This is a genomic window from Microbacterium dauci, assembly GCF_030065535.1.
GTDB lineage: Bacteria > Actinomycetota > Actinomycetes > Actinomycetales > Microbacteriaceae > Microbacterium > Microbacterium dauci.
The window spans coordinates 1-56351 of sequence record NZ_JASJND010000003.1 but is presented as its reverse complement, the minus strand read 5'-3'; the positions used below and the strand labels follow the sequence as shown (position 1 = coordinate 56351).

Genomic DNA, 56351 nt, shown 5'->3' with positions numbered 1-56351 from the left:
GCGTCGAAGGTCATGTGGTGGACGTTGGACCGGACGTGATTCGGGTCGGTGTCCTCGCACCACTCGGCAACGGGGCACTGGCCGTTCACGCGGCATCACCCCACTCGGACTCGACGGCATCGATCGTCAGCGCGTCGATGTCGGTTTCGAGGTAGAAGACAGCGCGAAGCGTCGGGCGGTAGTAGGACGGCCCCTGACGACGCTGCCTCAGCTCGGCCAAGCGTTTCACTGTCAGGTGGGGGATTCGCTCGGCGACCTGCTCCGGGGTGAGCCAGGTGGGGGCGTTCGCGGGAGTACCGGCCCGTTTTGCCATCTCGGCCTCGACAAGGTCATCGGCGGCAGCGAACAGCGCCGGGTTGGCCATGCGAGCCTCGAGCTCCGTGGCGCTGACCATCAGGCGCCTGCTTTCGAAGCGCGCGCGACTGCGTCGGCTGCATCGTTGAAGCTTCGTGCGTACTCGCGGAGGTCCGCTTCAGTGGGGTTGAGGTCGTCCGCCTTGAAGTAGAGCACTACGAGGCCGTCGTCGGCCGCGCGCACTTCGCCGGCGCGCCAGATAGCTGCGGTCCCGAGCTGGACTTCGCCCCAGGTTCCGTCGTACGCGATCCCGACAGAGCCGTCGCCCTCGAAGTACAGGTCGATCTCGGTAGTCCAGTCCGGCGCGATCTGGAGGATCTCGGGGTGCACCCGAATCCAGTCGAGGTGTTCAGCCTTCGGGACTGTAATTGCTGACAAGCGGGTATCGTTCGTAATGGTCATCAGGACTCCCTAGTTCTTGACCTCGCCCTCGTTCGAGCTGCAACTCGAGCGGGGGCACTTTCGTGGCGGCGGGCGCCGCCACGTCATGCGAGTTCGGACATCCGCCTCGCAAGTTCTTCATCGCGGCCAGCAGTGTGCTGGTAACGCATCGCGGCGACCACGGTCGAGTGACCGAGCCGCGCCTGCAACTCCTTCAACGTCGCGCCGGCGACAGCCGCTTTCGTCGCCCCGTAGTGACGCAGGCCGTGCCACGGGAGGTCGGGTCTCTTCGCCGCCACACGCGCCGGATTCCAGTGCCGGTAGAACGCTGACTGCCCGAGGTGGCCAGCACCATCCGTTGCGGGGAAGAGGAGCGACTCAGGGCCGGCCGCGACGTGGTCCCGCAGGTGAGCGATCACGATGTCGTTCACGTGAGGCGGGAGAACGATGCTCCGCACACCCGCCTCGGACTTCGTTGGACCGACCACGAACCCTTGCCCGGTGACCTGCGTGACACCTCGCGAGACGTTCACGACCACAGCCTTCTCGCCGTTGTCGCTCTCGAGCACGTCGATGTCTTTGCGCCGCAGTTCGGTGAGCTCGCCGTAGCGAACGCCGCTCCAAGCAGCCATGACGACCGCGGCCTTGAACCGGGGGGTGATCGTGTCGATGATCTTCTGCAGTTCCGCGGACGTCGGGGGAGTGACCTTGCGGCCTGTCGACGCGGATGCAGCGCCACGAACTTGGCACGGGTTGATCTTGATGCGACCGTCGGCCACCGCGGTCGTGAGGATCGATTTGAGGAGCTCGTACGAGCGCGCGGCCTGCGTCTTCGTCCCGGACTTCACGAGCCCCGAGTACCAGTTTCGGACGCCCTCAGACGTGATGGCAGACAGGCGCAACCCAGCGAAGGGAAGGAGTGGGCCAGCGACAAGTCGACGGTACTCGGCGGCGGTGCGAGGACGAAGGTGCTCACCGTGCCTATTAGTACGTGTGCTGATCCAGCCCTCCGCGTACTCGGCGAACGTGGCTGTGCGCCCGCGCTTGGACTGCTCCGCCAGCTCGGTGACTCCGCGGGACCATTCGCCGGAGAGGATCTGTGCCTGCTGTCCGACGAGCCACCCTCGCGCATCGGTCAACGTGTCGAAGGTCTGAGGGGCGTTGTGGCGCTCACCATCGGGCCCGACGTAGGAGGCCTGGATGCGGCCGCTCGGGAGCTTCCGAATCGCCCCGAACGATTCTCGTCGCTTGCGCTTCGCCATGCCCCGTCACCTCCCCGTCGTGCAATACCGTGCAATATCTCGTGGGTTCCTGTGTCCACTTGTGGTGTCCAGTGACGTTAACACTGGATCGCTTCTAACCGCAAGAATACGGGGCAGAATGCCATGTCTATGGGCGAGATGAGGCGTGTCGCCCAGTAGCGCGGATACAGTTTCGATCCCAGTATCGCGCACACGGAAGAAACCCTCGGCTCGCCGGGGGTTTTCGTGTTTCACGGGCCCGACACAGTTGCCTGCCAGACTGACGGCATGACCACCGCCCGCATCATCGTCCTCTTCGTGCTCGCCGCCATCGCGGAGATCGGCGGTGCTTGGCTCATCTGGCAGGCCGTCCGTGAGAACCGTGGCTGGCTCTTCGCGCTCGCGGGGATCGTCGCACTCGGCGCGTACGGCTTCATCGCGGCGCTGCAGCCCGACGCGAACTTCGGGCGGGTGCTGGCCGCGTACGGCGGCGTGTTCGTCGCTGGCTCCCTTGCATGGGGGATCGTCGTCGACAAGTTCACGCCGACCCTCTGGGACTACGTGGGCTCGGGCGTCGCACTCCTCGGCGCGGCGATCATCATCTTCGCGCCGGTCGCGCGGACGGATTTCGAGTGACGAACCACCGTCGCCCGCGGCATCCGGCGTAGGCTCACGGCATGGCGCACCTCGTACTCACCGTCGTCGGCGATGACCGGCCGGGACTCGTCAATGCACTCGCGGAGCAGGTGACCGCGCACGGCGGGAACTGGGAGCGCAGCGAACTCGCCGAGCTCGCCGGCGCCTTCGCCGGGATCGTGCTCGTCGATATCCCGGACGACCGTGTCGCGGCGCTCACGGACGCGCTGTCGTCGCTCGACGGAATGCTCCGCGTCACCATCCACGGCGGCCACCCGACGGACGCGGCGCCCGCCGCAGTGCGCTCGCTCGAGGTGACCGTCCTCGGCAACGACCGCCCGGGGATCGTTCGCGACGTGTCGGCCGCGATCGCGGGCCATGCCCTCAGCATCGACACCTTCCGCAGTCGCACCCTCGAGGCGCCGATGGCGGGCGGCACGCTGTTCGAGGCGACGGTTGCTTTCCGTGTCCCGGCTGATACGGATGCCGCTGCAGTCACGTCCGCGCTCGAGCAGCTCGCCGGCGAGATCCAAGTCGACCTCACCGTCGCGTGACGGTGAGCGCGGCGTCGATCCGCAGCGGGCTCCGCCGCATCGCCGACCCGGCGCGCGCCGCGGGCCAGCAGGCGTACATGAAGTCTGCGCTCCCGTTCTTCGGTGTGCGCGTGCCCGAGGTGCGGCGTCTCGTGCAGCAGCTAGACCTCTCACAGGACGTCGATGCGCTCCTGGTGCTCTCCCGCGAGCTCTGGGATGGCGCGACGCATCGCGAGGAACGCTACGCGGCGATGATGCTGCTCGCTGGGCGACCTGTCCGTGGGGATGCGCGGATCGTGCCGCTCATCGAGCACATGGTGCTCACCGGTCGATGGTGGGACATCACCGATGAGCTGAGCGGCCGCATCCGCGAGCTGCATGACGCCGACGCGGCATCCACTCGAGTACTCGTTCTCCGGTGGAGCACGCACGATGATCTTTGGCTGCGTCGGCTCGCGATCCTCTCGCAACTCGGTCGACGTGACCGCACCGACCGTGACCTTCTCGCTGCTGTCCTCGAGCCCAACCGCGGCGACGGCGAGTTCTTCATCCGGAAAGCGATCGGATGGGCGCTCCGTGATCTCGCCCGCGCCGATCCCGAGTGGGTCGAGGCGTACGTGGCGTCGCACCCATTGCGTCCGCTGAGTCGACGCGAGGCGCTGAAGCACCTCTGACGGGGCGGCATCCGTCGGGCCGGTGCAGGGCCGATAGGATTCACAGCGAGCCACTTTCTGGAGATGTTCCTTTGACTGATGTGATCGCGCCGGCGGATGTCGCACTTCCCGCCGATGGATTCGCCCTCTTCCCCGATCGTTCCGTCGTCGCGCTCCGCGTGCGCGGTGAGCTGAAGGATCTCGCCACGACGATCGACGACCTCGACGGCGTCGAGGCGGTCACCGCGTCGAGCCCGGACGGGTTGAACATCCTGCGGCACTCGACCGCGCACGTGCTCGCACAGGCCGTGCAGAGGGTCCGCCCCCAGTCGAACCTCGGCATCGGCCCCTTCATCACCGACGGCTTCTACTACGACTTCGGCGTCGACGAGCCGTTCACGCCCGAGGACGTCAAGGCCATCAAGAAGGAGATGGAGCGCATCGTCCGCGAGGGCCAGCGCTTCGTCCGCCGCGTCGTCACCGAGGTCGAGGCGAAGGCCGAGCTCGCAGACGAGCCGTTCAAGCTCGAGCTGATCGATCTCGCCGGTGGACCCGGTTCCGGAGCGGATGCCGCAGAGGGTGCCTCCGTCGAGGTCGGCGCCGATGAACTCACCATCTACGACAACGTGAACCGCGACGGCGAGACGGTATGGAAGGACCTCTGCCGCGGACCGCACGTGCCCGGCACCCGGATGGTCGGCAACGGCTGGGACCTCACCCGCGTCGCGGGCGCCTACTGGCGCGGCAGCGAGAAGAACCCGCAACTGCAGCGCATCTACGGCACCGCCTGGCCGACGAAGGATGAGCTGCGTGCGTACCAGCAGCGCCTCGAGGAGGCCGCGAAGCGCGACCACCGCAAGCTCGGCAAGGACCTCGATCTCTTCTCGTTCCCGGACGAGATCGGCCCCGGCCTCTCGGTGTTCCACCCCAAGGGCGGCATCATCCGGTACGAGATCGAGCGCTACATGCGCGAGCGGCTGCTCGCCAACGGCTACGAGGTCGTGAACACGCCGCACATCACTAAGGGCGACCTCTTCATGACGAGCGGACACCTGCAGTGGTACGCCGACGGCATGTACCCGCCCATGGTGCTCGACGAGGTGGTGGATGCCGACGGGCACGTCTCCCGCGAGGGCCAGGAGTACTACCTGAAGCCCATGAACTGCCCGTTCCACAACCTGATCTTCCGCTCGCGCGGCCGCAGCTACCGTGAGCTGCCGCTGCGACTCTCCGAGTTCGGGTCGGTCTACCGCTACGAGAAGAGCGGCACGCTCGCGGGCCTCACCCGTGTGCGCGGCATGACGCAGGACGACACCCACATCTACGTGACCGCCGACCAGGTCAAGGGCGAACTCGAGCACAGCCTCGAGTTCGTGCTCCAGACCCTCCGCGACTACGGTCTGAACGACTTCTACCTCGAGCTGTCGACGAAGGAAGACGGCAACCCGAAGTTCATCGGCGACGAGACCCTGTGGGCCGAAGCGACACAGACGCTCCGCGAGGTCGCCGAAGGCTCCGGCCTCGAACTCGTGCCCGACCCGGGCGGCGCGGCCTTCTACGGGCCGAAGATCTCGGTGCAGGCCCGCGACGCGATCGGCCGCACCTGGCAGATGTCGACCATCCAGCTCGACTTCAACCAGCCCGAGCGGTTCGAGCTCGAGTACACCGGCCCGGACGGCGAGAAGCACCGGCCGGTCATGATCCACCGCGCCCTCTTCGGGTCGATCGAGCGGTTCTTCGCGATCCTGCTCGAGCACTACGCCGGCGCATTCCCGGTGTGGCTCGCCCCCGTCCAGGTCGTCGGCATCCCCGTCGCCGAGGAGTACGCCCCATACCTCGACGGCATCATCGCGCAGCTTCGCGCCGCCGGCATCCGTGCCGAGGTCGACCACTCCGACGACCGCATGCCGAAGAAGATCCGCACCCACACGACCCAGAAGGTGCCGCTGCAGTTGATCGCGGGGGAGCAGGACCGCTCCGGCGAGACGGTCTCGTTCCGTTTCCGCGACGGCTCGCAGACCAACGGCATCCCAGTCGCCGACGCGATCGCGAAGATCGTCGACGCAGTTCGCGCTCGCACGCTGGTCAACACCGCAGAGGACCTCGCGTGACCGACGCCACGGAACACCCGCTCGAGGACGCCGCCACGCTGGCAGGCGTGCCCGACGGCTTCCAGCGGCTCTGGACGCCGCACCGCATGGCGTACATCCAAGCCGGCCCGGAGCCGCTCAAGCACGATTGCCCGTTCTGTGCGGCGCCGGGCAAGAGCGACGAAGAGGGACTCATCGTCGCGCGCGGCGAGACGGCGTATGTACTGCTCAACCTGTTCCCGTACAACTCGGGTCACCTGCTGGTGTGCCCGTACCGTCATTTCTCGACGTACGACGAGGCCACGCCCGAAGAGGTCGCCGAGATCGGCGCCCTGACGCAGGTTGCGATGCGCGTCCTCCGCGATGTCGCCCGCTGCGACGGCTTCAACCTCGGCATGAACCAGGGTGAGGTCGCCGGAGCAGGGGTCGCCGACCACCTGCACCAGCACATCGTCCCGCGGTGGGCGACTGACGCGAACTTCTTCCCGATCATCGCGAAGACGAAGGCGCTCCCGCAGCTCCTCGGCGACGTGCGCGACGCGATCCAGGGCGGCTGGCCGATCATCTGACCCGCTGCACGGCATGCGTCAGCGATCGTCGGGTCCTCCCACCGGGCGATCCGTGTGATCCTTCCACTGGTTCTCGGTGGCACGCGTCGCGGCAGGGTGGTGACCCCTAGCGTCGACGCATGATCATCGACTCAGGTTGGGGCTTCATCTCGCTCGCCACACTGCGGTGGGGTGACACGATGGGAACTGCCGCGCGGCAGTTCGTGGTGCTCGGAGACCACCATTGGTGGTTCTACGGCACCAAGGACCTCGCCACTGATCCGCGGCAGGATCCCAGCGCCTGGGCACAGGAAGTTCTCTCCCACGCCGATGAGGACTATGTGCGGTATCTCGCCGTCGTCATGGAGGTCCCGTCCGCGCGAATCGACTACCCGGAACCGCGGCGCCTCACACCCGGGACCGGCCCAACCCCGTCCCCCGCGCCATCCGACGCGGAGGGTTCCGTGCATGCATAATGAAAGCATGCCGAACATCCTCGTGCGAGACCTGCCTGCGGAGACGCACGCGGAACTCGTGCGGCGCGCGCAGTCGCGCGGGCAATCCCTGCAACAGTTCCTCGCCGACGAACTCGGCCGACTTGCAGCACGTCCTCCGGTCGAGGAGTTCTGGACGCGAATCGGCCATCGGCGCGGCGGCAGGATCGGGCTCGAGGACGCGGCGGAGATCGTGCGCGCAGGTCGCGACGCATGATCGTCGTTGACGCCAGCGTCATCGTGAATGGGCTCGCAGACGACGAGGTCGACGGCCGGATCGTTCGCGACCGGCTCGCCAGCGAGGACATGATCGCGCCCGCGCTTCTCGACGTCGAGGTCCTGTCCGTTCTTCGCCGAAAGTGGCTCAGTGGCGACATCGACGACGCGCGATTCGACGCCGCCGCCCGCGATCTCGTCGCGTTGCCCGTCCAGCGCTATCCAATGGTGCCGCTCGTACACCGAGCGGTACAGCTCCGGTCGAACCTGACGGCGTACGACGCGATGTATGTGGCCCTCGCTGAGGCTGTCGGGTCGACACTTGTCACCGGTGATCGCCGATTGGCCGCTGCTCCGGGCCTGCGTTGTACGGTGGAGCTCCTCAGCGGACCTGCGTGACCTCGAACTGCATCCGCGGGTGGGCATAGGTCTCCTGCGACTCGATGAGCTGGAGCTCGCGAGCCCCGGCGTCGAAGGTGGTCTGCAGCAGATCGAAGACGCTCGACGTCGTCTTCGCGAGCGCTGATGCCGCGTCGCCGGTCTCCCGGAAGTGCGCGGTGAACAGTGCCGCAGTGACGTCACCCGAACCGTTCGCCTTCATCGGGATCTTCGGCGTGCGGACGATCCAGGCGCCGGCATCCGTCACGGCGAGCATCTCGATCGTGCCCTCCGGACGGTCGGGGCGCTCGACGCTCGTCACCAGCACGGTCGAAGGGCCCATCGCGCGGGCGGCGTCGGCGGATGCGAGCGTTGACTCGAGGTCGCCGGGGTCGGTGTCGGTGAGGAAGCCGAGCTCGAACTGGTTGGGCGTGATGAGGTCTGCGGCCGGGACGACGCGCTCGCGCAGCAGGACCGGGATCGCGGGTGCGACGAAGCATCCGCTCTTGGCATTGCCCATGACCGGGTCGCAGGCGTAGATCGCGTCGGGGTTCACGGCCTTCACCCGGGCGACCGCGTCGAGGATGACGTCGGCGATGCCCTCGCCGCCCTGGTAGCCCGAGAGGATCACGTCGATGTCGGGGAACGCGCCGCGCTCCTCGATGCCGGTGATGACGTCCGAGACGTCCGAAGGACTGATGAGCGGGCCGCGCCACGCGCCGTACCCGGTGTGGTTCGAGAAGTTCACGGTGTAGACCGGGAGGACTTCGACGCCGATCCGCTGCAGGGGGAAGACCGCGGCGGAGTTGCCGACGTGACCATACGCGACGGCGGACTGGATCGAGAGGATCTTCACGGGCGGGACTTCACTTTCGAATCGGCGCGAGCGATCGCGCGGCAGCGGCGACGTCGGCGGCGAGCCGCTCGGCATCGGTGTCGGACAGGTCGTGGACGGTCAGCCGCAGGTGGTGGGCGGCGTCCTCGTCTCGGAGCACGAACTCCTCGCCAGGGCGGGCAAGCCATCCGCGGCGCATGAGTTGCTCCGCGACCGCGCGACCAGGACCGGGGACGGGAACCCAGACGCTCAGGCCATCGCCGGCGGTCGTCGGCACGCCGCGCGACGTCAGCGCAGCGGCGAAGGCGAGGTTTCGCGTGCGGTAGTGGTGAGCGGCATCCGCGATCTGCGCCGTGACCTCGGCGTCGGTCACCAGGGACACGACGAGCCGTTGCAGGAGGTGGCTGACCCACGTCGAGCCGGGGCTCAGGCGCTCCGCGAGTCGAGCCGCGGTGTCGGGGTCGCTCGCCGTGACGGCGAGGCACATGTCGGGACCGAGGAACTTGGAGACCGAGCGGATCAGCGCCCAGCGTCGGTGCGTCTCGCTGACGATCGAGTGGAACGGCGCGCTCGAGAGCATCGAGAAGTGGTCGTCCTCGATCACGAGGACGTACGGGTGGGCGGCGAGCACGTCGCGAAGCGCCGCTGCTCGCGACGCGGTGAGGCTCACCCCGGTCGGGTTCTGCGCGCGAGGTGTGCAGACGATCGCGCGCACGCCGGCGTCGAGCGCGGCGCGGAGTCCATCGACCGTCATCCCCTCGGCGTCGACGGGGACGGCGAACGGGCGGTAGCCGCCGACGCGGACTGTGCGCTGCGCTGACAGGAAGCACGGGTCTTCGAGGCCGACCGCGTCGTCGCGCGTCAGGGATCCCGCGAACAGTCGCTCGAGCGCGTCGACGGCACCGCCGGTGATCGTGAGGCGTACGTCGTCGCGGTGGGGCAGGTCGGCGGTGATCCACTCGGCAGCCCAGCGCTCGAGGCCCTGATCGATCGTCGGCTCGCCGTAGAGGACCGGTCGTCCGGCGAGGGTTGCCAGCGCGGCACTCGGATCGGGGATCCGAGCTGCGTCCGGATTTCCCGTTCCGACGTCACGGAGGACGGTGTCGGCGGCGAACCCCTCCTGTGCCACGACTGATCGCGCGGCGACGCGCGTGCCAGCGCGTCCTGCGGTCTCGACCGTGCCTGCGACGGCGAGCTGCCGGTAAGCGGCGACGACGGTGTTGCGGTTCACGCCGATCGCGTCGGCCAGCGTACGGACCGGTGGGAGCGGTGCGCCCGGCGCGAGCATGCCGCGGTCGATGAGCGAGCGGACGCTCTCGGCGATCTCGGCGGCGGTGTCGCCGGTGATCGCGAGGAGCTCGTTCGTCATACCTCCGAGTCTATGTCCGAGACATGCTAGCTTTTGGCCTATGCCAACGAACTCAACCGGAACGGGGCGCGTCAAGCGCGGCCTCGCCGAGATGCTCAAGGGCGGCGTCATCATGGACGTCGTCACCCCCGACCAGGCCAAGATCGCCGAAGATGCCGGTGCCGTCGCCGTCATGGCGCTCGAGCGCGTTCCCGCCGACATCCGTGCGCAGGGCGGTGTCTCGCGCATGAGCGACCCCGACATGATCGACGGGATCATCGAGGCCGTCTCGATCCCGGTGATGGCGAAGGCTCGCATCGGGCACTTCGTCGAGGCCCAGGTGCTCCAAGAGCTCGGCGTGGACTACATCGACGAGTCCGAGGTGCTCTCGCCCGCCGACTACGTGAATCACATCGACAAGTGGGGCTACACGGTCCCCTTCGTCTGCGGTGCGACGAACCTGGGCGAAGCGCTCCGCCGCATCACCGAAGGCGCGGCGATGATCCGCTCCAAGGGCGAGGCCGGCACCGGCGACGTCTCCGAGGCGATGAAGCACATCCGAAAGATCCGCGGCGAGATCGCGGCGCTGTCGTCGCTGTCGAAGGACGAACTCTACGTTGCGGCGAAGGAGCTGCAGGCGCCGTACGAGCTCGTCGCGGAGGTCGCCGAGACCGGCGCGCTGCCGGTCGTCCTGTTCGTCGCGGGTGGTGTCGCGACGCCGGCGGATGCCGCGATGATGATGCAGCTCGGAGCCGACGGCGTCTTCGTCGGGTCGGGCATCTTCAAGAGCGGCAACCCCGCCGAGCGCGCTGCCGCGATCGTCAAGGCGACGACCTTCTTCGATGACCCGAAGGTCATCGCCGACGTCTCGCGTGGCCTCGGTGAAGCGATGGTCGGGATCAACGTCACCGACCTGCCCGCACCGCACCGTCTCGCCGAGCGCGGCTGGTGAACGCACCTCGGGTCGGGGTCCTCGCGCTGCAGGGCGACGTGCGCGAGCACGCCCGCGTGCTCGGGGACCTCGGCGCCGAGGTGGTGCTCGTGCGGCGCCCCGAGGAGCTGGCATCCGTCGACGGCCTCATCCTGCCGGGCGGTGAGTCGAGCGTCATCGACAAGCTCTCCCGGTCGTTCGGGATGCAGCAGCCGATCCGCGCCGCGATCAGCGAGGGGATGCCGGTGTACGGCACATGCGCCGGGATGATCCTCCTCGCGGACCGGATCCTCGGCGGCATCGACGGCCAGCAGACCTTCGGCGGCCTCGACGTGACGGTCCGCCGCAACGCGTTCGGCGGGCAGACCGAGTCGTTCGAGACCTTCCTCGACGTCCCTGCGCTCGGCCCGGAGCCGGTGCCGGCCGCCTTCATCCGCGCGCCGCTGGTCGTCGAGGTCGGCGATGGGGTCGAGGTGCTCGCGCGCGTGCCCGAAGGTGCGGTCGCGGTCGAGCAGCGGAACCTCCTCGCCACCGCGTTCCACCCCGAGGTGAGCGGCGAGCACCGGTTCCACCGGCGCTTCCTCGAGCTCGTCCGCGCAGCCTGACCATCTCCGCCCTCGGGCGCACGGCGGCGCGCGACTAGACTGGATCTCGCGTTTTTCGAGAGGAGTCCCGTGAGCGGACATTCCAAGTGGGCCACCACGAAGCACAAGAAGGCCGTCATCGACGCGCGCCGTGCCAAGTCGTGGGCGAAGCTCATCAAGAACATCGAGGTCGCCGCGAAGCTCGGCGGCCCCGACCTGCAGGGCAACCCGACGCTCTTCGACGCCGTCCTCAAGGCGAAGAAGACCTCGGTCCCGAAGGACAACATCGACCGCGCGGTGAAGCGTGGCGCCGGCATCGGCGGCGAGTCCGTCGAGTACACCTCGATCATGTACGAGGCCTACGGCCCGAGTGGTGTCGCCCTGATGGTCGAGTGTCTGACCGACAACAAGAACCGCGCCGCCGCCGAGGTGCGCACCGCGCTCTCGCGCAACGGCGGCACGCTCGCCGACCCGGGCTCGGTGGCGTACAACTTCTCCCGCAAGGGCGTCATCGTCGTCTCGAGCGAGGGCACGTCCGAGGACGACGTCATGATGGCGGCGCTCGAGGCCGGCGCAGAGGAGATCGAGCCCCACTCCGAGGGCTTCGAGATCGTCACCGAAGCATCCGATCTCGTCCAGGTGCGCACGGCGCTCACCGACGCGGGCATCGAGTACGAGTCGGCCGACGTCGAGTTCGTGCCCAACCTCAAGGTCGAGATCGACGCCGAGACGGCGCGCAAGATCTTCCGCCTGATCGACGCCCTCGAGGACAGCGACGACGTCCAGAACGTGTTCGCAAACTTCGACCTCACGGCCGACGTGCAGGCCGAGCTCGCCGAGGACGGCGAAGAGTAACCGCCGCCAGCGCGCCTCGAGCGGATGCCACGGCCCCACGCCTAACGTGGGGGAGTGGCATCCGCTCTTCGCGTTCTCGGCATCGACCCCGGCCTCACCCGTTGTGGTGTCGGCGTGGTCGACGTGCGACGCGACCGGAGTGCCTCGCTGGTGCACGTCGGCGTCGTGCGCAGCGATCCGTCGATGCCGATCGAGGAGCGGCTCGCGGCCATCGCGGGCGGCATCCGTTCGGTGTTGCGCGACCACGCTCCGGACGTCGTCGCCGTGGAGCGGGTCTTCGCTCAGCACAACCGCAGCACGGTCATGGGCACGGCGCAGGCGAGCGGCATCGCGCTGATGCTCGCGGGGGAGCACGGCTTGCCGGCCGCCACCCACACACCGTCCGAAGTGAAGGCGGCGATCACCGGGTACGGCAGCGCCGACAAGCTGCAGGTGCAGACGATGGTCGCGCGCGTGCTCCGTCTCGACGCCCTGCCGCAGCCGGCGGATGCCGCCGACGCGCTCGCACTCGCACTCTGTCACGCGTGGCGTCGCGGTGTCGCGCCCGGCGGCTCGAGCGAGACGCTGACCCCCGCGCAGCAGGCCTGGGCGAACGCGGAGCGCGTCGCTCGCCGTTGAGCAGCGCGGCGAGCGTGTCGCTCGAACATACGTCCGAATCGTCGCATAGGGTCGGAACATGATCTCCTCACTGCGTGGCCGTGTGCTGCATCTCGAGCCGGATGCCATCGTCCTCGACGTGCACGGCGTCGGCTACGCCGTCGCGGTGACCGCGCAGCACGCCCGGACCATCCACCTCGGCGACGAGGTGTTCGTGCATACCTCGCTCATCGTCCGCGAGGACTCGATGTCGCTCTTCGGCTTCGAGGACCGCTCCACGCTCGATCTCTTCGGTCATCTCCTGAGCGTCTCGGGCGTCGGCCCCAAGTCCGCGCTCGGCGTGCTCTCGTCGCTCACGGTCGACCAGGTGGCATCCGCCGTCGCGGACGAAGACGACGCGCCGTTCCGCCGAGTGTCGGGCATCGGGCCGAAGACGGCGAAGCTCATCGTCGTGCAGTTGGCGGGCAAGCTGACCATGCCGACCCGAGTGGATGCCGCGACCGGCCAGGTCGGCGCGGGACTGGCCGCGCAGGTCGTCGCGGCGCTCGTCGCACTCGGGTGGAGCGAGCGTGTCGCGGCCGAAGCGACGGACGCCGTCCTTTCGGATGCGCCATCTGCGGCGACGGTGCCGGCGTTGCTGAAGCTCGCTCTCGCGTATCTCGGCCCCGCCCGCAAGGAGCAGTCACGTGTCTGAGGTCCGTGGCGACGCGCAGGACGAGACCGAACTCGCAGTCGAGGGTGCGCTGCGACCCGGCTCGCTCGCGGAGTTCGTCGGTCAGACCAAGGTCCGCGGACAACTGCAACTGCTCTTGGATGCCGCGCGCATCCAACAGCGACCGGCCGATCACATCCTGTTGTCGGGCCCGCCGGGACTCGGCAAGACCACGCTCGCGATGATCGTCGCGCACGAGAGCGAGAAGCCGCTCAGGTTGTCGAGCGGCCCCGCGATCCAGCACGCCGGCGACCTGGCGGCGCTGCTGTCCAGCCTCGTGCCGGGTGAGGTCTTGTTCATCGATGAGATCCACCGGATGGCACGGTCCGCCGAGGAGATGCTGTACCTCGCGATGGAGGACTTCCGGATCGACATCATGGTCGGGAAGGGCGCCGGCGCGACCAGCATCCCGCTCGACCTCGCGCCGTTCACGCTCGTCGGCGCCACGACCCGCTCGGGCATGCTCCCGAACCCGCTCCGCGACCGGTTCGGGTTCACCGCCCACCTCGAGTACTACGAGCCGAACGAACTCGAGCAGGTGATCGCCCGGTCCGCGTCGATGCTCGACGTCGACCTGCCGCCGGTCTCCCGTGCCGAGATCGCGCGCCGTTCGCGGGGGACGCCTCGGATCGCGAACCGGTTGTTGCGTCGCGTCCGCGACTACGTCGTCGTCCACGGCGGGTCGTCGTCCGCGGCCACGATCGGCGATGTCGCCGCCGCGCTCGAGTTGTACGACGTCGACGACCTCGGCCTCGACCGACTCGACCGCGCCGTCTTGGACGCGCTCGTGCGCCGGTTCCGCGGCGGGCCCGTCGGCCTCAACACCCTCGCGGTCGCGGTCGGAGAGGAAGCGGACACGATTGAATCGGTCGTGGAGCCCTATCTGGTGCGCATCGGATTCACCGAACGCACGCCGCGCGGCCGAGTCGCCACCCGGGCCGCGTATGCTCACCTGGGTGTGCCCCGCCACGACGGGGCGCTCGCACTCGATGACCTATAATCGCTGAGGGCCATCGGCCACCCCTCCTCTTCGTCGCGTCGCTGCGACATGCTCTCCCGAAAGGCGGACTCTGGTCCATGAACTTCCTCGCGCAGACCACTGAGCAGGCGACCGGCGGCAACTTCTTCGCCGACTACGGCCTTCTGATCCTGCTGGCGGCACTGCTCGTCTTCATGTTCTGGAGCTCGCGTCGCCGGACCAAGAAGATGAAGGAGGAGCAGGAGAAGAAGGCCCTCCAGATGCTCCCCGGCGTCAAGGTCCTGCTCCAGGGCGGGCTCTACGGCACCATCGTCGAGTACGACGCCGAGGACCTTTCGAAGTCGGCGCGCGTGGAGCTCGCCCCCGGCACGGTCATCGAGGTGCACAGCCAGGCGATCCTCCGCGCAGTCGAGCCCGAGGCTGAGGTCGAGGACGAGGTCGTCCCCGGCGACGACGTCATCGAGTCGCGCACCGAGACCGATGCGCCGGCCGAGTCGACCGCCGTCGATGCCACGGAGGCGCCTGCCGCGTCCGAGCAGCCCGACGCGGACGACAAGCCCAAGGCCTGACCCTTCGCCGCTTCGGCGGCTTCACGACGAAAGCGCTTCTCCGTGGCCACTTCCACCCCTGTTCGCCGCGCATGGCGCGCCCTCATCGGACTGGTCGCGCTCACCGCGGTGCTGTTCGGGATCAACGCCGCAGGCGTCTACCTCTTCGGCAAGAGCTCGTGGCTCCCCGAGCTTGCCCTCGACCTGCAGGGTGGGACGCAGATCATCCTCGAAGCCCAGGGCGAGGAGGGCGCTCAGCCCACGCCCGAGCAGATGGAGCAGGCGGTCTCGATCATCCGTCAACGCGTCGATGCCTCGGGTATCGGCGAGACCGACATCACGACGCAGGCCGGCAACCAGATCGTCGTGCAGTTGCCCGGTCAGGCCGACGAGGAGACCCGCGACCGCATCGAACGCTCCGCGCAGATGCAGCTGCGTGCGGTGCTCTTCACCGGTGCGCCGGCAACCTCATACGTGGGCGAGGACGGCGAGGAGACGCCCTACCCGACGCCCGACCCCACGCTGAACGCGACGCCCACTCCGGCTCCCACCGGCGGCAGCGACCTCGCCTGGGTGACCGACGCTCTGTATGCGGAGTTCCTGAGCTACGACTGCGCGGACGAGGCGAACCAGCCGGCCGAAGAGCCCGCCGACCAGCCGCTCATCACGTGCGACCCCGACAACTCGGCGAAGTACATCCTGGGCCCTGTCGAGCTCGACGGTTCCGCGATCAACGACGCGACCAACGGCATCAACCAGACGAACGGCCAGTGGGCCGTCAACATCGTCTTCGACGGTGAGGGCACCGAGGTCTTCGGGGAGATCAGCCAGCGCCTCTTCAACCTGCAGTCGCCGCAGAACCAGTTCGCGTTCGTGCTCGACGGTGTCGTGATCTCCGCGCCCTCGATGAACGCGGTGATCGTCGACGGCAAGCCGCAGATCACCGGCAACTTCGATCAGGACACGTCCAAGGTCCTCGCCGACCAGCTGAAGTACGGCGCCCTGCCGCTCAGCTTCGAGGTCCAGAGCAGCAACTCGATCTCGGCAACGCTCGGCTCGCAGCAGCTGCTGATCGGTCTCGTCGCCGGCCTCATCGGCCTCGCGCTCGTCGCGATCTACTCGCTCAGCGTGTATCGCGCCCTCGGCTTCGTGATCATCGCCTCGCTCGCGGTCATGGCGGTCCTCACCTACATCACGCTCTGCATTCTCGCCTGGCGTATGGGCTTCCGCCTGTCGCTCGCCGGCGTCGCGGGCCTCATCGTCACGATCGGCTTCACGGCGGACTCGTTCATCGTCTACTTCGAACGCATCCGAGATGAGCTGCGCGACGGCAAGTCGATCACCAGCGCCGTCGAAGATGGCTGGGCGCGCGCGAAGCGCACGATCTACATCTCGAAGTCGATCAACATCCTCGCCGCCGTCGTGCTCTACATCCTCGCGGATGCCACGGTGAAGGGCTTCGCGTTCACGCTCGGCCTCACGACCCTGATCGACATCCTCATCTTCATCGCCTTCACGCACCCCGTGCTGCAACTGCTGGCGCGGACGCGCTTCTTCGGTGGCGGGCACCCGCTCTCGGGGCTCGACCCGAACGCGCTCGGTGCGGTGTACCGCGGTCGTGCGCAGTTCCGTGCACCGGCGCCGGCCGTCGGCAAGACCGCCGCCGCCAAGCGCTCGTCGCGATCGCGTGGTGAGGCGGAGCGCCGCCAGACGATCGCGGAGCGCAAGCTCGCCGAGCGATCCGATACCGACACGTCGGGGGAGGGGAACGCCTGATGCGCTCCATGAACGAGTTCGGTAACGACCTCTACACCGGCAAGGTGTCGTTCCCCTTCGTGGGACGGCGCAAGTTGTGGTTCCTGATCGCGGCGATCCTGGTGATCGGCTCGGCCCTCGTGCCGTTGTTCCGCCCCATCCAGTTCTCGATCGAGTTCACCGGCGGCTCGCAGTTCACCGTCAACGACGTCGCGTCGCCCGACCAGCTCATCGCGAGCGAGACGATCGAGTCGGTCGTTCCGGGCGCGACGACCAAGGTCGCCACCATCGGCGAAGACGCGCTCCGCATTCAGACCGATCAGATGACGGATGCCGAGACCCGTGAGGTCACTGCGGCACTGGCATCCGCGTTCGAGGTCGACGGCGACAGCGTCAGCTCGTCGTTCATCGGCCCGAGCTGGGGCGACAGCGTCACGCGTCAGTCGCTCTGGGGTCTCGCGATCTTCCTCGCGCTGACATTCGTCATCCTCGCGCTGTACTTCCGTACCTGGAAGATGTCGGTCGCGGCGATGATCGGCCTCGTCGACGTGCTCATCGTCACGGTCGGCGTCTATGCGCTGTTCGGCTTCGAGATCTCACCCGCGGCGGTGATCGGCTTCCTCACGATCCTCTCGTACTCGCTGTACGACACCACGGTCGTCTTCGACAAGATCCGTGAGAACACCTACGAGGACGGCGAGAAGTCGGGGCGCACCTTCGGCGAATCGGTGAACCTCGCGGTGAACCAGACGCTGATCCGCTCGATCAACACGACCGTCGTCGCGATCCTCCCGACCGGAGCGATCCTGTTCATCGGTGCGCTCTGGCTCGGTGCACAGACGTTGACCGACATCTCGCTGTCGATCTTCGTCGGCACGATCGTCGCGGCATACTCGACGCTCTTCGTCGCAGCCCCGCTGTACTCGCTCCTGCGCGAGAACGAGGGGTCGCTGAAGGCGCGCGACGCGCGTGTGCTCGAGGCCCGTTCGGCCGCTGCCCTGTCGGCCTGAGCACGATGCGGGCGGGCGTAGGATTGTCCAAATCCACACGCGCGCGTGCTTCGACGGGAGGTGACCAGATGGCTGAAGCGGTCACCCCGACCGGCTCCGCCTCGGGCGGGCAGTCGCTGCGCCGACTCGTTCCGCGTATCTTTTCCCGTGCCCCTTCCCGGGACGCGCTCGAGGAGCTCATGCGGACGGTGCGCACGCACCACCCGAAGGGCGACATCACCGTCATCGAGCGGGCGTACCGTGTCGCCGCCAAGGCGCACGCGTCGCAGAAGCGCCAGAGCGGCGAGCCGTACATCACGCACCCGCTCGCGGTGGCGCAGATCCTCGCCGAGCTCGGTCTCGGCCCGCGCGCGATCGCCGCTGCGCTCCTGCACGACACCGTCGAGGACACCGACTACGAGATCGACCAGCTGACGGCCGACTTCGGTGACGAGGTCGCGATGCTGGTCGACGGCGTCACCAAGCTCGACAAGGTCAAGTACGGCGATGCCGCGCAGGCGGAGACCGTCCGCAAGATGATCGTCGCGATGTCGAAGGACATCCGTGTGCTCCTCATCAAACTCGCCGACCGACTCCACAACGCGCGGACGTGGGGCTTCGTCCCGCCGCACAAGGCGGAGAAGAAGGCCCGCGAGACGCTCGAGATCTATGCACCGCTGGCGAACCGCCTCGGCATCCAGGCCGTGAAGAGCGAACTTGAGGACCTCTCGTTCGCCGTCCTCCACCCGAAGCTCTACGCCGAGATCGAATCGCTCGTCCGGCAGCGGACGCCGCAACGCGAGGAATACGTCCACACCGTCATCGACTCGGTGGATGCCGACCTTCGTGAGCTCCGCATCCGTGGCCGCGTCATGGGTCGTCCCAAGCAGCTCTATTCCGTCTACCAGAAGATGGTCGTCCGAGGTCGCGAGTTCGACGACATCTACGACCTCATCGGCATTCGTATCCTCGTCGGCACGGTGCGCGACTGTTACGCCGTGCTCGGTGCGATCCATGCGCGATGGACGCCGCTTCCCGGACGGTTCAAGGACTACATCGCGACGCCGAAGTTCAACCTCTACCAGTCGTTGCACACGACGGTGATCGGACCTGGCGGGCGCACCGTCGAGATCCAGATCCGCACGCATGAGATGCACCAGCATGCCGAGTACGGTGTGGCGGCGCATTGGAAGTACAAAGAGCAGATGGCCGGCGGCAAGAGCGACCCGCGCGCCGTCGACCAGGACATGGCGTGGCTCGCGCACATCTCCGACTGGCAGGCCGAGACCGCCGACCCGGGCGAGTTCCTCGACTCTTTGCGCTTCGAGATCGGCGCCAAAGAGGTCTACGTCTTCACGCCGAAGGGGCGCGTCATCGGGCTGCCGTCCGGTGCGACGCCCGTCGACTTCGCATACGCAGTCCACACCGAGGTCGGGCACCGCACGATGGGCGCGAAGGTCAACGGCCGCCTCGTCCCGCTTGAGACCACGCTGAACTCGGGTGACGTCGTCGAGGTCTTCACCTCGAAGAACCCCGATGCCGGCCCGAGCCAGGACTGGCTCGCGTTCGTGCGCAGCACCCGCGCGCGGAACAAGATCCGCGGGTGGTTCACGAAGGAGCGCCGCGAGGAAGCTGTCGAGCAGGGCAAGGACGCGATTGCGCGTGCGATGCGCCGCCAGAACCTTCCGCTGCAGCGACTGATGAGCCAGGACTCCTTCACGGCAGTCGCGCATCAGCTTCGCTACGAGGACGTCACTGCGTTGTACGCTGCGGTCGGCGAGGGGCACGTCTCCACGCAGTCCGTGATCGAGAAGGTCACGGCGCTCGTGCGCGCCGAGGAGGAAACGGCAACGACCGGCCCGATCGAGCTCCCCGCGCTGGGGCGCTCGAAGGCGCCGCGCGGCGGCGACTCCGGCGTACTCGTCCGCGGCGCGCCCGACATCCTCGTCAAGCTCGCCAAGTGCTGCACACCGGTGCCGGGAGACGAGATCGTCGGCTTCGTGACGCGGGGGAGCGGCGTGTCCGTGCACCGTGCGGACTGCACGAACGTGGTTGCGCTCGAGGACCAGCCCGACCGGATGATCGACGTGTCGTGGGCGCCCACCTCGAAGAGCGTGTTCCTCGTCCACATCCAGGTCGAAGCGCTCGACCGGTCGGGGCTGCTCAGTGACATCACGCGCGTGCTCAGCGAGCACCACGTCAACATCCTGTCGGCGTCGGTGCAGACCACGAGCGATCGGCTCGCGATCAGCCGCTACGTGTTCGAGATGGGCGACACCGTCCACCTCGACCGCGTCCTCAACGCAGTGCGCCGCATCGACGCCGTCTACGACGTGTACCGAGTCACCACGTCCTGACGCGCGCGGAGCGCACTGAGCGCCGCCCGCTTGTGGTGGACGGGACCGGATGCCGCGAGCCAACCGAGCGCGGCATCCAACAGGTCCGGTCGCCACGTCAGCAGCGCATCGAGGGTCGCCCCGTCGCCGCTCCGCGCGACGTCGACGACCGTCCGTACCGGCGTGGTGACCTGAACGCCGGCGATCGACTCGAGGTCGCCCGGCGGGACGACGAGGTCTCGCACGTGGACGCGGACGTCGATGGGCAGCCGTGCCCGGCGGTCGGACGCGCGTTGCACGGAGTGGACGAGCGGCGGTTCGGCGAGTGCGCCGTGCACCCACGCCGCGCTCGCGTGGGTGGCTGCACGCGTGTCGCCGACCACTCGGCGCAGTGACCCGGCGCGCAAGTCGCGTGTCTCGACGGCATCGGCCGGCATGTACGCCTCGCCGACCTCGATCAGGTCCCCGTCGAGTCGCGCCGCCGTGAGCTCTGCGCCGGACAGTCGGTCGCCGGCGAAATAGAGGAAGGGCCACATGGTGGCATCCTCCCGCGACCGACGGCGGCGCGGGAGCGACGTCCGTCAGCTGTGGAGAACGGTCAGCCGCCGAGGGCGCGCAGCCAGCCCTTGCGGGCTTCGAGCGCGTCCTTCGCCTTGGCGATAGCGGCCTTGTTCTTCGTGGCTTCTGCGGCAGCGAGCTCGGCCTCGAGCTTGGTGATCGCGTCCTGGAGCTGGCTCGTCATGTCGTTCTGGCGAGCCTTGGTCTCGGGGTTGTCGCGCTTCCACGCCTCGTCCTCGCGCTGCTTCAGCGCGGTTTCGATCTTGCGGAGCTGGTCGTCGAGACCGCGCTCGGCCTCGCGGGGGAAGATCCGACCGATCTCGTCCCACTTGCGCTGGAGTCCGGTGAGGAGCGTGCGCGCCTTCGCATTGTCGGATTCCTTCGCGACCGCGGCGGCCTCGTCGAGGATCGCGCGCTTGGCCTCGATCTTCTCCTTCGAAGCCTCGGTGTCGGCGGCCTCGCGTTCGACACGCGCGCCGTAAAGCACGTCACCGGCGGCCTTGAAGCGCGCCCACAGGGCGTCGTCGACCTTCTTGCCGGCGCGGCCGGCGGTCTTCCACTGATCGAGCAGGCTGCGGTACGCGCCGATGCCGTCCTCGCCCTGCGTCGAAAGGGCCTCGGCACGTTCGATGAGCCGCGTCTTCGCGTCGCGGGCCGACTTGTGCTGCTCGTCGAGCCCCGCGTAGAACTCGCGGCGGTGCTTGTCGACGATCGCACGGGCGTCGCGGAATCGCTTCCAGAGCTGCTGGCCGACTGCCTTGGGCAGGCGCGGGCCGGTGGACTGGTGGGCCTGCCAGCGGGCGAAGAGGTCGCTCACCTCGGCGGACGTCTGCTTCCACTGGATCGAGCGGGGGTCCTTCGCGGCGATCGCCTCGATCTGCGCGACGATCCCCTCACGCTCGGCGACAGCGGCGTCGACGGCTTCGCGCTGCGCCTGCGCCTCTTCGGCGCTCGCTTCGCTGAGGCTCGACTCGAGCGCGTTCAGGCGTGCGTCGAGCGCAGCGAGGTCGCCGACCGCTGCGGCATCCGTCAGCTTCTCGCGGACGGCCTTGGCGGCGCCGCGCAGATCTGATGCGGACGCGCCACCGCGACGGCGGCGGACTTCGAGGAGCGACACTTCGGAGGCCAGATCGGCGTACTTGCGCTCGAAGTAGGCCAGCGCCTCTTCGGAGGTGCCGTCGGGGTACTGCCCGACGACGCGCCACTGCTCGCCCTCACGGACGGAGACGGTGCCGTCGTCGTCGACACGGCCCCAGGGCTCGGTCTCGGCGGCGGATTCAGGAGTGGCGGAAGTCACGGGGTACACCTCGTCGGCGGCGGATGCCGCATGGGGGTCGGATTCGTCGCTCAGCCTAGTACGAGCGCGTACGCGTCGTTCCGGCGGATGACTCAGGGGGTGGGCGTCGGCGTCGGGCTGACCGTCGGCGAGGGGCTCACCGTGGGTGCGGGCGACGTGGTCGGTGTGGGGGTGGACGTCGGAGCGGGCTCGGGGACCGGGGCGCCTGGACCGAGCGTGTAGTAGGCGATCTGGCCGCCGAGGATGGCGAGGATCAGTGCGCCGCCGGCGACACCGGCGATGACGTTGTCGCGACGGCGACGACGCCCGAGCGACTCGTGGAACCGACGGCGCGCGTCGTAGAGGCGTGCCCGCTCCCGCTCCTGCGCGGTGCCGCGCGTCCTTCCGGACTTGCCCGTCGCCACGGCGACCTCCTCTGTCGGTGCCCACCGATGGGGCACAGCAAACCTTATGCAGTCCGCGTGACGCTGATCAAACCGGCCGGGAGTGTCCGTGGGCGAGGCTAGCCTGGTCGGGTGACGATGGGTGACGCGCTGTTCCGAGGAGCCACGCCCCTCGCGGTCCGTATGCGGCCGGCATCGCTCGACGAGGTCGCCGGTCAAGGGCATCTCCTCCGTCCTGGGTCGCCGCTCGTGGCCCTCGCCGACCCGGAACGCGCAACCGCCGGGGCCGTATCGGTCATCCTGTGGGGTCCGCCCGGCACCGGCAAGACCACGCTGGCGCAGGCGATCGCCCGCACCTCGGGGCGCCGCTTCGTCGAACTGTCGGCGGTCACCGCTGGGGTCAAGGACGTCCGTGAGGTCATGCAGGAAGCGATGACGCAGCGGGACCTCTACGGCGTGTCCACGATCCTGTTCCTCGACGAGATCCACCGATTCACGAAGGCGCAGCAGGACGCGCTGCTTCCCGGCGTCGAGAACGGCTGGGTCATCCTGATTGCCGCGACGACCGAGAACCCGTCGTTCTCCGTCGTCTCGCCGCTGCTGTCGCGCTCGCTCCTGTTGACGCTGCAGCCGCTCACCGACGACGACCTCGCGATGCTCGTCGACCGCGCCGTCAGCGACGCGCGCGGCCTGGCGGGGGCGGTGACACTCTCCGACGAGGCGCGTGCCGCGATCGTGCATCTCGCCTCGGGCGATGCCCGGCGGGCGTTGACGTCCCTCGAAGCGGCCGCGGCGATGTCGATCCCCGACGACGACGAGACGCCGGTGATCACTGCGGAGCACGTCGCGCAGGCCGTCGATCGTGCACTGCTCCGGTACGACCGACAGGGCGACGAGCACTACGACGTCATCAGCGCGTTCATCAAGTCGATCCGAGGCTCCGACGCGGATGCCGCGATGCACTACCTCGCGCGGATGATCGAGGCCGGCGAGGATCCACGCTTCATCGCGCGGCGGCTCGTCATCTCGGCGGCGGAGGACATCGGCCTCGCCGACCCGCAGGCGCTCCAGATCGCGGTCGCCGCCGCCGACGCCGTGGCGTTCATCGGGATGCCGGAGGGGCGTATCCCGCTCGCTGAAGCGACGGCCTACCTGGCGACGACGGCGAAGTCGAACGCCGCCTACGCGGCGATCAACGCCGCCATCGCCGACGTCCGTGCGGGCGGGTTCGGCCGGGTGCCGCTGCACCTCCGCGACGCGCACTACGCGGGAGCGAAGCGGCTCGGCCACGGCAAGGGCTACATCTATCCGCATGACCTCGACGTCGGGGTCGCGACGCAGCAGTACCTCCCGGACGAGCTCGTCGGGCGGCGCTACTACGAGCCGACCGCGCGCGGCGTCGAGCGTGACATCGGCGCGCGCGTCGAGAAGATCCGGAAGATCCTCGGCGGCGACGCATGACCGACCCTTTCGACTGGCGTCTTCGCGGCTCGAAGTCCGTCTACGAGGGGTATGTGCGGGTGCGACGCGACACGTACGAGCTGCCCGGTGGGGTACTCAGCGACTGGGACGTGCAGACCCAGTCCGACACGGTGGCCGTCGTGGCATTCACGGCGACCTTCGACGTCGTCCTCTTCGAGCAGTTCCGCGTCGGTCCGGCACGAGCGATCGTCGAGATCCCCGGTGGCGCGGTCGACGAGGGGGAGACACCGGTCGAGGCCGCGGTCCGAGAGCTCGAGGAGGAGACGGGCTACCGGCCCGGCGCCGTGTTCCATGCGGGGTGGGAGTGGTCGGGGGCGAACTCGACGCGCCGCAAGCACGTCGTGGTCGCAGTCGACGGCGAGCGCGTCGGCGAGCCGAGCTGGGGCGACCACGAGATGGGCGTCGTCCACCTTCGGGCGGCATCCGATCTGCTGTCGCACCTGTTGAGCGGCGAACTCAGCGACGCCGGGGGAGCGCTGCGTGCGCTGCACGTGTTCGCTGAGGCGGCGGTGACACCGGGCCCGCTGCGAACCGCGCAGGCGCGCGTGCGTGACCTGCTCGTGCCGGGACCCGTGGTGGATGCGCCGGGGGACGCCTGGTCGCGTCGTGTCGCCGACCTGTGGGCGCGAGCCGACGACGACCAGCCGGATGAGCTGCGCCGCGCAATGGGGGAACTCGTACGCGAGCTGGGCGAAGGCGACCCCGAGGCGCTGTTCGAGCGTGCATCCGTCGAGGATTTCCTCGGGGAAGAGGCCGCGGCGATCCCGCTGTACCGGGCCGCACTCGACGCAGGACTCGACGGAACGAAGCGCACACAGGCATGTATCCAGCTCGCGAGTTCGCTCCGCAACGTCGGCGACGCTTCCGGCGCGATGGCGGTCCTCCGTCACGTGGATGCCGCCGACCCGCTCGCTCCGGCAGCGCACGCCTTCCTCGCGTTGGCGCTCCACGACGACGACAAGCCCACGCCCGCGCTGCGGACGGCCCTCGGCGAGCTCGCCCCACACCTGCCCGCGTATCGTCGCGCCGTATCGGCGTACGCGGCGGAGTTGCCGGCGCGCCGTCGCATCCGAGCGATCGCGGTCGGCCTGCTCGTGCGAGACGGGTGGGTCCTCGCCGAGCAGTACGGCGACCTCGACGACGGCGGATTCCTCCGGGCGCCCGGTGGTGGCATCGATATCGGGGAACGTGCGGTCGATGCCATGCACCGCGAGATCCGGGAGGAGCTCGGAGCGACGCTGACGGATGCCACGCTCCTCGATGTCGTCGAGAACATCTACGACCGACCTGGTCATTCCGGGCACGAGGTCGCTTTCGTCTTCGGCATCCGGAGCGATGAGCTCGAGGCGCTTCCGCGAGCGCGTCGCATCGACGTGCTCGACGGCGACACCTCGGTCGGCTGGTACCGGATCGCCGATCTCCGGTCGGCCGACGTGCCGTTCCACCCGGTGGGGATGCTGGACCACGCGGAACGCCTCGGCTGAAAGCCCCGGTCTGATAGGATTGATCGGCTCGAAACCGTGTTTTCGGGCATCCCCGTTCTTCTTTCCCACCTTTCGGCGTGCCCCGGCGTGCAGTCCGAGAGGGCGAGGAGCGGCGATACGCCCGTGAGCCGTGATCGACACGGCCACGTCATGGAAGGAAGTGCTTCGTGACCACGAAGTCTCAGGACCGCCGCAAGGTCCGCCTGTCGCGTGCCCTCGGCATCGCGCTGACCCCCAAGGCAGCCAAGTACCTCGAGAAGCGTCCCTACGCTCCGGGTGAGCACGGCCGCACCAAGCGCAAGCAGGACAGCGACTACGCCGTCCGCCTCCGCGAGAAGCAGCGTCTGCGCGAGCAGTACGGCATCCGCGAGAAGCAGCTTCGCAACACCTTCAACGAGGCCCGTCGCAAGGACGGACTGACCGGTGAGAACCTCGTCGAGCTGCTCGAGATGCGTCTCGACGCCCTCGTGCTGCGTGCCGGCTTCGCCCGCACCACCGCGCAGGCGCGCCAGCTCGTCGTGCACCGTCACATCCTCGTCGACGGCCAGCTCGTGGACCGCCCGTCGTTCCGCGTGAAGCCCGGCCAGACGATCCACGTCAAGGAGAAGAGCGAGGCGCTGGAGCCCTTCCAGGTCGCAGCCGCCGGCGGTCACGCCGAGGTTCTGCCCCCGGTTCCGGGTTACCTCGCTGTCGAGCTCGACAAGCTCCAGGCCCGTCTCGAGCGTCGCCCCAAGCGCGCCGAGGTTCCGGTGACCTGTGAAGTCCAGCTCGTCGTCGAGTACTACGCCGCGCGCTAAGTCACGCGGAACGTGTCTCGGGAAGGGGCGTCGGGGTGACCCGGCGCCCCTTCTGCTTTCCACCTAACATGGGAACCATGAAGAACGCGCTCTGGTTCGTGCTGGGCATCGCCGGCGGATTCGTCGTCGCCCACCTGGTCAACAAGGATCCGCGCGGACAGGAGCTCCTCTCGGAGGTCGACCTGCGCATCTCCGAGTTCACCGACCGCATCGCCGACGCGTATCACGCGCAGGAGGCGAAGATCGAAGGCCTGCTCGCAGACGCGAAGGCCGACACGACCGCGGCCGACGCTCCGCGCGCCGACGCCTGATCCAGCCCGACCCTGTCGCGGCGAGTAGCCGCGACGCTCACGCATGCCTCAAGGACCCCACATGAAGACCGCCGAGATCGCTCAGCGCTACCTGGACTTCTTCGAGAAGAAGGGGCACACGATCGTGCCCTCCGCCTCGCTCGTCACCGACGACCCGGCGCTGCTGTTCACGGTCGCGGGCATGGTCCCGTTCATCCCGTACCTCTCCGGTGACGTGCCCGCGCCCTATCCGAGCGCCGCGGACAACCAGAAGTGCATCCGGACGAACGACATCGAAGAGGTCGGCAAGACGCCTCGGCACGGCACCTTCTTCCAGATGCTCGGCAACTGGTCGTTCGGCGACTACTTCAAGGAAGGCGCGATCACCTACGCGTGGGAGCTCCTCACGTCGTCCGAGGAAGACGGCGGGCTCGGGTTCGACCCGAAGGACCTGTGGGTCACGGTGTACGAGGAGGACGACGAGGCGCACGACCTGTGGTTGAAGCTGTCGTCGCTGCCGGCGGAGCGCATCCAGCGCCTCGGCAAGGACACCAACTACTGGACGACCGGGCTTCCGGGTCCGGCTGGCCCCTGCTCGGAGATCTTCTTCGACCGCGGACCCGACTACGGCATCGACGGTGGCCCCGCCACCGACGATGACCGCTACGTCGAGATCTGGAACCTCGTCTTCATGCAGTACGAGATCACCAACGTGCGCTCGAAGTTCGAGTTCGACATCGTCGGCGAGTTGCCGGCGAAGAACATCGACACCGGCATGGGCCTCGAGCGCGTCGCGTTCATCAAGCAGGGCGTCGACAACATGTACGAGACCGATCAGGTGCGTCCGGTCCTCGACAAGGCCGTGGAGCTCTCGGGCCGCGCGTACGGCGCGAACCACGAGGACGATGTCCGGTTCCGGGTCGTTGCAGACCACATCCGCTCTTCCCTCATGCTGCTCTCCGACGGTGTCACGCCGTCGAACGACGGCCGCGGCTACATCCTTCGGCGTCTGATGCGCCGCGCGATCCGGTCCATGCGCCTGCTCGGCGTCGACGGGCCCAGCTTCGCCGAGCTCTTCGCGACGTCGCGCGACGCGATGAAGGCGGCGTACCCGATCGTCGGCACCGACTACGAGCGCCTCTCGCAGTACGCCCTCGCCGAAGAGGCGACGTTCCTTCGCACGCTCGCGTCGGGCTCCGAGATCCTCGACGAGTCGGTCGCCGCGACGAAGGCGGCGGGTGACGCCCAGCTGAGCGGCGCCCAGGCGTTCCTCCTGCACGACACCTACGGGTTCCCGATCGACCTGACGCTCGAGATCGTCGAGGAAGCGGGCATCACGGTCGACCGCGCCGCGTTCGACACGCTCATGACCGAGCAGCGCGAGCGCGCGAAGGCCGATGCTCGGTCGCGGAAGGGTCAGCTCGCCGACACGAGTGTCTACCGCGAACTTCGCGCCCAGGGCGAGACGGTCTTCACCGGGTACACCGATCTCGAGACCGAGTCCCGCATCCTCGGCATCCTCGTCGGTGGCGTGCCCACCGACCGCGCGACGCACGGCCAGATCGCCGAGGTCATCCTCGCGGAGACCGCGCTGTACGCCGAGTCCGGCGGCCAGGTCGCCGACAAGGGCGTCATCGTCGGGCCGGGCTTCGAGCTCGAGGTGCTCGACGTGCAGAAGCCCGTCCCCGGCCTCGTGAGCCACACCGTTGAGGTCACCACCGGTGAGGTCGGCGTCGGTCAGCCCGCGACGACGGTGGTGGATGCCGCGAACCGTCGTGCCGCGGCGCAGGCGCACTCCGCGACCCACCTCGTGCACGCCGCGCTTCGCGACACGCTGGGGAAGGGCGCGACGCAGGCGGGCTCGCTGAACCGCGCCGGGTACCTCCGCTTCGACTTCGCGTGGGGGCAGGCGCTGTCGCCCGAGACGCGCAGCGAGATCGAGGAGATCGCGAACAACGCGGTCCGCGACGACCTGCAGGTCACCACACGTGTCATGTCGCTGGACGAGGCGAAGGCCGCGGGTGCGATGGCGCTGTTCGGCGAGAAGTACGGTGACACCGTCCGCATGGTCGACATCGGCGGGCCCTGGTCGCGCGAGCTGTGCGCGGGCACCCACGTGGCATCCAGCGCGCAGGTCGGGCTCATCAATCTCGTCGGCGAGTCGTCCGTCGGTGCGTCGAACCGTCGCGTCGAGGCGCTCGTCGGTCTCGACGCCTTCCGCGAACTCGCCGCAGAGCGTGCGATCGTCTCGCAGCTCACGTCGAGCCTCAAGTCGCCCCGCGACCAGCTGCCCGCGCGTATCGCGGAGCTGCAGGCGAACCTGAAAGCGGCCGAGAAGAAGATCGCCGCGTTCGAGGCCAAGTCGCTCGGTGAGCGCGTCCCGGCGCTGGTCGGCACGGCGCAGCGTGCCGGCGCCGTCTCGGTCGTCGCGCAGTCGCTCGGCCAGGTGGCATCCGCCGACGATGTCCGCTCCGTCGCGCTCCAGGTGCGCGAGCGACTCGGCTCGGATGCCGCCGTCGTGGCGCTCGGCGCGGAGGTCGGCGGGCGTCCCGTGGTCATCGTCGCGACGAACGACGCCGCTCGCGCCGCCGGTGCGAAGGCCGGCGTGCTCGCGAAGGCTGCGGCCGGCGTGCTCGGCGGCGGCGGTGGCGGCCGCGATGACGTCGCACAGGGCGGTGGCGCGGATGTCGCGGCGCTCCCGGCCGCGCTCGCGGGCGTCGTCGATGCGCTGACGGGCGCCACCGCGTGAGTTCGTTCCGTCGCGGGGTGCGTCTCGGCATCGACCCGGGTAAGGCCCGCGTCGGTGTCGCACGGTGCGACCCGGACGGGATGCTGGCGGTGCCTGTCGAGACCGTGCCGCGCACCGAGGCGGCAGCCGCGCGGGTCGCGGAGATCGTGGCGGAGTACGACGCGATCGAGGTGCTCGTCGGACTGCCGATCAGCCTGAGTGGCGGAGAGACGGCCTCGACGGCCGACGCCCGGACGCTCGCTGCGGAGATCGCGGCGGCTGTCGCACCTGTCCAGGTGCGCCTCGTCGATGAGCGGCTCAGCACCGTGACAGCCCACGCCGCTCTCCGCCAGAGCGGGCGTTCTCAGAAGTCGTCTCGTAGGATCGTTGACCAAGTCGCCGCGGTCGTCCTGCTCCAGCAGGCGATCGACGTCGAGAAGCGCACCGGTGCCCCGGCCGGTCAGGCGCTCGCATCAACCCAGGAGCCCACCTGATGTCCGACACCCCGTCGTCTGACGATCCCGGCGTGCAGCCGCTCAGCCGCCGCGCGGCACGCGAGGCGCGCGCCGCCGATCAGGCCGGCACCGCGCCCGCGGCCGAGCCCACGACGAGCACGCCGCAGCCGACGCCGACGCGCCCGGCAGAGCCGGTTCCGCCCGCGACGTCTCGTCCGGCCGCCGCGTCGCTGGACGCACTGTTCGAGGATCAGGCGGCGAACGCTCCGGCGGCGGCGAAGCGTCACGCTCGTGACCGCAAGAAGAGCAAGGTCGCCGCGTGGACCGTGTTCGGTGTCGTCCTCGCCTTCATCGGCGCGCTCGTCGTCGGCTGCTTCTGGGTCTGGAACACCTACGAGGATCAGATCCGCGCCGTCATGGGCTGGGAGGAGCCGAAAGACTACGAGCCCGGGCTCGCGGAGGGTGAAGCCACCCTCACGATCGTGAGTGGCGACACCGGTGCCGACATCTCCACGACGCTCTTCGAAGCCGGCGTCACCAAGACGTCCGACGCGTTCTACTCGTACCTGATCGACACCGGCCAGAACCCCTCGTTCGTCCCGGGCGTCTTCTCGTTGCAGCAGAAGATGACCTCCGAGGCTGCGCTCGAAGCCATCCTCGACCCGGCGAACAAGCAGGAGAACACCGCGCAGCTGCGCGAGGGTCTCACCGTCGCACAGTCGGTCGAGCGCATCGCCGAGGGCGTGGGGCTTCCGCTCGAGGACGTGCAGGCGGCCGTCGCGGACCCGTCCGCGTACGGGATCGACGAGGACAGCCTCGAGGGATGGCTGTTCCCGGCGACGTACACGTTCGACCCCGACACGACGGCCGAGCAGGTGATCCAGCGGATGGTCGACCGGACCGTGCAGGCGTTGGATGCCGCGGGCGTGCCCGAGGAGCGGCGGCACGAGATCCTGACGATCGCATCCATCATCGAGAAGGAAGCGCGCTTCGAGAAGGACTTCTACAAGGTCTCGCGTGTGATCCAGAACCGCCTCGACCCGAGCAACAGCGAGACCAACGGCCTGCTGCAGATGGACTCGACCGCGCAGTACTTCTTCAGCGATCGCGAGGGCGGCACGAGCTCTCGCGAGGAGGAGCTGACGGACGACAACCCGTGGAACACGTACGTGCACACGGGGCTCCCGGTCGGTCCGATCGCGAACCCGGGCGAGCTGGCGATCAAGGCGGCGATGGAGCCGGAGGAGGGTCCGTGGCTCTACTTCGTTACCGTCAACCTCGACACCGGCGAGACCGTCTTCACGAACACGCTCTCGGAGCACAATGCGGCGGTCGAGCAGTGGCGGGCGTGGTGCTCCGACAACCCCGACGGGGGCTGCTGAGCCATGGCATCCGCCCTGGAGGTCTGGGGCGACCCGATCGAGCACAGCCTCTCGCCGCGACTGCACGCGGCGGCGTACCAGCTGCTCGGGTGGGACTGGACGTACGGTCGGCGTCGCGTCGACGAACGCTCGTTCGCCGGTGAGCTCGCCGGACTCGAGGGGGACTTCCGCGGGCTCTCGTTGACGATGCCGCTCAAGGGTGTCGCCTTTGCCGCCGCGCACACCCGCGACACCCGCGCTGAGGCGACGGGTGCCGTCAACACGCTCGTTCGAGACGCAGCGGGCTGGCGCGGGTTCAACACCGACGTCGGCGGCATCGTCGCGGCGTTCGCGGATGCCGGGATCGATCGGATCGATCGCGCGCGCATCGTCGGCGCGGGCGCGACCGCGACCTCGGCGGTCGTGGCCCTCGCCGAGCTCGGCGCCGACCGGATCGAGGTCGTTGCGCGCCGCCCCGAGGCTGCGGCACCCCTCGTCGCGCTCGGGGCGAAGCTGGGCGTCTCGGTCGACGCCTCATCGATCGACCAGCCCGATTCGGCCCCGATGGATGTCACGATCGGCACGCTGCCCGGCGGTGTCGTCCTCGCGGAACCGATCGCGGAGCGGTTGGCCGAGGACGGTGGCGGGCTGATGGACGTGGTCTACGGTCACTGGCCGACGTCGCTCAGCGTGGCGTGGACTCGTGTCGGCTTGCCCGTGCAGGACGGCACCGGGATGCTGCTGCACCAGGCGGTCCGGCAGATCCGCGCCTTCTCGACCGGGGATGTGATCGAGCCGCTACCGGATGAGGCTGCGGTGGTGGACGTCATGCGCCGTGCGCTCATGGGAGACTAGAGCAATGCTCCGCGTGCTCACGGCCGGCGAAAGCCACGGCCCCGAACTCGTCGCCGTCATGGAGGGTCTGCCCTCCGGCGTGCCGATCACCCTCGATGCGATCCGCGCCGACCTCGCGCGCCGCAAGCTCGGCTACGGCCGCGGCTCGCGGATGAAGTTCGAGGAGGACGAGCTGCACCTCTCGGGCGGCGTCCGCCACGGTCTGTCGCTCGGCAGCCCGATCGCGCTCCGCGTCGGCAACACCGAGTGGCCGAAGTGGGTCGAGGTCATGAGCCCCGAGCCCGTCGACCTCACCGAGAAGTCTCGCGGCCGCGGTGCTGCGCTCACGCGTCCCAGGCCCGGCCACGCCGATCTGGTCGGCATGCAGAAGTACGACTTCGACGAGGCGCGGCCGATCCTCGAGCGCGCCAGCGCCCGCGAGACCGCCGCGCGGGTCGCGCTCGGCGCCATCGCCCGTGCGTTCCTGTCGGAGCTCGGCATCCGCCTCGTCAGCCACACGCTGTCGATCGGCCCGGTCCAGGTGCCGGAGGGCCGCCCCGTTCCGACGCCCGACGATGTCGACGCGCTCGACGCTGACCCGCTGCGGTGCTTCGATGCAGAGACGAGCGCGGCGATGGTGACCGAAGTGGATGCCGCCAAGAAGGACGGCGACACCCTCGGTGGCATCGTCGAGGTGCTCGCCTACGGCCTCCCGCCGGGCCTCGGTTCGCACGTGCACTGGGATCGACGACTCGACGGCAAGCTCGCGCAGGCCCTCATGAGCATCCAGGCCATCAAGGGCGTCGAGGTCGGCGACGGCTTCGAGACAACTCGTCGGCGCGGTTCCGCCGCCCACGACGAGTTGTTCACCACGGACGACGGCATCACGCGCTCGTCGGATCGTGCCGGCGGTACCGAGGGCGGCATGTCCACCGGGACGGTCCTCCGGGTCCGCGCCGGCATGAAGCCAATCGCGACCGTCCCGCGCGCGCTCCGCACGATCGACGTGGCCACGGGCGACGCGGCATCCGCGCATCACCAGCGCTCGGACGTGTGCGCCGTGCCCGCTGCGGGCGTCGTCGCCGAAGCGATGGTCGCGATCGTGCTGGCCGAGTCGGTGCTCGAGAAGTTCGGCGGCGACAGCGTGCGCGAGACCCGTCGCAACCTCGAGAGCTACCTCGCAGCGATCCCGGAAGCGCTCAAGACGGCTCCCGCGTCGGAGGCCGCGCTCCTCGAGCATGACCTCGCCTGAGTCCGGCGCCGTCGTCCTCGTCGGCCCGATGGGGGCCGGCAAGACCAGCGTCGGCAAGCGTCTCGCGCGCCTGCTCGGCACCTCGTTCACCGACACGGATGCTGCGGTGGTGCGCGCCCACGGGCCGATCTCGTCGATCTTCGCCGAGCACGGCGAGGCGCACTTCCGCGCACTTGAGCGCCACGCGGTCGCCGACGCGCTCGCGAGCGGCGGCGTCGTCTCCCTCGGTGGGGGAGCCGTGCTCGACGTCACAACGCGCGACGCGCTCGCGGCCCACCGCGTGGTGCTGCTGACAGTTGCACCGAAGGTCGTGGCACACCGACTCGGTGAGGGCGCGAAGCGGCCCCTGCTCGCCGACGGCGACGAGACGCCGCTGCAGCGCTGGCAGCGCATTTACGACGAACGGCGGCCGCTGTACGAGGCCGTCGCCGACGTCACCTTCGATACCTCCTCAGGCCCGCTCGAGCACGTCGTCACGGCGATCGGCGAATGGGCACGCACCTCGGAAGGCACGCACCGATGACCACCACGACCATCAGCGTCACCGGCGCCACGCCGTACGACATCCTCGTCGGCCGTGGCCTGCTCGCGGGACTCCGCGACCACCTCGCGCCCACGGTGAAGAAGGTGCTGATCGTCCACACGCCGCGTCTCGGCGCGAAGGCAGCGGCGTTGCGGGAACAGCTCCTCGCCGACGGGACGCTCGAAGTGCTCACGGCAGAGGTCCCCGACGCCGAAGAGGGCAAGCGCATCGAGGTCGCCGCGTTCTGCTGGCAGGTCATGGGCCAGGCGGACTTCACCCGCACCGACGCCGTAATCGGGTTCGGCGGGGGAGCGGTGACCGACCTCGCGGGCTTCGTAGCTGCGTCGTGGCTGCGCGGCGTCCAAGTCATCCAGGTGCCGACGACGGTCCTGGGAATGGTCGATGCTGCGGTCGGCGGCAAGACCGGTGTCAACACCGCTGAGGGAAAGAACCTCGTCGGCGCGTTCTGGGCGCCGCGCGTCGTGCTGTGCGACCTGGACGTCCTCGACACCCTTCCCAAGAACGAGGCGGTCGCCGGGTTCGCGGAGGTCGTCAAGGCCGGGTTCATCTGGTTCCCCGAGATCCTCGACATCATCGAACGCGATCCGGATGCCGCGGTCGACACGACCACGGACGAGTTCCGTCGCTGCATCGAGCTCGCGATCGAGATGAAGGCCCGTGTCGTCAGCGAGGACTTCCGGGAGGCGGGGCTCCGCGAGGTGCTGAACTACGGCCATACGCTCGGGCACGCAATCGAGCACGCGGAGCGGTACCGGTGGCGCCACGGCGCTGCTATCTCGATCGGCATGCTCTACGCCGCCGAACTCGCGCGCCTTGCCGGGCGGCTGTCGGACGACGAGGCAGCACGTCACCGCCGCATCCTCGAGCTCCTCGGACTGCCGACGAGCTACCGGATGGACGGCTGGCAGCACCTCTTGGGTGTGATGCAGCGCGACAAGAAGTCCCGTGGCGGGATGCTGCGGTTCATCGTCCTCGACGAGATCGGCAAGCCGACGGTCATGCAGGCGCCGGACGAATCGCTGCTGTTCGCGGCGTATCAGGAGATCGCCGGGTGACATCCCCGGTCGTCCGCCGGGTCGCCCTCGCCGAGTGGCGGGAGATCCGTGCGCTGCGACTGCGTGCCGTCGAGGATCCGGACGCGGCGATTGCGTTCCTCACCTCACCGGCAGAGGAGCAGGCGCGCACCGACGGGTTCTGGCAGGATCGCGCCGCCGGCGCGGCGCTGTCGGATGATGCCGCACAGTTCGTGGCCGTCGACGGCGAGCGCTGGATCGGAGCCGTCACGGTGCTGCTGCGCCGGCCCGGCGACGAGGACCACCTCGGCCGAGACGTCACCGCGCCGCGTGCCGACATCGTCGGCGTGTATCTTGAGCAGCCTGCGCGCGGTCGTGGCATCCTCGGGGAACTCCTCGCCGCTGCGGGCCGATTCGCCGCCGAACGCGGTGCCGATGCGCTGCACCTGGACGTCCACGTCGACAACGCCCGCGCGCAGGCCGCCTATCGGAAGCTCGGGTTCGAACCCACCGGCGAGACGTTCACGAGTTCGATCGGCGATGAACTCGTCATGCGGATGCCGCTGGCGTGACGCGGCACATCGATGCGGCGGCATCCCTCGATAGGGTCGAGTCGTGACCACGCCCCGTCGACTGCTGCTCGTGAACGGTCCGAACCTCAACCTCCTCGGCATCCGGGAACCCGATGTCTACGGCCACGAGACCCTCGCCGATGTGGAGGCGCTCGTGACCGCGACTGCCGCCGATGCCGGCTTCGAGGTGCGTGCCGTGCAGAGCAACCACGAGGGTGTGCTGATCGACGCGATCCACGCCGCACGCACCGACTGCGCCGGGATCGTCATCAACCCGGCCGGGCTCACGCACACGTCGGTGTCGCTGCGCGACGCGCTCTCGGGTGTGGCCCTCCCGGTCGCGGAGGTGCACATCTCCGACGTCCGCACTCGCGAGGCGTTCCGCCACCACTCGTACGTCGCCGACGTGGCCGTCGTGCACGTCATCGGCCAGGGCGTCCCCGGCTACGCCGAAGCGACGCGCCTCCTCCTGGACCAGATCGGCGCCTGACCGCCAGCGGGGGTCGCGGCGAGCGGCATCCCGTAGAATCGACCCTTGGCCGCTCCGGCCGCGAACTCACTGAACGGAATCCTCACGCTCATGGCATCCACCGCAGACATCAAGAACGGCGTCGTCCTGTCGATCGACGGGCAGCTCTGGAGCGTCGTGGAGTTCCAGCACGTCAAGCCCGGCAAGGGTGGCGCGTTCGTCCGCACCAAGCTGAAGAACGTCGTCTCGGGCAAGGTCGTCGACCGCACCTACAACGCAGGCGCGAAGATCGAGATCGAGAACGTCGACCGCCGCGACTTCACGTACCTGTACAACGACGGCGAGAGCTTCGTCTTCATGGACGTCGCCGACTACGACCAGCTGAACGTGTCGGCCACGGTCGTCGGCGATGCGGCGAACTACCTCCTGGAGAACCAGCAGGTGCAGATCGCCCTCAACAACGGCAACCCGCTGTACGTCGAGATGCCGGCATCCGTCGTCCTCGAGATCACGTACACCGAGCCGGGCCTGCAGGGCGACCGCTCGTCGGCCGGCACGAAGCCCGCGACGCTCGAAACCGGCTACGAGATCCAGGTGCCGCTGTTCGTGGACCAGGGCACCAAGGTCAAGGTCGACACGCGCACCGGGGACTACCTCGGCCGCGTGAACTGACCACCCGATGAGCGCTCGGAGCAAGGCGCGCAAGCGCGCCCTCGACATCCTCTTCCAGTCCGACGTGCGCGGCGACGACCTCGCCGTCACGCTCGCCGCCGAGGCGAAGCGGGCCGCGAGCGAGCCGGCGCGCGAGAGCTCCTGGCTCTACGCGCGCGACATCGTCGACGGCGTCATCGACGCCCGTGACGAGATCGACGAGCAGATCGTCACGCACGCGCGCGACTGGAAGCTCGAGCGGATGCCGGCCGTCGACCGCGCGATCTTGCGGATCGCGGTGTGGGAGATCCTTCACAACGACGAGGTCCCCACCGCTGTCGCAATCGACGAGGCTGTCGAGCTCGCCAAGGAGTTCTCGACCGACGACTCCGGCTCGTTCGTCCACGGCGTCCTCGCCCGCATCGCCCGCGCCTGACGGCAGGCTCGGCCTTCGGTCCGCCTCCGCGCGGACATCGCCCTCCCAGCGTTTGCCTCTGCGGTGTTCGTCCGCTGGAGCGCAGATCGCCGCGGGAGCGCAGGCTCATATGCACCGTGCCGCGGCAGCGGAGGTGCAGCCGACAACCCGCCTCGTGGTGGCTCGACGGGTGCGGCATCCGACTAGACTGGTCTCGCACCAAGCAACCTTTAACACCGTCCTGTGAGGCGGAGAAGGGAGCGGCGGATGACCTCTCGCATCGTGTTGCACGACGCAGACATCGCCCGCGCACTCACGCGCATCTCGCACGAGATCCTCGAGTCGAACAAAGGCCCTGACGGCCTTGTGCTCCTCGGGATCCCCACTCGCGGCGTCACCCTCGCCGAGCGCATCGCGGCGAACATCGCCGGATTCACGGATGCCACCGTACCGGTCGGCTCGCTCGACGTGACGATGTACCGCGACGACCTGCACCGGAACCCGACCCGCACGCCGCGGCCGACGGAGATCCCGGCAGGCGGCATCGACGGGAGGACCGTCGTCCTCGTCGACGACGTCCTGTTCTCGGGCCGATCGATCCGAGCGGCGCTCGACGCGCTGCAGGACATCGGACGCCCGGCCGCTGTCCGTCTCGCGATCCTCATCGACCGCGGGCACCGCGAACTGCCGATCCGGCCGGACTTCGTCGGCAAGAACCTGCCGAGCGCCCGCGAGGAGCGCGTGAACGTCCGCCTCACCGACGTCGACGGCGTCGAGGAAGTGACGATCGCATCATGAGGCACCTGCTCGACACGCACACGCTCGTCCGCGAGGACGCGCTCCGCATCCTCGACGTCGCAGAGGACATGCGCGACACGCAGTCCCGCGAGGTGAAGAAGCTCCCGACCCTGCGCGGCAAGACGGTCGTCAACCTCTTCTTCGAAGACTCGACGCGCACCCGCATTTCGTTCGAGGCGGCCGCCAAACGGCTCTCTGCCGACGTCATCAACTTCAGCGCGAAGGGATCGTCGGTGTCGAAGGGGGAGTCCCTCCAGGACACCGCGCAGACGCTGCAGGCGATGGGCGCCGACGCCGTCGTCATCCGACACGGCGCCTCGGGCGCCCCGCACACGCTCGCGACCAGCGGCTGGATCTCGGCCGGCGTCCTCAACGCCGGTGACGGCACCCACGAGCACCCCACGCAGGCGCTGCTCGACGCGTTCACGATCCGCAAACGGTTCTACGGTGACCACAGCCGGGGGCGCGACCTCGCGGGGCTGAAGGTCACGATCGTCGGTGACGTGCTCCACTCGCGCGTCGCCCGTTCGAACGTCTGGCTGCTCACGACGCTCGGCGCCGAGGTGACCCTCGTCGCACCGCCGACGCTCGTGCCGCAGGACGTCACCGGTTGGCCGGTGACGATCCGGTACGACCTCGACGAGGCGATCGCGGCCGAGCCCGACGCGCTCATGATGCTCCGCATCCAGCTCGAGCGCATGAACGCCGCCTATTTCCCCACTGAGCGGGAGTATTCCAGGCGGTGGGGATTGGATGCCGCGCGGCTGCAGGCGCTGCCGACGACTAGCATTGTCATGCACCCCGGACCCATGAACCGAGGGTTGGAGATCTCCGCCGACGCCGCCGATTCACCACGATCGACTGTTCTCGAACAGGTCGCGAACGGTGTCTCGGTGCGCATGGCGGCGCTGTACCTGCTGCTGGCGGGCGAGCGCGACACGACGAACGCAGAGGAGGACGCCCGATGAGCGACGCAACCCTCATCCGCGGAGCACGTATCACCGGTGGCGACACCGCAGACATCCTCGTCGAGAGCGGGGTGATCACGGGCGTCGGCGCCTCCTTGACCGCCGCCGGCGCACGCGTCATCGACGCGGACGGCCTCATCGCCCTTCCCGGTCTCGTCGACCTGCACACGCACCTGCGCGAGCCTGGGTACGAGGCATCCGAGACGATCCTCAGCGGATCGCGGGCTGCCGCAGCCGGCGGCTACACGACGGTGTTCGCCATGCCGAACACCTCGCCCGTCGCCGACACCGCGGGCGTCGTCGAGCAGGAGCTCGCGCTCGGCGAAGCCGCCGGGTACGTCCACGTCCAGCCGATCGGCGCCGTCACGGTCGGGCAGAAGGGCGAGCGTCTCGCAGAGCTCGGCGCGATGGCATCGTCGCGTGCCCAGGTTCGCGTCTTCAGCGACGACGGGTTCTGCGTCTTCGACCCGCTCATCATGCGCCGCGCACTCGAGTACGTGAAGGCCTTCGACGGCGTCGTCGCCCAGCACGCGCAGGACCCGCGCCTCACCGAAGGCGCGCAGATGAACGAGGGCATCGTGTCGGCCGAACTCGGGCTGACCGGCTGGCCGGCCGTCGCCGAAGAGTCGATCATCGCCCGCGACGTGCTCCTCGCCGAGCACGTCGGCTCGCGCCTGCACGTCTGTCACCTCTCGACCGCGGGCTCGGTCGACCTGATCCGATGGGCGAAGAAGCGCGGCATCGCGGTCACGGCAGAGGTCACCCCGCACCACCTGCTCCTCACCGAAGACCTCGTCCGCGGCTACGACGCCCGCTACAAGGTGAACCCGCCGCTGCGGCGCGACGAGGACGTGCAGGCGGTCCGCGAAGGTCTCGCCGACGGCACGATCGACATCGTCGCGACCGACCACGCACCCCACCCCGCCGAGGCCAAGACCTGCGAGTGGCAGGCAGCGGCCAACGGCATGGTGGGCCTCGAGTCCGCGCTCCGCGTCGTCCACACGTCGATGGTCGAGACGGGCCTGCTCGGGTGGGAGGACGTCGCGCGTGTGATGTCGACGACACCCGCACGGATCGGTCGCCTGGCCGACGCCGGCACGCCGATCGAGGTCGGCGCCGCGGCATCCTTCACCCTCTACGACCCGGTGCCGGCGCGCACCTTCGGCACCACCGACCTCCGCGGCAAGAGTGTCAACTCGCCGTACCTCGGCCGTGAGCTGCCGGGCGAGGTCCGCTGGACCTTCTTCCGCGGCCGCGCCACGGTCGTGGACGGCGCCGTCGTCGAGGTCGTCGCATGACCCGTGAGCTCGCGATGCTGATCATGGTGCTCATCGCGACACTCCTGATCACTGCCGGCGTGTTCGCGTGGCGTCGGCGCACCAAGCGCGACAGCGGCTTGACCGCGCCGGTCGGGGAGATCCCCGCCGGGGCGACCGTCCTCGCCGAGTTCTCAGGGCTCTACGTCGCGACAACGCGGCGCGGCGAGCCGCTGGAGCGCCTCGCCATCCGTGGACTCGGGTTCCGATCCCGGGCCGACCTCATCGTCACGACGCACGGCATCGCGCTGGACCTCACGGGCAAGCCCCGACTGTTCATCCCCACCGGCCACCTCGACGACGTGGCGCAGGCCACGGTCGCGATCGACCGGGTCGTCGAGCGCGACGGCCTCGTCCGCGTGTCGTGGCGCGTCGACGAGGACAGCCCCGTCGACAGCTACTTCCGCGCGCAAGGCGCGTCCGCGCGCGCCGTCGTCGACGCGCTCCGCACGATTCCCCACAATCTCCTCCCCGTTCACCCGCAGACCACCCCCGGAAGCAACGCATGAGTTTCAGCACCGAACCGGCCGTCCTCGTCCTCGAAGACGGCACCCGCCACCCCGGTCGCGCATACGGCGCCCGCGGCACCACGCTCGGCGAGGTCGTCTTCGCCACCGCGATGACCGGCTACCAGGAGACGATCACCGACCCGTCCTACGCAGGGCAGATCGTCCTGCAGACCGCGCCGCACATCGGCAACACCGGCATGAACGGCGAAGACCACGAGTCCCGTCGGATCTGGGTGTCGGGCTACATCGTGCGCGACCCTTCGCGCATCGTGTCGAACTGGCGCGCCGATCACTCCCTCGAAGACGCCCTCGTCCGCGACGGGATCGTCGGGATCAGCGGCATCGACACGCGCGCCGTCACCCGCGTGCTCCGCTCCGCGGGGTCGATGCGCGGCGGCGTGTTCTCGGGCGAGGCGGCGGCGCTCAGCGACGACGAACAGCTGCGCATCGTCCGCGAGGCCCCGCAGATGGCCGGCCAGAACCTTTCGTCCGAAGTGTCGGTGGATGCCGCCGAGATCACGCCCGCAGTCGGCGAGCGGATCGGCAACCTCGCCATCCTCGACCTCGGCGTGAAGCAGGCGACCGTGAACAACCTCGCCGCCCGTGGCTTCGAGGTGCACGTCCTGCCGCAGTCGACCACGATCGCCGACATCGAGGCGATCGACCCGGTCGCGGTGTTCTACTCGAACGGGCCCGGCGACCCCGCGGCATCCGATCGTCACGTCGCGCTCCTGCGCGAGGTGCTCGACCGGAAGCTGCCCTTCTTCGGGATCTGCTTCGGCAATCAGCTGTTCGGCCGTGCCCTCGGCTTCGGCACGTACAAGCTGCCGTTCGGCCACCGCGGCATCAACCAGCCCGTGCTCGACAAGACGACCGGCCGGGTCGAGATCACCGCGCACAACCACGGCTTCGCCGTGGACGCGCCGGTCGATGGCGTCATCGACAGCCCGAGCGGTTACGGCCGTGTCGAGGTGAGCCACGTCGGCCTCAACGACAACGTCGTGGAGGGCCTGCGCGCCCTCGATCTGCCCGCCTTCAGCGTGCAGTACCACCCCGAGGCCGCCGCAGGCCCGCACGACGCCAACTACCTGTTCGACCGCTTCCGCGACCTCGTCGTCGCGGACATCCAGAAGAAGGCCGCCAAGTAATGCCCAAGCGCGACGACATCAAAAGCGTCCTCGTCATCGGGTCGGGCCCGATCGTCATCGGCCAGGCCTGCGAGTTCGACTACTCCGGCACCCAGGCATGCCGCGTGCTCCGCGAGGAGGGCGTCCGCGTCATCCTCGTGAACTCGAACCCCGCCACGATCATGACCGACCCCGACTTCGCCGACGCGACCTACGTCGAGCCGATCACCCCCGAGGTCATCGAGACGATCATCGCGAAGGAGAAGCCCGACGCGATCCTCCCCACCCTGGGCGGTCAGACGGCGCTGAACGCCGCGATGGCCCTGCACGACCGCGGCATCCTGGTGAAGTACGACGTGGAGCTCATCGGCGCCAACGTCGACGCGATCCGCAAGGGCGAGGACCGTCAGGTCTTCAAGGAGCTCGTCCTCGAGGCCGGCGCCGACGTCGCCAAGAGCGTCATCGCTCACACGATGGACGACCTCCTCGCCGGCGCCGAGCAGCTCGGCTACCCGCTCGTGGTCCGCCCGTCCTTCACGATGGGTGGCCTCGGCTCGGGCTTCGCGTTCAACGAGGAGGACCTCCGTCGCATCGGCGGTGCGGGCCTCCGCGACTCGCCGACCACCGAGGTGCTCCTCGAGGAGTCGATCCTCGGCTGGAAGGAGTACGAGCTCGAACTCATGCGCGACACGTCCGACAACACGGTCGTCGTCTGCTCCATCGAGAACGTCGACCCCGTCGGCGTCCACACCGGTGACTCGATCACCGTCGCCCCGGCGCTCACGCTCACCGACCGCGAGTACCAGAAGCTCCGCGACATCGGCATCGACATCATCCGCGCCGTCGGCGTCGACACTGGTGGCTGCAACATCCAGTTCGCCGTCGACCCGCAGACCGGCCGCATCATCGTCATCGAGATGAACCCCCGCGTCTCGCGCTCGTCTGCGCTCGCGTCCAAGGCGACCGGCTTCCCGATCGCCAAGCTCGCCGCGAAGCTCGCGATCGGCTACCGCCTCGACGAGGTGCCCAACGACATCACGCAGGCGACCCCGGCGAGCTTCGAGCCGACGCTCGACTACGTCGTCGTCAAGGTGCCCCGCTTCAACTTCGAGAAGTTCCCGGCCGCCGACACGACGCTCACGACCACCATGAAGTCGGTCGGCGAGGCGATGGCGATCGGCCGCAACTACACGACGGCGCTGCAGAAGGCCCTCCGCTCGCTCGAGAAGCGCGGTTCCAGCTTCCACTGGGGCGCCGAGGACCGCTCGGTCGAAGAGCTGCTCGAGATCTCGAAGACGCCGACCGACGGCCGCATCGTCGTGCTGCAGCAGGCGCTGCGCAAGGGCGCGACGCTCGAGCAGGCGTTCGAAGCGACCGCGATCGACCCGTGGTTCCTCGACCAGATGATCCTCATCAACGAGGTCGCCGCGTTCATCGGCGCAGCCGACGTGCTCGACGCCGAGACGCTCCGCGTCGCGAAGGAGCACGGGTTCAGCGACGCGCAGATCGCGGAGATCCGCGGCCTTGGCGAGGACAAGGTGCGCGGCATCCGTCACGGCTTCGACCTGCGTCCCGTCTACAAGACGGTCGACACCTGCGCGGGCGAGTTCCCCGCGCTCACGCCGTACCACTACTCGTCGTACGACCGTGAGACCGAGGTCACGCCCAGCGACCGCCAGAAGGTCGTCATCATCGGCTCCGGTCCGAACCGCATCGGTCAGGGCGTCGAGTTCGACTATTCGTGCGTGCACGCGTCGTTCGCGCTGTCGGATGCCGGGTACGAGACGATCATGGTCAACTGCAACCCCGAGACCGTGTCGACCGACTACGACACCAGCGACCGCCTCTACTTCGAGCCGCTGACCCTCGAGGACGTCCTCGAGGTGCTGCACGCCGAGGCGCAGTCGGGTGAGATCCTCGGCGTCATCTGCCAGCTCGGCGGGCAGACCCCGCTCGGCCTCGCGAAGGGCATCGAGGCCGCCGGCTACACGATCCTCGGCACGAAGCCCGCGGCGATCGACATCGCGGAGGAGCGCGAGCTCTTCTCGCAGCTGCTCGACCGCGCAGGGCTCATGGCGCCGCGCCACGGCACCGCGACCGACGAGGCGGGTGCGATCGCGATCGCCGAGGAGATCGGCTACCCCGTGCTCGTCCGCCCGAGCTTCGTGCTCGGCGGCCGCGGCATGGAGATCGTCTACGACACCGAGAGCCTGCGCGACTACTTCGTCCGCATCGCCGACCAGGCGATCATCCGCGATGATGCACCGCTCCTCGTGGACCGGTTCCTCGACGACGCGGTGGAGATCGACGTTGACGCGCTCTTCGACGGCGAGCAGCTCTACATCGGCGGCGTCATGGAGCACCTCGAAGAGGCCGGCATCCACTCCGGCGACTCGTCGTGCACGCTCCCGCCGATGTCGCTCGGCCGGAACGAGATCGACCGGGTGCGCGTCGCGACCCGCGCCATCGCCGAGGGCGTCGGCGTCCGTGGCCTCCTGAACGTGCAGTTCGCGGTCTCGGCCGGTGTGCTCTACGTCATCGAGGCGAACCCGCGCGCGTCGCGTACCGTGCCGTTCGTCTCGAAGGCGCTCGGCATCCCGATGGCGAAGGCCGCGAGCCGGATCATGGCGGGCACCTCGATCGCCGACCTGATCGCGGAGGGCCTGCTCCCGGAGCAGGACGGCTCGCGCGTGCCGCTCGACGCACCTGTCGCCGTCAAGGAGGCTGTGCTGCCGTTCAAGCGGTTCCGCACCGCCGACGGCCGCACGGTCGACTCGGTGCTCGGCCCCGAGATGCGCTCGACCGGTGAGGTCATGGGCATCGACAAGGACTTCCCGACCGCGTTCGCGAAGAGCCAGGCCGCGGCCTACGGCGGGATGCCCACGTCGGGCACCGTGTTCCTCTCGGTCGCCGACGACGACAAGCGCGCCGTCATCCTGCCGGCGCACCGCCTGCAGGAGCTCGGCTTCCGCCTGATCGCGACCGAGGGCACCGCCGAGATCCTCGCCCGCAACGGCATCTCGGTCGACGTGGTGTCGAAGTACTCGGAGACGCAGGACTCGGGCGAGTCGAACGTCGTCGACCTCATCAACGCCGGCGAGATCGACATCATCGTGAACACGCCGTCGGGCGGCATCGCCCGCGCCGACGGCTACGAGATCCGCGCGGCCGCGGTCGCCGCGGACAAGGCGCTGTTCACGACGATGGCGGTGCTCGGCGCTGCGGTCTCGGCCATGCCGGTGCTCCGCGACGGGTTCGCCGTGAAGAGCCTGCAGGAGTACGCGCTCGACCGGAAGGCTGCGGTGTGACCAGCTTCGGCGCTCGCCTCGCGGGGGCGATGACCGACCGGGGGCAACTCTGCGTCGGCATCGATCCGCACGCGGGACTTCTCGCCGAGTGGGGGTTGGATGCCACGGCGTCCGGCGCCCGCGACTTCGGTCTCCGGGTGGTCGAGGCCGCCGCGGGCCGAGTCGGCGTCGTGAAGCCGCAGGTCGCCTTCTACGAGCGCTACGGGTCCGCGGGCTTCGCCGCGCTCGAAGAGGTCATTGCAGCCGCGCGTGCGGCCGGGCTCGTCGTGATCGCGGATGCGAAGCGCGGGGACATCGGCACGACGATGGACGGCTACGCGGATGCGTGGCTCGGCGCTGGCTCACCCCTTGAGTCGGATGCCGTCACGATCAGCCCGTACCTCGGTCCGGATTCGCTCCGCGGGATGATCGCCGCCGCCGTCCGCGAGGACAAGGGGCTCTTCGTGCTCGCCGCGACCAGCAATCCCGAAGCGGCAGGACTGCAGTCGGCCGAAGTCACCGTGGTGGAGGCTGACCGCGGACAGACGGTCGCGGACTGGGTCACGCAGCGCGCCGGCGCAGTCAACACCTCGGCAGCCGTCGGCGACGACGCGTTCGGGCCCGTCGGGTTCGTCGTCGGCGCCACGGTCGACCGTGCCGAGCTCGGCCTCACCGACGACGTGCTCCACCGCGCCGCCATCCTCGCGCCGGGCTTCGGCGCGCAGGGTGCGCGCCTCTCCGACATCCGAGACCTGTTCGGCGCCCTCGCGCCGCAGGTCCTCGCCAGCGCGAGCCGCAGCATCCTCGGTGCCGGCCCCGCCGGGATCGCCGACGCCATCGACGCCCACAACGCCGAACTCCAGAAAGCCCTGCATGCCTGACTCCCGAAACCCTCCCGAGGTCGACCGCGCGGCGGCGTCCCGTCGAGCGGTCGCCGCCCGCCGCGAGCGCGCTGCACTCAAGCGCGACGTGACGACCCGCGTGATCACGCCGCAGGACCTGCTGCGCCGTGCCTGGGCCGAACCGGAGTCGCCTGCCGGTGCCATGCGCGTGACCGAGTTCCTGACCGCCATCCCGGCGATCGGGGAGGGCAAGCGCGACCGGATCCTCGCCGACCTCGAGATCTCGCCGGTCAAGAAGATCGGCGGGCTCGGGGTCCGCCAGCGCACCGCTCTGCAGGCCTTCCTCGACCACCGGCTGCCCGAGCCATCTGCGCGCGGTGGTCGAAGCCGCCTCGTGGTGCTCGCCGGTCCCACCGCGGTCGGCAAGGGCACGGTCGCGGCGCACATCAAGGAGCATCACCCCGAGATCCTGCTCTCCGTCTCGGCCACGACCCGGGCGCCGCGTCCGGGGGAGGTGCACGGCGAGCACTACTTCTTCGTGGACGACGCAGAGTTCGACCGCATGGTCGACGACGGTGAGCTGCTCGAACACGCCACGGTGCACAACGCGTCCCGCTATGGCACGCCGCGCGGTCCGATCGACGCCGCCCTCGCCGAGGGCCGGACGGTGCTCCTCGAGATCGACCTGCAGGGTGCCCGCCAAGTGCGGGCCGCCGCGCCCGACGCGACGCTCGTGTTCCTGCTGCCGCCGAGTTGGGACGAGCTCGTGAACCGTCTTGTCGGTCGTGGCACCGAGGGCGACGAAGAACGGGCGCGTCGCCTCAAGACGGCCCGCGTCGAGCTTGCGTCGCAGGGGGAGTTCGACTTCCGGGTCGTGAACGACGACGTCGCCCGCGCCGCGGCCGAGGTCGCGCAGCTCGCCGGCTGACGCACCCGCGGCATCCGCTCATCACCCTGTAGACTGGACGGATGCCGCGCGTCTTCGCGCGCTCAGACTTTCCACCTCTCGATCCTGGAGGACCCCCATGGCCAACCGTGACCAGGGCATCATCGACCCGCCCATCGACGCACTGCTCGAGAAGGTCGACTCGAAGTACCAGCTCGTGATCTACGCATCCAAGCGTGCGCGTCAGATCAACGACTACTACTCGGACCTGCACGAGGGGAACCTCTTCGACAATGTGGGCCCGCTCGTCGACTCGAACGTCGAGGACAAGCCCCTCACGATCGCGCTCCACGAGATCCACGAGGACAAGCTGCGCCTGCGCGCGGCCGAGTGACCTCGACGACTGACCTCTGACGCCACACGGCGTCATCCTCTTGCCCGTGTGTCCCCCGTGTCGGGGACCGCGGGCATGATGGTTTCACACCCCCGATCCCCGCACCTGGAGGACCGATGTCCGCGCTGCGTCTGTTCACGTCGGAATCCGTGACCGAAGGCCACCCCGACAAGATCTGCGACCAGATCTCCGACAGCATCCTCGACGCGCTCCTCGCCGTCGACCGGAACAGCCGGGTCGCGGTCGAGACGCTCGTCACGACCGGACTCGTGCACGTCGCGGGCGAGGTCCGCACCGACGGCTACGTCGACATCCCCGGCATCGTCCGCGGCGTCGTCAACCGCATCGGGTACACCTCTTCGGACACCGGCTTCGACGGCGATTCGTGCGGCGTGACCGTCTCGATCGGAGAACAGTCGGGCGACATTGCCGCTGGCGTCGACAACGCCCTCGAACATCGCGAGGGCGGCTCGGTCGACACGCTCGACGCGCTCGGCGCCGGTGACCAGGGCATCATGTTCGGTTACGCGACGAACGAGACGCCGCAGTACATGCCGACCGCGATCTGGACCGCGCACCGACTGGCCGAGCGCCTTACCGACGCGCGTCGTTCGGGCGCGTTGCCGTTCCTCCGTCCCGACGGTAAGACGCAGGTCACCCTCGGCTACGACGGCACCACGCCCGTCTCGGTCGACACCGTCGTGCTCTCGACGCAGCACAACCCCGACATCTCGCTGCCGGCCCTCCGCGCCGCGGTGCAGGCGGAGGTCATCGACCCGGTGCTCGCGAAGACCGGCCTCGACGTCTCGAACGTCCGCTACGTCATCAATCCCGCGGGCCCGTTCGTGGTCGGCGGTCCGAAGGGCGACGCCGGACTCACCGGGCGCAAGATCATCATCGACACCTACGGCGGCGCGGCGCGGCACGGTGGTGGCGCGTTCAGCGGCAAGGACCCGTCCAAGGTCGACCGCTCCGCGGCGTACGCCATGCGCTGGGTCGCGAAGAACGCTGTCGCCGCCGGGCTTGCCGACCGCCTCGAGGTGCAGGTCGCCTACGCCATCGGGCGTGCCGCGCCCGTCGGTCTCTACGTCGAGACGTTCGGCACCGGTCACGTCTCGGACGAGAAGATCACCGCCGCGATCCGCGACGTGTTCGATCTGCGTCCGCAGGCGATCATCGACGACCTCGACCTGCTGCGGCCGATCTACGCGTCCACCGCCGCATACGGCCACTTCGGTCGCGACCACGACGAGTTCACCTGGGAACGCCTCGACCGCGTCGACGCGCTCCGGGCATCTGCCGGCCGCTGACCGGCCGTGGCCACCGTCGCGCGGGTCCTCCTCGACTCGCCGCTGCCGCAGCTCGACCGCCTGTTCGATTACGCGATCCCGGCGAAGTTCGAGGGCGTCGCACGTCCAGGCGTGCGTGTGAAAGCGCCGCTCCGGAGCGCGGGACGCATGGTCGAGGGGTGGCTCGTCGAACTCGGTGAGGCCGAGCCTGGCGGGCGGCCGCTGTCGGAGCTCGCGGAGGTGGTATCACCGATCGAGCTCCTGCCGCGGCGGCTGTACGAGCTCGCGCGTGCGGTCGCCGACCGTGCCGCCGGATCTGCGAACGACGTCCTGCGTCTCGCGGTGCCCAAGCGCATGGTTCGCGCCGAGAAGGCGTGGCTCGCGTCCGACCCGCCCGCGGCGCCGGGGGTGTCGGCGGATGCCGCGGCCACGGCCGCCGGCATCCTGTCGACGTATCCCGGCCTCGCCGACGCGGCACTCGCGGGGGAGCGTCTCGCGGTCGACGCACCGCCGCACCCCGCTGCGGGGGAGCTCCGCGGCGCGTGGGCGGACCTCGCGGCGGCGCTCGCGGTGCAGACGCTCGCATCGGGGCGGAGCGCGCTGATCGTGGTCCCGGATCATCGCGACCAGACGCAGGTGCTCGAGGCACTTGCGGCGTGCGTCCCCGACGATGCGGTCGTGCGCGACGACGCCCGCCGGTCGGGCCCGGAGCGATTCAGCAGTTACCTTCGGCTGCTGCGGGATGTGCCGTGCATCGTCGTCGGCAATCGTTCGACGGTGTACGCGCCGGCACATGACGTGGGGCTCGTCCTGATCTGGGACGACGGTGATCCGTTGCTCGCGGAGCCGCTGAGTCCTGGCGTGCACGCGCGCGATGCGGCACTCGTGCGACAGGGCGTCGAGTCGTCGGCGCTCGTGTTCCTCGGGCATACGCGCACGACCGACGTCGAGCGACTGGTGCAGATCGGATTCGTCCGAGCCCTGCCCGCGGCGCGACGTCCGTCGCCGAAGGTCGTGCTGTCGGCGACGCACGAAGCCGAGTCGCGGGGCGCGCGCGTGCCGTCGAGCGCGTTCGCGGCGGCACGAGAGGCGCTCCAGCACGGTCCCGTGCTCGTGCAGGTGGCGCGACCCGGATACTCGCCGGTGCTCGTGTGCGCCGAGTGCCGCACACCGGCACGCTGCCGCCACTGCTCCGGTCCGCTGCGCGCGCGACGGGCGGGTGCGGTTCCGGACTGCGGCTGGTGCGGGCGGTCGGCCCCGGGCTGGTCGTGCGCGAACTGCTCCGCCACGAGCTTCCGCATGGCCTCGTCCGGCAGCGAGCGCACGGCGGATGAACTCGGTCGGGCGTTCCCCGGTGTGCGGGTCATCGTCGCCGACGGCGACCACCCCGTGGCATCCGTCGACGACCGCCCCGCGCTGGTGATCGCCACCCGTGGCGCGGAACCGCACGCCGCGGGCGGGTATCGCGCCGTGATCCTGCTCGACGGCGACAAGATGCTGATGGCGGAGCAGCTGCGGATCGGCGAGTCGTGCCTGCGCTGGTGGTCGAACGCCGCGGTGCTCGCGGCCCCGGGGTCGCCGGTGCACCTCGTGGGTGTGACGGGCCCGGTCGCGCGTGCGCTCGCGACGTGGAACCACGCTGCGTATGCGCGGCAGGAGCTCGCCGATCGGGCGCCGTTGCAGATGCCGCCGACGGTGCGGGTCGCGTCGGTCGAGGGCACCGCGCCGGTCGTCGACGAAGCGCTCCGCGAGCTGCGGGCGACGGTCCCTGCGCTCGATGCGACGGCCGTGCTCGGGCCCGTCCCGCAGGGGGAGGGCATGGTCCGCGCCCTCGTCCGCGTCGACTACGCCCACGGGCGTGCGGTGGCTGAGCAGTTGCGATCGTCAGTGGTCGCCGCGGCGGTCTCAGGCCGACGGCGCGGCCCCCGTTCGACCCCGCGGACTACACTCAAGGTTCGGCTCGATGTGCCCGAGCTCGATCTGTGAGGACCAGGATGCGCGTCGTTTTCGCCGGAACCCCCGACCCGGCAGTTCCGTCCCTGCACGCCCTCGCGGCGTCGGACCACGAGGTCGTCGCCGTCGTCACGAGGCGTGACGCCCCGCTCGGCCGCAAGCGCGTGCTGACGCCCTCGCCGGTCGCTGTGGCCGCTGAGGAGCTCGGCATCCCGGTCATCAAGGCCGACCGGCTCGATGCGGATGCCACGGCTGCTATCGCCGCCCACGAGCCCGACCTCGGCGTCATCGTCGCGTACGGCGGCCTCGTCCGCGAGCCGCTCCTGTCGACGCCGGCGCACGGGTGGATCAACCTGCACTTCTCGCTGCTCCCGCGCTGGCGTGGCGCGGCGCCGGTGCAACATGCGCTCATCGCCGGTGACCGGAGGACCGGCGCGGCGGTCTTCCAGCTCGTTCCCGCCCTCGACGCCGGCGATGTGTACGCGCAGCTCGAGCAGGACGTGCCGCGCGGGGCGACCGCCGGTGACCTGCTCGCATCGCTCGCAGTCGACGGCGCAGCGCTCGTGCGCGAGGTCGTGGACGGTATCGCGGCCGGGACAGCCGTCGCCGAGCCGCAGGTGGGTGAGCCCACACTCGCGCCGAAGCTCTCGATCGCCGACGGCGCACTCGACTTCACGCAGCCCGCCGTCCGTGTGCTCGACCGATTCCGCGGAACGACTCCCGAGCCGGGCGCCCACGCGGCGATCGGAGGGCAGCGGCTCAAGGTGCTCGCGGCGTTGCAGGGCCCGGACACCGAACTGGCCCCGGGCGTCGTCACGTTCGCCGACAAGCGCGTCCTCGTGGGCACGGGCGACGGTACCGTTGCGCTCACGACAGTGCAGCCCGCGGGGAAGGGCGCCATGGCCGCTGCGGATTGGTGGCGCGGTCTTCGCGCCGACGAACCGCGCTTCGACCTTCCGGGGAGCGACCAGTGACGACCGCGCGCGAGGTCGCCTACGACGTGATCAGCGCCGTCCGTACCTCCGACGCCTACGCGAACCTGCTGCTCCCGCGCGAGATCGTCCGGGCTGGGCTGACGCCGGGCGACGCCGCACTCGCGACCGAGCTCACCTACGGCACCCTCCGGCGGATGGGGACGTACGACGCGATCATCGCGTCCGCCGCCGGTCGACCTGCCGTCGAGATCGACCCGCCGGTGCTCGATGCGCTCCGCCTCGGCGCGCATCAGGTGCTCGCCACCCGCGTGCCCGCGCACGCGGCCGTGAACGAGACCGTCGAGCTCGCCCGCCAGGCCGCGGGTCGCAAGATCACCGGCTTCGCGAACGCCGTCATGCGACGGATCACCGAGCGCGACGAGGCGGCTTGGCTCACGCGCGTCGAGGGCAAGGCGCGCTCAGACGACGAGCGGCTCTCGATCCGGTTCGCCCACCCCGTGTGGGTCATCCGGGCCCTTCGGCGTGCGCTCGCGGCCGAGGACCGCGCCGATGAGCTCCACGATCTGCTGGCCGCCGACAATGCGGCCCCACAGGTGACGATGACGGCACTGCCCGGCCTCGCCGAGATCCCCGCGGATGCTGTGCGTACGACGCAATCGCCGATCGGGTTCCGGCTCGGCGGGGGAGACCCCGAACGCACGGTGACCGCCTCGGCCGGCCGCATCCGGGTGCAGGACGAGGGGTCGCAGCTCGCGGCGCTCGCGCTGTCCCGCGCGCTGCCGGTCCGCGACGGTGAGCGGTGGCTCGACCTGTGCGCCGCCCCCGGCGGCAAGACCGCGGTGCTCGCCGCCGAAGCGCACGCCAACGGTGCCGTGCTCGAGGCGAACGAGCTGTCGCCCGCCCGCGCACGGCTCGTCCGCCAGTCGGTGGCGGGCGTGCCCGGCGAGGTTCCGGTCTCCGAGGAGGACGGGCGCTCCCGCGCCGGCAAGGGCCGGTACGACCGGATTCTCGTGGACGCGCCCTGCACTGGACTCGGCGCGTTGCGACGCCGCCCCGAGTCGCGCTGGAGGAAGACCCCATCCGATGTCCCGGAACTGAGCGCACTGCAGGCGGAGTTGCTCGCCGCTGCGGTTGAGGCACTCGCTCCGGGCGGCATCGTGGCGTACGTCACCTGCTCGCCGCACCTCGCCGAGACGGCCGGGGTCGTCGCCGAGGTCGAGCGTCAGTTCGAGGGCCGGATCGCGCAGCTCGACGCCCGCGCGGTCGTGGCATCCGTCAGCGTGTCTCCCATCGACCTGCCGGCGCAGACCGACGGCTCGGGGCGAGCACAGCTGTGGCCGCACCGCCACGGCACCGACGCGATGTCGATCACGCTCCTGCAGCGCACCTGACGACGCCGGGCGACTGCGATGATGGGGGCGTGACCACCGACGTGCGCATCAACCCGAGCATCCTGGCCGCCGACTTCGTGAACATGCAGGCCGAACTCGCCCGCATTGCGTCCGCGGATTTCGTGCACGTGGACGTGATGGACAACCACTTCGTCCCGAACCTCACGTTCGGGCCGCAGATGGTCGAGCGCATCCAGGCGACGAGTCCCGTCCCACTCGACGTGCACCTCATGATCTCGGATGCCGACCGCACGGCGCCGCAGTACGCCGAGATCGGCGCGGCATCGGTCACCTTCCACCTCGAAGCGGCGGTCGACCCGATCGCGCTCGCGCGGCGGCTGCGGTCGATCGGCGCGCGCGCCGGTGTCGCCGTGAAGCCGGCGACGCCCGTCGAGTCGCTGTTCGAGCACCTCGATGAGTTCGACCAGATCCTGGTGATGACCGTCGAGCCCGGATTCGGTGGTCAGAGCTTCATGGCCGACCAGATGCCGAAGCTCCGTCGGCTCTCGGACGAGGCGCGCCGCCGCGGTTCGCAGGTGTGGCTGCAGGTCGACGGCGGGATCGCGGAATCGACGATCACGCAGGCTGCGGAGGCAGGTGCCGACACCTTCGTGGCGGGATCGGCGGTGTTCGGCGCGGGCGACCCCGGGGCGGCCATCGCAGGACTCCGTGCGACTGCGGCATCCGCTCATCGGCACTGAGCGCAGCGAGGTCACGCTGCGCCGGTCGGGTCCGCCCGCCCGCTACCCTTGAAGTGTGAAGACCTTCGACACGCTGTTCTCCGAGCTCACCGCGACTGCGGCGGCGCGGCCCGAGGGCTCGGGCACGGTCGCGCAGCTGGACCGCGGCGTCCACGCGATCGGCAAGAAGATCGTCGAAGAAGCCGCCGAGGTCTGGATGGCAGCCGAGTACCAGTCGGACGACGAGACCGCCGAGGAGATCTCGCAGCTGCTCTATCACTTGCAGGTGCTGATGCTCGCGAAGGGGCTCTCGCTGCAGGACGTGTACCGACATCTCTGAGCCGGCCTCCGTCCACGCTCGCTCCGGGATGACCGTCCCACCACCCGAAAGTCCCCACATGCTGCGCATCGCCATCCCGAACAAGGGATCGCTCGCCGAGACCACCGCCGACATGCTCGCCGAGGCCGGGTACACCGGTCGCCGCGACGCCAAAGACCTGCACGCCATCGATCCCGTCAACGACGTCGAGTTCTTCTACCTCCGCCCGAAAGACATCGCCACCTACGTGGGCTCCGGTGCGCTTCATGTCGGTATCACCGGTCGCGACCTGCTCCTGGACGCACGGATGCCGGGTGCTCGGGAGATCGAGCAGCTCGGCTTCGGCGGCTCGACGTTCCGTTTCGCGGGTCCTCCAGGACGCTTCACCGAGCTCGCCGACCTCGAAGCCCTCCGTGTCGCGACCGCCTACCCGGGCCTCGTCGACGCCTACCTCGATGAGCACGGCATCGCCGTCGACCTCGTGCCGCTCGACGGCGCGGTGGAATCTGCTGTCCAGCTCGGCGTCGCCGACGCGGTCGCCGACGTCGTCTCCACGGGCACGACGCTCCGGCAGGCGGGGCTCGAGATCTTCGGGCCGGTGCTGCTCGAGTCGGAGGCGGTCCTCATCGGCGCCCCGACCGAGGCCGAGGGCACCGAGACGCTCTTGCGGCGCCTCCGCGGCGTCATGGTCGCGCGGCGCTACGTGATGATCGACTACGACCTGCCGGCGTCGCTCGTCGACCAGGCGGTGGCGATCGCCCCGGGCATCGAGTCGCCGACGATCTCGCCGCTGCGCGACCCGGAGTGGGTCGCCGTCCGCGTGATGTCACCGCGCAAGACCGTCAACCAGGTCATGGACGCGCTGTACGAGATCGGCGCCCGCGCGATCCTCGTGACGGCGATCCACAACGCAAGGCTCTGACGTGTCGCTCGTCTGCCGGGTCATCCCGTGCCTCGACGTCGCCGCGGGCAAGGTCGTGAAGGGCGTCAACTTCGAGAACCTGCGTGAGATGGGCGACCCCGTCGAGCTCGCACGCCGGTACTACGAGCAGGGCGCCGACGAGATCACCTTCCTCGACGTCACCGCGACGGTCGACGACCGCTCGACCACCTACGACGTCGTGCAGCGCACCGCCGAAGAGGTCTTCATCCCGCTGACGGTCGGCGGCGGCGTCCGCAGCACCGAGGATGTCGCTCGCCTCCTCGGCGTCGGGGCGGACAAAGTCGGGGTGAATTCCGCCGCGATCGCCCGCCCCGAGCTCGTCGGCGAGATCGCAGACCGGTTCGGCGCACAGGTGCTCGTCCTCTCGCTCGACGTGAAGCGGGCGCCCGGCCTCCCGTCGGGCTTCGCCGTCACGACGCACGGCGGCCGCACTCTCACGACGCTCGACGCACTCGCCTGGGCGCGTGAGGCGATCGAACGTGGCGCGGGGGAGCTCCTCGTCAACTCGATCGACGCCGACGGCACGAAGGACGGCTTCGACCTCGAGCTCGTCGGGCTGATGCGCGAGATCTCGTCGGTGCCCGTGATCGCCTCCGGCGGTGCCGGGGATGCCGCGGACTTCGCGCCCGCGATCCGCGCCGGGGCCGACGCCGTGCTCGCGGCATCCGTCTTCCACTCCGGCCAGTTGACGGTCGGCGACGTGAAGTCGGCGCTCGTCGCCGACGGGATCGAGGTGCGCTGATGGCCAGGACGATCGAGGAGCGGGTGGCCCGCGTCCGCTACAACGACGACGGGCTCGTCGCGGCGATCGTGCAGCAGCACGACACGCTCGAAGTGCTGATGCTCGGATGGATGGATGCCGAGGCGCTGCGCCGCACGCTCACCGAGGGGCGCGTGACGTTCTGGTCGCGTTCGCGGCAGGAGTACTGGCGCAAGGGCGACACTTCCGGACACGCGCAGTACGTCAAGGGCGTCCGCCTGGACTGCGACGGCGACACGCTGCTCGTCGCCGTCGAGCAGGTCGGCGCGGCCTGCCACACCGGTGACCACACCTGTTTTGACGCCGATGACCTCGAGCCGGTGGTGTCGGACCGATGACCCCGGATGCCGCGCCCCGCCGCTGGCGCACCCGTGCGGTCCTGCCGGTGCTGGCCGGGGGAGCGGTGTCGATCATCGGTTCGACCCAGACCTGGCTCGACCTCGCCCTGCGCGACGGCGCCCAACTCTCGTTGGCGGTGCCGGGCGCTTCCGCGTTGCCGGTGCTGGCACCGCTCAGCCTTGCCGCGCTCGCCCTCGGGCTCGCCCTCACCATCGTGGGTCGCGTGCTCCGCTACGTCTTCGGCGCGATCGCTGTGCTCATGGGCGCAGGACTCGCCGTGGCATCCCTCCGGATCGCGCTGACCATGCCGATCGACGCCGTCGTCGGGACCGTCACCGAGGCCACTGGCCTCAGTGGCGTCGAGGCGGCCGCGGGCATCGTCACCACGATGGCCCTCACACCGTGGCCGTGGGTGACCGCAGCTGCCGGTCTCGCGGTCGTCGCCGGCGGTGCGATCGCGCTCGTCACCGGGCACCGATGGGCGGGTGCCGGACGGAAGTACCGGCAGGACGCCGCGCCGGCCGACGGCCGTCCGCGCGACGCCGTCGATTCGTGGGACGACCTCTCCCGGGGCGAGGACCCGACCCGCTGAGCGCGGGACGCCACCACCGCCCCGCTGACGGCGTTTGCGTACCGAGCGATCGGAGTTGTAGCCTTCGCGTGAGCCGAAGCACTGCAAGGCTTCTTCGGCGAACCGTGCGGGGGACGGCGCTGCGAGTGGGGACCCGCGAAGCGCAGCCTGGGGAGGCTACGTCCTATGCATCCGACGTCGAAAGCGCCCGAGTCCGAACGACCGTTGCGCAAGATCGCACTTGCGCTTCTCATCTCGGTTGCTCTGCTGTTCACATCGGCGCCGTATGCCGCGGTCGCGGCTGCGAAGTTCACGTCGGCGCCCGTGCCGACGGTGTCCGGTTCCGCGAAGGTCGGCAGCACGCTGACAGTGGCGGCTGGGCAATGGAAGCCGGCTGCGTCGTTGTCGTATCAGTGGAAGCGTGGGTCTGCGTCGATCAGTGGTGCGACGGGTAGCACGTACAAGC

61 protein-coding genes and 1 pseudogene (1 of these 62 running past the window's edge) are annotated in these 56351 nt (G+C 69.5%); 53 read left to right on the top strand and 9 right to left on the bottom strand.

Annotation, left to right across the window (positions count from 1 at the left end; all coding sequences use genetic code 11):
* The 4 genes from QNI14_RS04915 to QNI14_RS04900 all read right to left on the bottom strand — a co-directional run.
* Nucleotides 1-14, bottom strand: partial view of a hypothetical protein gene (locus tag QNI14_RS04915; protein ID WP_283715260.1) — the beginning only. It extends 277 nt beyond the left edge of the window; 14 of the gene's 291 nt are visible here — the first part of the coding sequence; it begins with the start codon at nucleotides 12-14; its stop codon lies beyond the left edge, outside the window.
* Between the two features lie 71 nt (nucleotides 15-85).
* On the bottom strand, nucleotides 86-394 hold the full coding sequence (locus QNI14_RS04910; RefSeq protein ID WP_283715259.1) for a hypothetical protein: 309 nt from the start codon (nucleotides 392-394) through the stop codon (nucleotides 86-88).
* Nucleotides 394-756 (bottom strand): hypothetical protein, encoded by a 363-nt coding sequence (locus tag QNI14_RS04905; RefSeq protein ID WP_283715258.1) that lies wholly within the window; start codon nucleotides 754-756, stop codon nucleotides 394-396. Before QNI14_RS04905 ends, QNI14_RS04910 begins: the two co-directional genes overlap by 1 nt.
* An 83-nt stretch (nucleotides 757-839) precedes the next feature.
* Entirely contained in the window at nucleotides 840-1997 is a 1158-nt protein-coding gene (locus tag QNI14_RS04900) for a tyrosine-type recombinase/integrase (RefSeq protein WP_283715257.1), read from the bottom strand.
* Between the two features lie 267 nt (nucleotides 1998-2264).
* Between QNI14_RS04900 and QNI14_RS04895 the strand changes: the two genes are divergently transcribed.
* The 8 genes from QNI14_RS04895 to QNI14_RS04860 all read left to right on the top strand — a co-directional run bounded on the left by QNI14_RS04895 (nucleotide 2265) and on the right by QNI14_RS04860 (nucleotide 7545).
* Nucleotides 2265-2612, top strand: a complete 348-nt coding sequence (locus tag QNI14_RS04895) for a YnfA family protein (RefSeq protein WP_283715255.1) — start codon at nucleotides 2265-2267, stop codon at nucleotides 2610-2612.
* Nucleotides 2613-2653: 41 nt separating this feature from the next.
* Nucleotides 2654-3166, top strand: a complete 513-nt coding sequence (locus QNI14_RS04890; protein WP_283715254.1) for a glycine cleavage system transcriptional repressor — start codon at nucleotides 2654-2656, stop codon at nucleotides 3164-3166.
* A gap of 2 nt (nucleotides 3167-3168) precedes the next feature.
* Nucleotides 3169-3819: a DNA alkylation repair protein gene (locus tag QNI14_RS04885; protein WP_283715253.1), complete on the top strand. Its 651-nt coding sequence runs from the start codon at nucleotides 3169-3171 to the stop codon at nucleotides 3817-3819.
* Nucleotides 3820-3890: 71 nt separating this feature from the next.
* Nucleotides 3891-5909, top strand: coding sequence for a threonine--tRNA ligase (gene thrS / locus QNI14_RS04880; protein ID WP_283715252.1), 2019 nt, complete (start codon nucleotides 3891-3893; stop codon nucleotides 5907-5909).
* A complete protein-coding gene (locus QNI14_RS04875; protein ID WP_283715251.1) occupies nucleotides 5906-6457 on the top strand; it encodes an HIT family protein in 552 nt (183 codons plus the stop codon). Before thrS ends, QNI14_RS04875 begins: the two co-directional genes overlap by 4 nt.
* 119 nt (nucleotides 6458-6576) lie before the next feature.
* Nucleotides 6577-6912 carry a hypothetical protein gene (locus tag QNI14_RS04870; RefSeq protein ID WP_283715248.1) on the top strand — a complete coding sequence of 112 codons (336 nt, stop codon included), beginning with the start codon at nucleotides 6577-6579 and terminating at the stop codon, nucleotides 6910-6912.
* Between the two features lie 7 nt (nucleotides 6913-6919).
* Nucleotides 6920-7147 (top strand): FitA-like ribbon-helix-helix domain-containing protein, encoded by a 228-nt coding sequence (locus QNI14_RS04865; protein ID WP_283715247.1) that lies wholly within the window; start codon nucleotides 6920-6922, stop codon nucleotides 7145-7147.
* Nucleotides 7144-7545 carry a type II toxin-antitoxin system VapC family toxin gene (locus QNI14_RS04860; RefSeq protein WP_283715245.1) on the top strand — a complete coding sequence of 134 codons (402 nt, stop codon included), beginning with the start codon at nucleotides 7144-7146 and terminating at the stop codon, nucleotides 7543-7545. The genes QNI14_RS04865 and QNI14_RS04860 overlap by 4 nt, the downstream gene beginning before the upstream one ends.
* Here the strand turns inward: QNI14_RS04860 and pdxY are convergent.
* Nucleotides 7529-8380 carry a pyridoxal kinase PdxY gene (pdxY, locus tag QNI14_RS04855; RefSeq protein WP_283715243.1) on the bottom strand — a complete coding sequence of 284 codons (852 nt, stop codon included), beginning with the start codon at nucleotides 8378-8380 and terminating at the stop codon, nucleotides 7529-7531. The genes QNI14_RS04860 and pdxY overlap by 17 nt on opposite strands.
* A 10-nt stretch (nucleotides 8381-8390) precedes the next feature.
* The gene (locus tag QNI14_RS04850; RefSeq protein WP_283715242.1) at nucleotides 8391-9728 is read right to left on the bottom strand and encodes an aminotransferase class I/II-fold pyridoxal phosphate-dependent enzyme; all 1338 of its coding nucleotides are present in this window, start codon (nucleotides 9726-9728) and stop codon (nucleotides 8391-8393) included.
* A gap of 40 nt (nucleotides 9729-9768) precedes the next feature.
* Here QNI14_RS04850 and pdxS point away from each other — a divergent pair, with 40 nt between their 5' ends.
* The 10 genes from pdxS (at nucleotide 9769) to QNI14_RS04800 (ending at nucleotide 20014) form a co-directional block, all read left to right on the top strand.
* Nucleotides 9769-10659, top strand: a complete 891-nt coding sequence (gene pdxS, locus QNI14_RS04845; RefSeq protein ID WP_283715239.1) for a pyridoxal 5'-phosphate synthase lyase subunit PdxS — start codon at nucleotides 9769-9771, stop codon at nucleotides 10657-10659.
* Nucleotides 10656-11243: a pyridoxal 5'-phosphate synthase glutaminase subunit PdxT gene (gene pdxT / locus QNI14_RS04840; protein ID WP_283715238.1), complete on the top strand. Its 588-nt coding sequence runs from the start codon at nucleotides 10656-10658 to the stop codon at nucleotides 11241-11243. The genes pdxS and pdxT overlap by 4 nt, the downstream gene beginning before the upstream one ends.
* A 69-nt stretch (nucleotides 11244-11312) precedes the next feature.
* A complete protein-coding gene (locus tag QNI14_RS04835; RefSeq protein WP_283715236.1) occupies nucleotides 11313-12077 on the top strand; it encodes a YebC/PmpR family DNA-binding transcriptional regulator in 765 nt (254 codons plus the stop codon).
* Between the two features lie 54 nt (nucleotides 12078-12131).
* A complete protein-coding gene (ruvC, locus tag QNI14_RS04830) occupies nucleotides 12132-12695 on the top strand; it encodes a crossover junction endodeoxyribonuclease RuvC (RefSeq protein WP_283715235.1) in 564 nt (187 codons plus the stop codon).
* A gap of 58 nt (nucleotides 12696-12753) precedes the next feature.
* Entirely contained in the window at nucleotides 12754-13368 is a 615-nt protein-coding gene (ruvA, locus tag QNI14_RS04825) for a Holliday junction branch migration protein RuvA (protein ID WP_283715233.1), read from the top strand.
* Nucleotides 13361-14386 carry a Holliday junction branch migration DNA helicase RuvB gene (ruvB, locus tag QNI14_RS04820; RefSeq protein WP_283715232.1) on the top strand — a complete coding sequence of 342 codons (1026 nt, stop codon included), beginning with the start codon at nucleotides 13361-13363 and terminating at the stop codon, nucleotides 14384-14386. Before ruvA ends, ruvB begins: the two co-directional genes overlap by 8 nt.
* Nucleotides 14387-14463: 77 nt before the next feature.
* Nucleotides 14464-14934, top strand: a complete 471-nt coding sequence (locus QNI14_RS04815; protein WP_283715231.1) for a preprotein translocase subunit YajC — start codon at nucleotides 14464-14466, stop codon at nucleotides 14932-14934.
* Nucleotides 14935-14976: 42 nt separating this feature from the next.
* Nucleotides 14977-16689, top strand: coding sequence for a protein translocase subunit SecD (gene secD, locus QNI14_RS04810; RefSeq protein ID WP_283715230.1), 1713 nt, complete (start codon nucleotides 14977-14979; stop codon nucleotides 16687-16689).
* Complete coding sequence (secF, locus tag QNI14_RS04805) at nucleotides 16689-17678, top strand: protein translocase subunit SecF (protein ID WP_283715229.1); 990 nt, start codon at nucleotides 16689-16691, stop codon at nucleotides 17676-17678. The genes secD and secF overlap by 1 nt, the downstream gene beginning before the upstream one ends.
* Nucleotides 17679-17746: 68 nt before the next feature.
* The gene (locus QNI14_RS04800; RefSeq protein ID WP_283715228.1) at nucleotides 17747-20014 is read left to right on the top strand and encodes a RelA/SpoT family protein; all 2268 of its coding nucleotides are present in this window, start codon (nucleotides 17747-17749) and stop codon (nucleotides 20012-20014) included.
* On the opposite strand, the gene QNI14_RS04795 is transcribed toward QNI14_RS04800, so the two are convergent.
* The 3 genes from QNI14_RS04795 to QNI14_RS04785 all read right to left on the bottom strand — a co-directional run bounded on the left by QNI14_RS04795 (nucleotide 19984) and on the right by QNI14_RS04785 (nucleotide 22252).
* Nucleotides 19984-20529: a type IV toxin-antitoxin system AbiEi family antitoxin gene (locus QNI14_RS04795; protein ID WP_283715227.1), complete on the bottom strand. Its 546-nt coding sequence runs from the start codon at nucleotides 20527-20529 to the stop codon at nucleotides 19984-19986. The two genes, QNI14_RS04800 and QNI14_RS04795, sit on opposite strands and share 31 nt — an antisense overlap.
* Nucleotides 20530-20591: 62 nt before the next feature.
* Nucleotides 20592-21848: a DUF349 domain-containing protein gene (locus QNI14_RS04790; RefSeq protein WP_283715225.1), complete on the bottom strand. Its 1257-nt coding sequence runs from the start codon at nucleotides 21846-21848 to the stop codon at nucleotides 20592-20594.
* 92 nt (nucleotides 21849-21940) lie between these two features.
* Entirely contained in the window at nucleotides 21941-22252 is a 312-nt protein-coding gene (locus QNI14_RS04785; RefSeq protein WP_283715224.1) for a dioxygenase, read from the bottom strand.
* Nucleotides 22253-22369: 117 nt separating this feature from the next.
* Between QNI14_RS04785 and QNI14_RS04780 the strand changes: the two genes are divergently transcribed.
* From QNI14_RS04780 to QNI14_RS04610, 35 genes and pseudogenes are all read left to right on the top strand, one after another.
* Entirely contained in the window at nucleotides 22370-23692 is a 1323-nt protein-coding gene (locus QNI14_RS04780; protein ID WP_283715290.1) for a replication-associated recombination protein A, read from the top strand.
* Entirely contained in the window at nucleotides 23689-25197 is a 1509-nt protein-coding gene (locus QNI14_RS04775; protein ID WP_283715223.1) for a tetratricopeptide repeat protein, read from the top strand. Before QNI14_RS04780 ends, QNI14_RS04775 begins: the two co-directional genes overlap by 4 nt.
* A 167-nt stretch (nucleotides 25198-25364) precedes the next feature.
* Nucleotides 25365-25994 carry a 30S ribosomal protein S4 gene (rpsD, locus tag QNI14_RS04770; protein ID WP_283715222.1) on the top strand — a complete coding sequence of 210 codons (630 nt, stop codon included), beginning with the start codon at nucleotides 25365-25367 and terminating at the stop codon, nucleotides 25992-25994.
* 77 nt (nucleotides 25995-26071) lie between these two features.
* Nucleotides 26072-26305 carry an ATPase gene (locus QNI14_RS04765; protein ID WP_283715221.1) on the top strand — a complete coding sequence of 78 codons (234 nt, stop codon included), beginning with the start codon at nucleotides 26072-26074 and terminating at the stop codon, nucleotides 26303-26305.
* Nucleotides 26306-26366: 61 nt separating this feature from the next.
* Nucleotides 26367-29033 (top strand): alanine--tRNA ligase, encoded by a 2667-nt coding sequence (gene alaS / locus QNI14_RS04760; RefSeq protein ID WP_283715220.1) that lies wholly within the window; start codon nucleotides 26367-26369, stop codon nucleotides 29031-29033.
* Nucleotides 29030-29506, top strand: a complete 477-nt coding sequence (ruvX, locus tag QNI14_RS04755) for a Holliday junction resolvase RuvX (RefSeq protein WP_283715219.1) — start codon at nucleotides 29030-29032, stop codon at nucleotides 29504-29506. Before alaS ends, ruvX begins: the two co-directional genes overlap by 4 nt.
* Nucleotides 29506-30849, top strand: coding sequence for an endolytic transglycosylase MltG (gene mltG, locus QNI14_RS04750; RefSeq protein WP_283715218.1), 1344 nt, complete (start codon nucleotides 29506-29508; stop codon nucleotides 30847-30849). The genes ruvX and mltG overlap by 1 nt, the downstream gene beginning before the upstream one ends.
* Before the next feature lie 3 nt (nucleotides 30850-30852).
* A complete protein-coding gene (locus tag QNI14_RS04745) occupies nucleotides 30853-31683 on the top strand; it encodes a shikimate dehydrogenase family protein (RefSeq protein WP_283715217.1) in 831 nt (276 codons plus the stop codon).
* A gap of 4 nt (nucleotides 31684-31687) precedes the next feature.
* Nucleotides 31688-32914 (top strand): chorismate synthase, encoded by a 1227-nt coding sequence (aroC, locus tag QNI14_RS04740; RefSeq protein WP_283715216.1) that lies wholly within the window; start codon nucleotides 31688-31690, stop codon nucleotides 32912-32914.
* On the top strand, nucleotides 32901-33437 hold the full coding sequence (locus tag QNI14_RS04735; protein ID WP_283715215.1) for a shikimate kinase: 537 nt from the start codon (nucleotides 32901-32903) through the stop codon (nucleotides 33435-33437). The genes aroC and QNI14_RS04735 overlap by 14 nt, the downstream gene beginning before the upstream one ends.
* Nucleotides 33434-34513 (top strand): 3-dehydroquinate synthase, encoded by a 1080-nt coding sequence (gene aroB / locus QNI14_RS04730; protein ID WP_283715213.1) that lies wholly within the window; start codon nucleotides 33434-33436, stop codon nucleotides 34511-34513. Before QNI14_RS04735 ends, aroB begins: the two co-directional genes overlap by 4 nt.
* On the top strand, nucleotides 34510-35043 hold the full coding sequence (locus QNI14_RS04725; RefSeq protein WP_283715212.1) for a GNAT family N-acetyltransferase: 534 nt from the start codon (nucleotides 34510-34512) through the stop codon (nucleotides 35041-35043). Before aroB ends, QNI14_RS04725 begins: the two co-directional genes overlap by 4 nt.
* A gap of 43 nt (nucleotides 35044-35086) precedes the next feature.
* Nucleotides 35087-35533, top strand: coding sequence for a type II 3-dehydroquinate dehydratase (locus QNI14_RS04720; RefSeq protein WP_283715211.1), 447 nt, complete (start codon nucleotides 35087-35089; stop codon nucleotides 35531-35533).
* A gap of 90 nt (nucleotides 35534-35623) precedes the next feature.
* Nucleotides 35624-36184 (top strand): elongation factor P, encoded by a 561-nt coding sequence (efp, locus tag QNI14_RS04715; protein WP_283715288.1) that lies wholly within the window; start codon nucleotides 35624-35626, stop codon nucleotides 36182-36184.
* Between the two features lie 7 nt (nucleotides 36185-36191).
* On the top strand, nucleotides 36192-36599 hold the full coding sequence (nusB, locus tag QNI14_RS04710; RefSeq protein ID WP_283715210.1) for a transcription antitermination factor NusB: 408 nt from the start codon (nucleotides 36192-36194) through the stop codon (nucleotides 36597-36599).
* 246 nt (nucleotides 36600-36845) lie between these two features.
* Entirely contained in the window at nucleotides 36846-37376 is a 531-nt protein-coding gene (gene pyrR, locus QNI14_RS04705; RefSeq protein ID WP_283715209.1) for a bifunctional pyr operon transcriptional regulator/uracil phosphoribosyltransferase PyrR, read from the top strand.
* Complete coding sequence (locus tag QNI14_RS04700) at nucleotides 37373-38344, top strand: aspartate carbamoyltransferase catalytic subunit (protein ID WP_283715207.1); 972 nt, start codon at nucleotides 37373-37375, stop codon at nucleotides 38342-38344. Before pyrR ends, QNI14_RS04700 begins: the two co-directional genes overlap by 4 nt.
* The gene (locus QNI14_RS04695; protein ID WP_283715205.1) at nucleotides 38341-39642 is read left to right on the top strand and encodes a dihydroorotase; all 1302 of its coding nucleotides are present in this window, start codon (nucleotides 38341-38343) and stop codon (nucleotides 39640-39642) included. Before QNI14_RS04700 ends, QNI14_RS04695 begins: the two co-directional genes overlap by 4 nt.
* The gene (locus tag QNI14_RS04690) at nucleotides 39639-40169 is read left to right on the top strand and encodes a PH-like domain-containing protein (protein WP_283715204.1); all 531 of its coding nucleotides are present in this window, start codon (nucleotides 39639-39641) and stop codon (nucleotides 40167-40169) included. The genes QNI14_RS04695 and QNI14_RS04690 overlap by 4 nt, the downstream gene beginning before the upstream one ends.
* Nucleotides 40166-41317, top strand: a complete 1152-nt coding sequence (gene carA / locus QNI14_RS04685) for a glutamine-hydrolyzing carbamoyl-phosphate synthase small subunit (RefSeq protein WP_283715203.1) — start codon at nucleotides 40166-40168, stop codon at nucleotides 41315-41317. Before QNI14_RS04690 ends, carA begins: the two co-directional genes overlap by 4 nt.
* Nucleotides 41317-44604: a carbamoyl-phosphate synthase large subunit gene (gene carB, locus QNI14_RS04680; protein WP_283715201.1), complete on the top strand. Its 3288-nt coding sequence runs from the start codon at nucleotides 41317-41319 to the stop codon at nucleotides 44602-44604. Before carA ends, carB begins: the two co-directional genes overlap by 1 nt.
* On the top strand, nucleotides 44601-45464 hold the full coding sequence (gene pyrF / locus QNI14_RS04675) for an orotidine-5'-phosphate decarboxylase (protein WP_283715200.1): 864 nt from the start codon (nucleotides 44601-44603) through the stop codon (nucleotides 45462-45464). Before carB ends, pyrF begins: the two co-directional genes overlap by 4 nt.
* Complete coding sequence (gene gmk / locus QNI14_RS04670; protein ID WP_283715198.1) at nucleotides 45457-46353, top strand: guanylate kinase; 897 nt, start codon at nucleotides 45457-45459, stop codon at nucleotides 46351-46353. The genes pyrF and gmk overlap by 8 nt, the downstream gene beginning before the upstream one ends.
* A gap of 97 nt (nucleotides 46354-46450) precedes the next feature.
* Nucleotides 46451-46705, top strand: a complete 255-nt coding sequence (gene rpoZ, locus QNI14_RS04665) for a DNA-directed RNA polymerase subunit omega (protein ID WP_248173893.1) — start codon at nucleotides 46451-46453, stop codon at nucleotides 46703-46705.
* Nucleotides 46706-46821: 116 nt separating this feature from the next.
* The gene (metK, locus tag QNI14_RS04660; protein WP_283715197.1) at nucleotides 46822-48015 is read left to right on the top strand and encodes a methionine adenosyltransferase; all 1194 of its coding nucleotides are present in this window, start codon (nucleotides 46822-46824) and stop codon (nucleotides 48013-48015) included.
* 6 nt (nucleotides 48016-48021) lie between these two features.
* On the top strand, nucleotides 48022-49980 hold the full coding sequence (locus QNI14_RS04655) for a primosomal protein N' family DNA-binding protein (protein WP_283715196.1): 1959 nt from the start codon (nucleotides 48022-48024) through the stop codon (nucleotides 49978-49980).
* Between the two features lie 8 nt (nucleotides 49981-49988).
* Nucleotides 49989-50921 (top strand): methionyl-tRNA formyltransferase, encoded by a 933-nt coding sequence (gene fmt / locus QNI14_RS04650; RefSeq protein WP_283715194.1) that lies wholly within the window; start codon nucleotides 49989-49991, stop codon nucleotides 50919-50921.
* Nucleotides 50918-52273, top strand: a complete 1356-nt coding sequence (locus tag QNI14_RS04645) for an RsmB/NOP family class I SAM-dependent RNA methyltransferase (protein ID WP_283715193.1) — start codon at nucleotides 50918-50920, stop codon at nucleotides 52271-52273. Before fmt ends, QNI14_RS04645 begins: the two co-directional genes overlap by 4 nt.
* 29 nt (nucleotides 52274-52302) lie before the next feature.
* Nucleotides 52303-52974: a ribulose-phosphate 3-epimerase gene (gene rpe / locus QNI14_RS04640; RefSeq protein WP_283715192.1), complete on the top strand. Its 672-nt coding sequence runs from the start codon at nucleotides 52303-52305 to the stop codon at nucleotides 52972-52974.
* A 55-nt stretch (nucleotides 52975-53029) separates the two neighbouring features.
* Nucleotides 53030-53293, top strand: a complete 264-nt coding sequence (locus QNI14_RS04635) for a phosphoribosyl-ATP diphosphatase (RefSeq protein WP_283715191.1) — start codon at nucleotides 53030-53032, stop codon at nucleotides 53291-53293.
* 58 nt (nucleotides 53294-53351) lie between these two features.
* Nucleotides 53352-54194 carry an ATP phosphoribosyltransferase gene (hisG, locus tag QNI14_RS04630; RefSeq protein ID WP_283715189.1) on the top strand — a complete coding sequence of 281 codons (843 nt, stop codon included), beginning with the start codon at nucleotides 53352-53354 and terminating at the stop codon, nucleotides 54192-54194.
* Nucleotide 54195: 1 nt separating this feature from the next.
* Nucleotides 54196-54957 carry an imidazole glycerol phosphate synthase subunit HisF gene (gene hisF, locus QNI14_RS04625; RefSeq protein ID WP_283715188.1) on the top strand — a complete coding sequence of 254 codons (762 nt, stop codon included), beginning with the start codon at nucleotides 54196-54198 and terminating at the stop codon, nucleotides 54955-54957.
* Nucleotides 54957-55313 carry a phosphoribosyl-AMP cyclohydrolase gene (gene hisI / locus QNI14_RS04620; protein WP_283715187.1) on the top strand — a complete coding sequence of 119 codons (357 nt, stop codon included), beginning with the start codon at nucleotides 54957-54959 and terminating at the stop codon, nucleotides 55311-55313. The genes hisF and hisI overlap by 1 nt, the downstream gene beginning before the upstream one ends.
* Nucleotides 55310-55906 carry a Trp biosynthesis-associated membrane protein gene (locus tag QNI14_RS04615; protein WP_283715186.1) on the top strand — a complete coding sequence of 199 codons (597 nt, stop codon included), beginning with the start codon at nucleotides 55310-55312 and terminating at the stop codon, nucleotides 55904-55906. Before hisI ends, QNI14_RS04615 begins: the two co-directional genes overlap by 4 nt.
* 165 nt (nucleotides 55907-56071) lie before the next feature.
* Nucleotides 56072-56351, top strand: a pseudogene (locus QNI14_RS04610) (hypothetical protein); the annotation flags it as partial.

Coding starts and splice junctions, on each gene's coding strand:
- QNI14_RS04910 (WP_283715259.1), bottom strand. CDS start 394: ATGGTCAGCGCCACGGAGCTCGAGGCTCGCATGGCCAACCCGGCGCTG.
- QNI14_RS04905 (WP_283715258.1), bottom strand. CDS start 756: ATGACCATTACGAACGATACCCGCTTGTCAGCAATTACAGTCCCGAAG.
- QNI14_RS04900 (WP_283715257.1), bottom strand. CDS start 1,997: ATGGCGAAGCGCAAGCGACGAGAATCGTTCGGGGCGATTCGGAAGCTC.
- QNI14_RS04895 (WP_283715255.1), top strand. CDS start 2,265: ATGACCACCGCCCGCATCATCGTCCTCTTCGTGCTCGCCGCCATCGCG.
- QNI14_RS04890 (WP_283715254.1), top strand. CDS start 2,654: ATGGCGCACCTCGTACTCACCGTCGTCGGCGATGACCGGCCGGGACTC.
- QNI14_RS04870 (WP_283715248.1), top strand. CDS start 6,577: ATGATCATCGACTCAGGTTGGGGCTTCATCTCGCTCGCCACACTGCGG.
- QNI14_RS04865 (WP_283715247.1), top strand. CDS start 6,920: ATGCCGAACATCCTCGTGCGAGACCTGCCTGCGGAGACGCACGCGGAA.
- QNI14_RS04860 (WP_283715245.1), top strand. CDS start 7,144: ATGATCGTCGTTGACGCCAGCGTCATCGTGAATGGGCTCGCAGACGAC.
- QNI14_RS04850 (WP_283715242.1), bottom strand. CDS start 9,728: ATGACGAACGAGCTCCTCGCGATCACCGGCGACACCGCCGCCGAGATC.
- pdxS (WP_283715239.1), top strand. CDS start 9,769: ATGCCAACGAACTCAACCGGAACGGGGCGCGTCAAGCGCGGCCTCGCC.
- ruvA (WP_283715233.1), top strand. CDS start 12,754: ATGATCTCCTCACTGCGTGGCCGTGTGCTGCATCTCGAGCCGGATGCC.
- QNI14_RS04815 (WP_283715231.1), top strand. CDS start 14,464: ATGAACTTCCTCGCGCAGACCACTGAGCAGGCGACCGGCGGCAACTTC.
- secF (WP_283715229.1), top strand. CDS start 16,689: ATGCGCTCCATGAACGAGTTCGGTAACGACCTCTACACCGGCAAGGTG.
- QNI14_RS04800 (WP_283715228.1), top strand. CDS start 17,747: ATGGCTGAAGCGGTCACCCCGACCGGCTCCGCCTCGGGCGGGCAGTCG.
- QNI14_RS04795 (WP_283715227.1), bottom strand. CDS start 20,529: ATGTGGCCCTTCCTCTATTTCGCCGGCGACCGACTGTCCGGCGCAGAG.
- QNI14_RS04780 (WP_283715290.1), top strand. CDS start 22,370: ATGGGTGACGCGCTGTTCCGAGGAGCCACGCCCCTCGCGGTCCGTATG.
- QNI14_RS04775 (WP_283715223.1), top strand. CDS start 23,689: ATGACCGACCCTTTCGACTGGCGTCTTCGCGGCTCGAAGTCCGTCTAC.
- QNI14_RS04765 (WP_283715221.1), top strand. CDS start 26,072: ATGAAGAACGCGCTCTGGTTCGTGCTGGGCATCGCCGGCGGATTCGTC.
- alaS (WP_283715220.1), top strand. CDS start 26,367: ATGAAGACCGCCGAGATCGCTCAGCGCTACCTGGACTTCTTCGAGAAG.
- mltG (WP_283715218.1), top strand. CDS start 29,506: ATGTCCGACACCCCGTCGTCTGACGATCCCGGCGTGCAGCCGCTCAGC.
- QNI14_RS04745 (WP_283715217.1), top strand. CDS start 30,853: ATGGCATCCGCCCTGGAGGTCTGGGGCGACCCGATCGAGCACAGCCTC.
- aroC (WP_283715216.1), top strand. CDS start 31,688: ATGCTCCGCGTGCTCACGGCCGGCGAAAGCCACGGCCCCGAACTCGTC.
- QNI14_RS04735 (WP_283715215.1), top strand. CDS start 32,901: ATGACCTCGCCTGAGTCCGGCGCCGTCGTCCTCGTCGGCCCGATGGGG.
- aroB (WP_283715213.1), top strand. CDS start 33,434: ATGACCACCACGACCATCAGCGTCACCGGCGCCACGCCGTACGACATC.
- efp (WP_283715288.1), top strand. CDS start 35,624: ATGGCATCCACCGCAGACATCAAGAACGGCGTCGTCCTGTCGATCGAC.
- nusB (WP_283715210.1), top strand. CDS start 36,192: ATGAGCGCTCGGAGCAAGGCGCGCAAGCGCGCCCTCGACATCCTCTTC.
- pyrR (WP_283715209.1), top strand. CDS start 36,846: ATGACCTCTCGCATCGTGTTGCACGACGCAGACATCGCCCGCGCACTC.
- QNI14_RS04700 (WP_283715207.1), top strand. CDS start 37,373: ATGAGGCACCTGCTCGACACGCACACGCTCGTCCGCGAGGACGCGCTC.
- QNI14_RS04695 (WP_283715205.1), top strand. CDS start 38,341: ATGAGCGACGCAACCCTCATCCGCGGAGCACGTATCACCGGTGGCGAC.
- QNI14_RS04690 (WP_283715204.1), top strand. CDS start 39,639: ATGACCCGTGAGCTCGCGATGCTGATCATGGTGCTCATCGCGACACTC.
- carA (WP_283715203.1), top strand. CDS start 40,166: ATGAGTTTCAGCACCGAACCGGCCGTCCTCGTCCTCGAAGACGGCACC.
- carB (WP_283715201.1), top strand. CDS start 41,317: ATGCCCAAGCGCGACGACATCAAAAGCGTCCTCGTCATCGGGTCGGGC.
- gmk (WP_283715198.1), top strand. CDS start 45,457: ATGCCTGACTCCCGAAACCCTCCCGAGGTCGACCGCGCGGCGGCGTCC.
- rpoZ (WP_248173893.1), top strand. CDS start 46,451: ATGGCCAACCGTGACCAGGGCATCATCGACCCGCCCATCGACGCACTG.
- metK (WP_283715197.1), top strand. CDS start 46,822: ATGTCCGCGCTGCGTCTGTTCACGTCGGAATCCGTGACCGAAGGCCAC.
- fmt (WP_283715194.1), top strand. CDS start 49,989: ATGCGCGTCGTTTTCGCCGGAACCCCCGACCCGGCAGTTCCGTCCCTG.
- hisG (WP_283715189.1), top strand. CDS start 53,352: ATGCTGCGCATCGCCATCCCGAACAAGGGATCGCTCGCCGAGACCACC.
- hisI (WP_283715187.1), top strand. CDS start 54,957: ATGGCCAGGACGATCGAGGAGCGGGTGGCCCGCGTCCGCTACAACGAC.
- QNI14_RS04615 (WP_283715186.1), top strand. CDS start 55,310: ATGACCCCGGATGCCGCGCCCCGCCGCTGGCGCACCCGTGCGGTCCTG.